A 57,671-nucleotide genomic window follows, 5' to 3' on the forward strand; every position below is an offset into this window, starting at 1 on the left:
CGGTGAGATGTTGCGGGAGGACGGCAAGGGTCGGCAGATCGTTGACGACCTGGCCTCCGCATCGGCCTCTCTCAAGCGGATGACCACCCAGATCGAGAACGGCAACGGTTTGATCTCGAAGTTGGTCTATGACGAGGCCTATTCGGAGCAATTGGCGGTCGACCTGGGCCGAATCCTCTCGAATACTGCCGAAATCACGGAAAAGGTGAACACCGGACAGGGGACGCTCGGGGCCCTGGTCAACGAGCGACAGCTACATACCGGACTCGAACAGGTTGTCGCCGGCGTAAACGACAGTAAATTCGCACGGTGGTTGATGCGCCGCTATCAGAAGAAAGGCATCAAGTCCGAGGACGAACAGGCGGAGGATTGATCTGACAACCGGCCTACGCTGGAACTCGCCGCCGATCCTCTCTATATTTCACCCGTCCCGATCCCCGAAGGTCCCCCGGAAACGGGTGGCCCATCGCGTCGTGCCAGCGGTCCGACAAAGAGCGACATGAGTCAGCAAAAAAAGAAGCTTCTGCAGAGAATCGAGAACCGTGAGGCACGAATCGGCGTCATCGGGATGGGCTATGTGGGCCTACCGCTGGCGGTCGAGTTTGCCGATGCCGGTTTCCACGTGACCGGTATCGACGTCGATACCAGCAAGGTCAAGGGGATCAATGCCGGCAAGAGTCACGTCCAGGACGTCCCCGGAGCCGAGGTGGCCCGGCTGGTCAAGAAGCGAAAGCTAACGGCCAAGGCATCCTTCCGCGGTTGTGGGAAGTTCGACGCGATCATCATCTGCGTCCCGACACCTCTCCGTAAGACCAAGGACCCCGACATCTCGTACATCGTTGCGGCGACGTCGGAGATCTCCAGGGAGATGCGAGCCGGGCAACTGATCATCCTCGAGTCGACGACCTACCCCGGAACCACCGAGGAAGTGGTCCGCGGAGCACTGGAGACGTCGAAGCTAAAGGGTGGTCGCGATTTCTATCTGGCCTTCTCTCCGGAACGAGTCGATCCCGGAAACGAGACATTCAAGACCCACAACACACCAAAGGTCGTCGGCGGCTCGAGCCCCGACTGCACCGAGGTGGCTGCGTTGCTCTATCGACAGGTCATCGACACCGTGCACACGGTCTCCTCGACCGAGGCAGCGGAGATGATCAAGCTCCTGGAGAACACCTTCCGTGCGGTCAACATCGCCCTGGTCAACGAAGTCTCGTTGATGTGCGAGAAGCTCGGCGTGGACGTCTGGGAGGTCATCGAGGGTGCGGCGACGAAGCCCTTCGGTTATATGCCGTTCTTCCCGGGGCCCGGAATCGGCGGGCACTGCATCCCGCTGGACCCCCACTACCTGTCGTGGAAACTGAAGACGCTGAACTACTCGGCGCGATTCATCGAACTCGCGTCTGAGATCAACGGCGACATGCCCTCGGTCGTCGTTCGACGGATCAGTTCCATGCTCAACAACAAGAAGCTGTCGGTGAATGGCGCGCGAGTGATGATCGTCGGAACGACCTATAAGCGCGATACCGGCGATGCTCGCGAGTCGCCCGCGGTGGACGTCATGAAGCTCCTCGGTGAGCGCGGGGCGCGACTCTCGTACCACGACCCGTTCGTCCCGCAGATTGACCTGCCGGAGTACGGCACGATTCGACGTTCGGCGCTGAGCGAGAAGAACCTCAAGTCCGCGGACATCGTCGTGATCATTACGGATCACACCAGCTATGACTACGCATTCGTCGTACGCCACTCGAGACAGGTGCTCGATACACGCAACGCGACGCGGGACGTCCGTGGTGGTCGAAGCAAGATCCAGAAGCTTTAGCGGCGAGACGGAGTGGGCGACGTGGCGCGATCGAAGACAATCCTGGTGACAGGCGGTGCGGGGTTCATCGGTTCCCATCTTGCCGAGGCCTTGCTGGCCCGGAACGATCGTGTTGTTGTGTTGGACAACTTCGACCCGTTCTACGAGGAGTCCATCAAACGTCGCTACATCCAAAAGGCGCAGAAGTCGTCGGACTACCGGTTGGTCGAGGGTGACATCCGCGACTCCGACACCCTGGAGCGACTGTTCGCGGAGAAGTCCTTCGATGCGGTCATCCATCTGGCCGCGCGGGCGGGTGTCCGCCCATCCATCGAGGACCCGGTTGAGTACTGTTCGGTGAACGTGGATGGGACCAGCAAGCTCCTCGAGGCATGCCGCAACCACCGTGTCGAGACGTTCGTGTTCGGGTCTTCAAGTTCGGTCTACGGAAACAACCGTAAGGTGCCGTTCGCGGAGGACGATCCGGTCGATCGACCGATCTCACCGTATGCCGCGACGAAGAAGGCCGGTGAGGTGATCTGCCACACCTATCACCATCTCTACGGAATGAAGATCGCGTGCTTACGCTTTTTCACCGTCTATGGACCGCGTCAACGGCCGGAGATGGCGATCCACAAGTTTGTACGCAAGATCTTCAACGAAGAGACACTCGATCAGTACGGTGACGGCGGCTCCGCCCGGGACTATACGTTCGTCGCGGATATCGTTCGCGGCATCGTGGCGGCCATGGAGCGGGCGTCGAGTTACCACATCTGGAACCTGGGTGGCTCCGAGTGTCTGAAGCTGTCCGAGTTGATCGCGGCGATCGCATCCGAGGTCGGCAAACCGGCGAAGATCCGGCAATTGCCGCTCCAGGCGGGCGACGTCGATCAGACCTGGGCGGATATCACGCGAGCGCGTGAGGAACTCGATTGGAAGGCCGAGACCACTCACGGCGAGGGCTTGAAACAATTCATAAGCTGGTATCGAGAGCATGCCGGCGTCGGGAGATCGGAATGAATATCTGCGTGGTTGGCACGGGATATGTGGGTTTGGTGACGGGGGCCTGTTTCGCCGAGTTCGGCAACCCTGTCGTCTGTGTCGATAAGGACGCGTCGAAGATCGACGCACTCAATGACGGCAAGATTCCGATCTACGAGCCGGGACTCGACGATCTGGTGCATCGAAACGCCAGCGCCGGTCGGCTTAAATTCACGACCAACCTGAACGAGAGTATTCAAGATGCGCTGGTCGTGTTCATCGCCGTCGGGACACCCCAGGACGAGAACGGGCGGGCCAACCTGAGCTTCGTGCGAGACGTGGCTCGCTCGGTCGGTGAGAACCTCAACTCCTACAAGGTTGTGGTGACGAAGAGCACGGTTCCGGCCGGGACCGGCGAGATGATTCGCAAGATCATCAGCGAGACGCGATCCGAAGAGGTCGAGTTCAGCGTTGCGTCCAATCCGGAATTCCTCCGTGAAGGGTCGGCGATCGAGGATTTTATGCGGCCCAACCGGGTCGTCCTGGGAACCGATGACGAGCAGGCCGCGGCGATCCTCCAGGATCTCTATCGGCCGCTGTTCCTGATCGAGACTCCGATCGTCGTGACGAACGTCGTAACCGCGGAGCTGATCAAGTACGCTTCCAACGCGTTCCTGGCGACGAAGATCTGTTACATCAACGAGATGGCCGATCTGTCCGAGAGTCTTGGTGCCGATGTCAACGTCGTCGCGAAGGCGATGGGCCTGGATCGTCGCATCGGGCAGAAATTTCTCCACGCGGGGCCGGGTTACGGCGGTTCGTGTTTTCCGAAGGACACCCGGGCGATCGCAGGGTTGGCATCGGACTTCGGCCATGAACTACGGATTGTTCGCGCCGTCATCGAGGTCAACGAGCGTCGCGCGGACGTCATGCTGGAGAAGATCGAGAAGACGCTGGGTGGCGACGCCAAGGGCAAGACGATCGGCATGCTGGGGCTGACGTTCAAACCCAATACCGATGATCTCCGGGAATCCCCGGCAGTTGCGATCGTCGATAAGTTGCTGGCCCGCGGTGCGAAGGTTCAGGCGTATGATCCGGTGGGAATGGAGTTGCTCAAGGCCGAAGGGGGTAGAGACGGATTGACCTTCTGTGGCGATGAGTACGAGACTGCAACCGGTGCCGACGCTGTTGTGTTGGCAACCGAGTGGAATCAATTCCGCTCGCTGGACATGCGACGCCTGAAGGAACTGCTGGCCAAGCCGGTCATGATCGACCTACGAAACATCTACGATCGCAAGCCGATGGAAGACGCCGGCTTCACCTATGTTGGAGTCGGTCGTTGAGTCGCGATCGCTATCTCGTGACCGGGGGTGCAGGTTTCATCGGCTCGAACCTGGCCGAGAGTCTACTGCGCGACGGTCACGATGTTCGTGTCATCGACGACCTCTCGACCGGACGTCGTGAGAATCTCGCCGAGGTGGACGCCTGGGCCGCCGAGGGTGGTGGCTCGTTCGAACTTCACGAGGCGGATATCCGTGACGCCGCTGCCTGTGCGGCGGCGATGGAGGGTGTCACGTACGTACTCCATGAGGCGGCGATCCCGTCGGTCCAGCGTTCCGTTCGGGACCCGTGGACGACCAACGGTGTCAACGTCAACGGCAGCCTCCAGCTCCTGACGGCGGCAAGAGATGCCGGCGTCCAGCGCTTCGTGTTCGCCTCGTCCTCCTCGATCTACGGCGAGTCACCAAAGCTACCGAAGGTCGAGACGATGGAGTCCGACCCGATCTCGCCGTACGGCCTTCAGAAGCTTGCCGCAGAATCGTATTGCCGGATGTTTTACCGGCTCTATCAGTTGCCGACGGTCTGTTTGCGTTACTTCAACGTCTTTGGTCCTCGCCAGGACCCGGGCAGCGAATACTCCGCCGTCATCCCGCGATTCATCACGAGTATTCGTGACGGCAGGACGCCGGTCGTCTACGGGGACGGCGGGCAGACCCGCGACTTCACCTTCGTTCAGAATGTCGTCGACGCCAACCGTTTGGCCTGTCAAGCGGACGAATGTGCGTTCGGCAAGAAGTTCAATATTGCGTGCGGCGAGCGGATCAGCCTTCTGGACCTGATCGAGAAGATCGGCAAGCACTACGGCGTCGACGTCAAACCCCAGCACGCCGCCGCCCGCGAGGGGGATATCCGTCATTCCGAGGCGGGCATCGATCGGGCCGCCGAGGTACTTGGCTATCGCCCCAAGATCGATCTCGATGAGGGGCTGCGTCGCACGGCGGCGGCAAGCTAGATGGCGGCGCGCCGGCCACCGTTTCACGTGGTCCTGCTGGCAGGCGGCAGTGGCACACGCTTCTGGCCTCTGAGCCGGAAGAAGATGCCGAAGCAATTTCACGCGCTCACGGGACGCGAATCCCTGCTTCTGGCCACCTGGCGTCGGGTGCGGAAGCTGACGCCGAAGGCTCGGATCTGGGTCGTCGCACCCCGGGCCCTCGCACGCAGCGTGCGTCGTGAGCTCCCGGACCTGCAGAAGGAGAACCTGGTTCTCGAGCCGTCTCCCAGAGACACGGCACCTGCCATTGCGTTGGCGTGTGCGGCGGTCGAGCGTAGGGAGCCGGGATCGATCGTCGGCATCTTTCCGACCGATCACGTCATCCGTGACAGCACCGAGTTTGTTCGAACCGTCCGGGTGGCGGCCACGGTCGCTGCCGAGGGGTCGCTCGTCTGTCTGGGGATCCGCCCCGATCGACCGGCGACCGGCTTCGGTTATCTGCACTGCGCGACGCGTGCGAAGCGTCGTACGCCCACGATCGTCAAGCAGTTCGTCGAGAAGCCGGATCTTGCCAGGGCACGACGGTTCCTGCGCACCGGCCGTTACCTGTGGAACGCCGGCATGTTCGTCTGGCGCGCGGATCGGTTCCTCGAAGAGATTGAGAAGACCGCCCCGAGGATACGCCGGGCGGTCGATGGTCATCTTCGTCGCAATCGAAAGGCCTGGGTCACCGCGACCCGGCTATCCGTCGATTACGCCGTCATGGAGCACGCGTCCGATGTTCGGGTCGTGCCGCTTGACGCCGGGTGGGACGATGTCGGTTCGTGGGATGCCGTGGCTCGTCTTCGTGAGGAGGGCGTGGGTAACGACCGCCGGCACGTTCTGGTCGATAGCGAGGGCAGCGTCGTCATCGGCAGTCGGCGGCTCGTCGCTCTTGTCGGCGTCGAGAACCTCGCGGTCGTGGACACGGAAGATGCGCTCCTGATCGTCTCCCGCGAGCGATCGGAAGAAGTGCGAACCGTCGTCGAGACGCTCAAGAAAAGGCGACAAGACGATCTGTTGTAGGCCGAGAGTGGCGGTTCGTGCGATTGGGACGTACATCCGCCGTGTATTGTACGTACCGAGTCCTTTTGTCATTCGAGACTGATCGCGTGTCCGAGATTCCATCAAACCTGGCGCTGCCCGAAAACCATCGACGTCGGGGTCGAGGGCGGAACGTCCAGACCCTGCGGATCGCCGGGATCATGGCGCTCCTCGTCATCCTGGCGGCCTCGACCCTCGTGTCGGACAACCCGCTGCTCCTGATCATCGTGGCCGCGATGGCGACAGTCTGCTTCATGCCTACACTTCGGGAGTGGCAGCGGAGCCGACTGGATGTCTTCGCGCCGGTCAACGTGGTGGCCTATCTCTGGTTCATCTTCTTCGGTCTTGGCTCGATCTGGGTCTATACCGACCCGGAAGGCGTCGCCTATGACAAGTACATCGTCCCGTACGTGACGACTGCCGCCTGGTATTGCCTGCTGGGCATCGTCGCCATGATGGTCGGCTATTACATGTTCTGGCGACCGGTGCACGGGAGCATCAAGCGGGCGATCTATCGGATCCACGGAGTTCCATACCTGGTCCTCGTCGTCGGTCTGGGTGCAATCGGTGGCTTCGCGGAGATTGCCAGCCATCGTCTGCATTTCATCGGCGCCGCTCTGGGAAGCGGTTGGTTGAATCAGGTCGCCCAGCTGGCACCCCTCAACCGCTTCGCCTGGGCGCTCTGCTGGCTGCTTCTGTTCAGCGGACTGGCGACGTCGGCCCAGCGTCGACTGCTCCTTTTGGTGTTTCTTCCGTTCCAGATCGCGATCGTCGCGACGTCGCTCTCCGACAAATCGGTCGCCGGTACGCTGGCCGGCATCCCGCTGGTGGCGCTCTGGTATACGCGCGGGAAGCTGCCGTGGCGATCGTTGTTGGCGCTATTCCTGGTGTTGGTGTTCGTGGTATTCCCGCTGTTCAACACGTTCCGCCAGGTCGATCCACGGCTATCGTTCGGGCAGCGACTTCAGGCGACCGGCGTCTTGATCTCGGAGTGGACCGGGGAGGAGTACCTCGATCGATCGGTGGACGTGGTCAAGGAGCGTCTCTCGCTGGTGAACTCCGTCGCGGTTGTGATCCGTGACGTGCCACGTTGGGTTCCGTACGCCAACGGGCGGACGCTGTTTGTTCCGACGCTGGCGTTTCTGGTCCCACGTGTGTTGTGGCCGGGTAAGCCGACGCTGACCATGGGAACCGATTTCGCGCGCACCTTCAGGGTTGTCCACATGCTGGACTACGAGACCAATATGGCGGTCACGGTCCCCGGCGAGCTGTGCTGGAACTTCTCGTGGCCTGGAATCGTCGTCGGCATGCTGCTCTGGGGTGCGGCGCTTCGCTGGGTCTATCGCCGTTATTACGAGGGCCTGCCTTTCGATGTCATCCGCGTGGCGATCCTGATCGTGACGCTGGTCGAGTTCGCCCATTTCGGCGCAAGTCTGGCGGGACAGATCGCCAACCTGATGCGAACCCTGTTGATCCTCGAGTTCTTGCAGTGGGTCTCATTGCGTCTGAGGCTCCTCAGCCTCGAGTTCCCGAGATCCACCCGGACGGCCGAATAGCACGACAACGGTGATAATTCCGTGTTTCTCGGCTGCGGGGCGCTTCAACCCATGGTTTTGACCGGCAAACAGCGGGGGTGACGAGTATATTCTGGCAGATAACCACGGTAGCGATGGGTGGGCATCCCTGAATGGTTCAGTTGGCACTGGTCGGAATTGTCACCGCGATCTCCGCAATGGTGATCACGTGGTTGGTGACGCCGGTCGTCATTCGATTCGCCGACTGGATCGGCGCGGTCGACGTTCCCGGCGCACGCAAGATCCACTCGACACCGATCCCGCGCATCGGCGGTGTGGCGGTCTTCGCCGGCTTCGTCGGTGCCGTGGTGGTAGCCGCGGCGGTCACCGACAGCTGGCCCACATCCCAGGTCGCAGCGATCGATTGGCGCGGTCTCGCCGTGGCCGCGTTCGGCCTCTTGCTGGTGGGACTTCTGGACGATCTCCGCGGTCTGTCGTTTCAGTGGAAGTTCGCTGCGCAGATCCTCGCCGCCAGCTACGTGTGGACCTGTGGCTTCTCCGTCGAGTCGCTGGCGCTGCCCGGAGTCGGTAACGTCGAACTGGGGGCGATGTCTTATTTCGTGACGGTCTTCTGGGTCGTTGCCGTGACGAATGCCGTCAACCTGATCGATGGTCTCGACGGCCTGGCGGCCGGTAGCGCGTTGATCACCTGCGTGGCGATGGCGATGATCGCATTCGGCCAGGGGAAGCTGGGTGTCACGGCGGCAAGCGTCGCGCTCGCCGGTGCGCTCCTTGGTTTTCTTCGGTACAACTTCAACCCTGCGCGGATCTTCCTTGGTGACTCGGGGAGTCTGTTCCTGGGATTTGTCCTGGCGGTGATCTCCGTGCGTGGCAGTCAGAAGGCGTCGGCCGCCGTCGCGGTGCTGGTTCCGTTGCTGGTGCTGGGACTTCCGCTGCTCGATACCGGATTGGCCGTCAGCCGGCGGTTGTATCGCCTGAGCCTGCGAGGCATTCATGAGCCCGGTTCGACCATGCGTTACGTCGTTCGAAACGTCCATCATGTCTTCTTGCCGGATCGCGGACATATCCACCACGTCCTGGTCGATTCCGGGTTGAGTCATCGTTGGGCGGTCCTGGCGCTTTATGGGCTGGGCGCGGGATTCGCCGGTATCGCTCTGGCGATGGTCTCCGTGCGCGCCATCTGGTTCGCGGTGGGGCTTTCCGGGCTTCTTTTCGTCTCTCTCTCCGCGATGATCTACGTGCTCTACCGACGGGGGAGATGGTGGGCCAAAGATGCGCTACCCTCCATGTCGGCGACGGGCGCCGGACCAAACGAGGAAACGACGACGGACGGCGAGGAATCCAACGCCGACGGGGTCGCACGCGAAGCTAGCTAGTGAAGAGAATCTCCACCCACCCTGTATCGTTACTACTGGCTCTCGTGACGCTCACGTTGGCGCCGGGGAGCGTCTCGCGGGTTCACGCCCAGTCAGCCCAGGACCCGCCACCTCGGGGGCTCGAAGCAGGCCCCTGGGTTCTCGCGCCGATTCTTGGAATCGGGTACACCAACGACGACAACATCTTCCGTCTCGACGAGGAGGAGGAGGACGAGCAGATCGGCGAGGCCGTGGCCGCGCTGACTGCCTATCTGCCGTTTCGGAAGAGCATGCTGAAGCTCGGCTACAGTGCCGAGTACTACGACTACGCCAACAACAACTTCACGCGAACCGTCGCGCAGGACTTCTCTCTCGACCTCGATGTGCGTTTGGCCGGAGGTGGCCGGATCCGCGTGCGCGACGATTACACCCGCGGATTCTCGGACGTTCAGCAGTTCGATGAGGGTGGTGAGCGCGTATTCGATGGCAAGCCGTACGATCTGAACGACTTCGAAGTCACGTTCTCCCGGGCGGTTCCGTATCACCCCGGTTATTTGCTTCGGATTCGCAGTCGCGACTTCAGCTTCGTCGAAGGTGCCGAGGTCGCGTTCTTCGACTACAAGGGCTGGGACGCATCGGGTGAATACCGTCAGCCGATACCGGGATCCCGTTGGCTTACCTTGTTCGGCAATTCGCGACGGCTCGATCACAGCGAGGCGGGGAGTTCCGGGGATCCCTTCCGCAAGGAGGCCGCCGACGATCTCCAGATCGGGATACGCGGGCTGGCGGGCGGCGATGACCCGTATTTCATTAAACTCGGTTGGGGCCGCTTCGAGTATCAGGACGTGGTGGGTGCGGTGACGGAGCCCGAGCCCTTCAGGGGTGTCGTCGGTGCCTTTCAGTACCGGTTGCGGATTTCGCATGCCATGGATATGGTCTTTTCCGGGAGCCGTCGCCCGCTGCCGTCGAATTTCGACACTTACTACCTGGTAAATGAAATGCAGGTGGATTTGCAGCGAACATGGCAGCAATTCTCAATCATGGGCGTCAAGGCGCTCTACAGCGCGAATCGTTACGGGGATATCCTGACGCTGCGGGACGGGACGCCGCTAACGACATGCAGCGATTTTATTCGAAAGGATGATCGTTATCGAGTCGAGGCGTATGGTCAATGGTGGGTCAACGATCTGTTGGGCGTCAGTATTGCGGCGGCCCATCAGGGACGCAACTCGAACTGCGCGATTTCCGAATACGAGGCTAACGTGCTTTCTGCAAACATCGAATTTGGTTGGTTCTAGTAATGACTAAACAGAAGAATTCTCGTCGCGTCTCGATCGTGCTGACGATCCTTGCTTTAACCGTGTGTGCCGTTGCGGTGGTTCACGGTGAAGAGCGTCCGCGCTCCGTCGCGGAGATCCGCATCGAGATGCCGTCGGGAAGTGATGGCTTCGTCGCCGTCGAACCGGGGCGCCGATCCGTGACCCTGGAACTTCCGCGGGGCTCCGTCTTCCCGCTGGATTTCTCCGGTTCCACCGGGGGGCTTCTGCGCGGCGGCGAGGTGACCATCGTCTCGGACGACCGCGTGCGACTCCAACTGGATCTGGCCCACGGGCTGCTCGATCGCGTGAACTATGAGCCGAACGCCGTGACCCTGCGATTCACGAGCCGGCTGATCGGGAGTGAATCGGATGTGGACGAGGATGCGTATCACCTGGGTGTTGCCGACAAGATTCAGATCACGGTGCACAACCAACCGGAGATGAGTTCTTTGACGGTGGTCGGCGAAGACGGCACGGTCGTCATGCCGATCCTCGGCGAGGTCGAGGTCGCCGGTCAGACCCCCCGCCAGTTGGCGGAGCGGCTCACCGAGCTGCTCGGTCGGGACTACCTGGTCGATCCCCAGGTCGACGTGCTGGTGGAGGACTTCCGCAGCCAGTGGGTGATGGTCACCGGCCAGATCCACAACCCCGGTCGCTACCCGCTACAAGGAGGGACTCGTTTGAAGGAGGTCCTCTCGATGGCCGGTGGATTCGCCGAGCGCGCCGGCGAGAAGATCGTCGTTTCCCGTACCGATCAAGAAACCGGCGCGGTGGAATCGTTCACGATCCAACGCATGGAGTTCGAGGCCGGTTCCGACAACCTCGTTCTGCAGTCCGGCGACATCATCGAGATCCACGATCCGGCCTACGCCTACATCAGCGGTGAGGTCCGTTCCCCGTCCCGAGTGCCGGTGGAGCGGGGCTTGACGTTACTCCAGGCGTTGACCCAGGTTGGCGGCCTCAGCGAATGGGCCGACAAGAAGAACATTACAATCCTGTATCCGGCCGGTATCGTTCCGCGAGAACGGGTCGTAAATCTGCGGAAAATCGAGAACGGTCAGGCGGAAGATCCCATTCTTGTCGGTGAGGAGAAGATCATCGTCAAACGGCGATTCTTCTGATATGGGAAGATTGTTGTTGGCACGTCGGTCTCACCGTACCTTCGGATTGTAGAAAACTTGAGGAACACGCGTATGGTCTCCCCCAATCAATACGACGCTCAGGAAGGTACGCCTCGCGAGGTTCACCTTCGTGACTACTGGAAGATCCTGTGGCAGGGTCGACTGAAAATCGCGGCGGTCTTTATCGTCGTCGTTGGTTTCGCGGGTTTCCACGCGTTCATGCAGACGCCGATCTACGAGACCACGGCAACCATCGAGGTGCAGCCGAAGGGGACCCGGATGGCGGCGGGGCAGGATCTGTCCGGCATGGGTGCCGGTGTTGGTTGGTTTGCCGAGGAGAAGTACCACAACACCCAGGTCGAGATCATCAAGAGTCGCGATGTGGCTCAGCGTGTGATCGAACGTCTCGATGTAACGAATATCAGTCGGTTTGAAGAGGTCGAAGATCCGGCCGACGCGCTTCGAATGTCTCTGCAGGTGATTCCGCGACGCGAGACCGGATTGATCGAGATCAGTCTGCTCGGGGCGGATCCCCACGAGATCGTCGAGATCGTCAACGCCGTCGCCGACGCGTACGTCGAGCGCAACATCGAAAAGGCAGAGGACCGGATGGAAGAGGCGTTCGGCACGATCAAGCAGCAGCTGCTTGTGTTCGAGGCACAGTACGAAGCGGCCGAAGAAGAACGCATCGAATCGCTCTCCACCGAGGCAGGCGGAATGTCGATCATCAGCGTCGAGGTTCAGAAGAGCGTCATCGAAGAGAAGCTCCGTGCCCTCAACGAGGAATTGAACCGGGTCGATCTCGAGAGTCTCGGTCTTCAGAAGACGCTCGATCAGGTCCGCAGCATGCCGTCTCGTGGCGCCGACCTGACGAACATTCCCGAGTTGGCGGAGGACCTCACGCTGGCCGGGCTGATGGAGCAGCGTGGCAAGATCGAGCGTGATCTGGAGGGCGCCAAGGTCGACCTCAAGCCGAACCACCCCGACGTGGATCGACTCGAAACACAGCTCGACTCGATTGATCAGCGCATCGGCGATCGACGCATGGTGATCCTCGGTTCGATTCAGACCCGCTTCGAGATGTTTCAGGATCGGGAGCGATCGCTTCGAAAGCGCATTCGGGACGAGGAGGCGTTCTCCCTCGAGGTCGTCAAGAACTCGTCGGAATATGCAAAGAAAAAGTCCAAGGCCGATATCAAGGAACGGGTTCTTCAGACCATCGACAAGGCCCTGAACGAGGTCCAGCTGGGCTCGCAGTTCTTGACCAACAACGTCGCGGTTCTGGACCACGCAAAGATTCCGCAGTGGCCCGTGAAGCCGCGCAAGAAGGTCATCGTCGCCATCGGCGCTCTCCTCGGGCTGTTGATGGGTGTCGGCGTGGCGTTCTTCGTCGACTACCTCGATAACACCTTCCGCGATCCCGAAGACCTGGAGAAATACCTCGGTCTTGCGGTGCTCGCCGTCGTTCCGAAGATGCGTGACGGCAGCGATGACGATCGCGGGCTGAGGGAGGCCTACCAGTCCCTCAGGACCAGTGTGATCTTCTCCAGCCTGAACCGTCAGCGAAAAGTCATTCTCATTACCAGTACGGCGCCGCAGGAGGGCAAGTCCTCCACCATCGCCAACCTCGCACGGGTTCTGGCCTCGTCGGGTGAGCGTGTGGCAGTCCTGGACTGTGATCTTCGTCGACCGACCCAGCACAAACATCTCAAGATCGAGCGTGGACGCGGGCTGACCAACTTCCTCACCGCGCCGATCGAGGAGCGGGACTGGAAGATCTATGGCCAGCGTGTGGATAGCACGACGGTGGATGCCTACGCGGCCGGTCCGATCCCGCCGAGCCCGCCGGAGCTTCTCAGTGGCGACCGATTCAAGACGATGGTCTCCGAGATGCGACGCGAGTATGACTGGGTCTTGATCGATTCGCCGCCGGCCGCTTCGCTGGCCGACGCGACGACGCTTGCCGGTGTTGCCGACATGCTTGTCCTGGTGGTCAAGCACAACGCCACCGATCGTGACCTGGTTTACAAGAGCTTGCAGCGACTGCGGTCGTTCAACGAGCACGTGGTCGGTGCGGTCCTGAACAACGTCGATCTCGAGCGAACGTACAACCGTGACTACTACTACGCGGGTTACTACTACGAGGATCGCGAGGACGACAAGACCGGCAAGACCAAGAAGAAGCTGCGGGTCGACAAGTCACGCGTCGGTTGATCGGCCTCTGATACAATCCGGCGGATGAAGCACCCCATAGGTCTTGTCCGTGTCGTCCGTCTGGTGGCCCTGGCCGCGCTCTCGATTCCATGCCTGACGGGGTGTGGTCCGTCGGACCCCGTTGCCGACGTGCTGGCCCAACGCGCCCGGTGGGAGGTCATCCCGCAGAACTGGGTTCAGGATGACGCCGGTACGGTGAGCGTCTCGGTCCGTCTCGCGGGGCCACCGAAATCGACCCTCGGAAGTCTGACCGTCCGTGTCGCGGTAGCCGATGCCGCCGGATCACCGGCGGGAGAGTACTGGCACACCTTCGATCTCGCGGGGATCGAGCGTGGAGGACCCGTTGATCGGCTCATCCGGTTGCGTGACGTCCCGGTCATCGAGGAACTGGATATCGACCCGATTTACGCCCCCACGGAGGACCAGTACACCCACATCCAGGAGTTGAGCGGGCTGACCGCCGAGTAGGCGCGTTCGCTAGCGAACGATCCTGCGCTGGAAGTCTTCCAGGGTGTGGCGGAGTCCTTCGCGGACATCGGTCTTCGGCTCCCAGCCGAGTTTCGCCCGTGCGCGGCTGATATCGGGCTGCCGAACCTTCGGGTCATCGACCGGTAGATCACGGAAGACCAGCTTCGTGCCGCTACCCACCAGGTCGCGGATCTCCTCGGCCATCCGCCGTACCGTCCATTCCTCGGGGTTACCGATGTTGCATGGATCGTGCAGATCCGAGTGTAGGAGGCGTGAGATGCCGTCCACCAGATCTGCCACGTAGCAGAAGCTGCGGGTCTGGTTACCGTCGCCGAAGATCGTGATCTCCTCACCGTTCAGCGCCTGCGTCAGGAAATTGGGGATCGCTCGGCCATCGTTCAGACGCATCCGTGGGCCAAACGTGTTGAAGATCCGAACGATCTTCGTGTTAACCCCATGGGTGCGGTGGTAGGCCATCGTCATCGCCTCCGCGAATCGCTTGGCCTCGTCGTACACCCCACGCGGTCCAATCGGATTGACGTGACCCCAGTAGTCTTCTTTCTGTGGATGGACCTGTGGGTCGCCATAGACCTCGGACGTCGAGGCCAGTAGAAACCGAGCTCCCAGCCGGCGGGCAAGCCCGAGCGCCGCATGGGTGCCCAGGGATCCCACCTTCAGCGTATGGATCGGGTAGTCCAGGTAGTCCTGAGGGCTCGCCGGGCTGGCGAAGTGCAACACCGCATACAGCGGCTGGTCGAGGTAGATGTAGTTGGTGACATCGTGCTGGATGAAGCGAAAATCTTCGTGATCGATCAGATGGGCAAGGTTGGCCGTGTCGCCGGTGATGAGGTTGTCCATCGCGATGACGGCGTAACCCTCGCCGAGCAGTCGGTCGCAGAGATGGGAGCCAAGGAAGCCCGCGCCACCGGTGACCAGAATCGTCTCTTTCATCGTTCTCCTTCGTGCATCAGCGGGCTGCGCCGTCATGTTTGCCGCGGATCTTCAGTGGGATGTCAATCGTGCCACGTCCGTCGTCCAGGGGGTTACTACTTTCTCGTCTGTCCCGGGTCATCCGCAGGAATAACCAACGGGGTAGGAGCGACGGTCGTTCGAGGTAGACCGCCGCCAGATAGAGCTGGAGCCACCGACGATCGGGGCGTCGGATCCAGTCCAGGGGATGGCGACTGCGAAACGGTGCGGTGAGCCATTGTCGCCAGGCGGGCAGGGGAAAGAGCTCGATCGTCTCCGGACCCACCGTCTGTGGGTCGAGCTGGTGGAGGTGTCGTACCGCCGCCGCCGCCGCCATGCTTCCACCCCAGCGATGAAGACGCTCTGCCACGATCTTCCAGGAGAACCCCGGGTTGCGAACGATCGGGCGGAGGTCGATCAGCCACTTCAATTGCCGGTTGAAGTAGTGGGAGAGATGATGGAGCAGGATGTGGGCGACGAAGTCATGGTCTTCAAGATGGAGGATCCGGTAGGGCCCGATCGTGAGGGGCTTCGCGCGTTCGAAGAGCTCGTCGACGTCCAGGTCGTAGCGAACGTCCTGGACAAGGTTCCAGTGGATCTCGACATCGACCTGATGCGGAACGGGGCTCAGCAACGGGAGATGATGACTACTTCGAATGTAGTGCGTCGCGCCTGCCGGATCCGGCACCGTGAAGCCGTGTTCCCCCAGTGCCCTCAGCGCGATGATCAGCTGATCCCGCGGAACGAGGAGGTCCACATCGGTCACCGTGCGAAGATCGATCCGTTCGTAGTGACGATGGAGGAGGTCGATCCCCTTGAGACCCAACACCGTGACGCCGGCGGACGTCAGGATCTTGAGGACCTGTTCCGCGACACCGACGAGCAATGCGTTGTCCACACGGGTCTTGCGTCGTCGCTCGGCAAGATGCCCCATGATCCTTGTGTCGATCCTGGATTCCAGTCCCGCCGTTCGGATCTGGTGATCGAGCCAGGGCTCGATATCGGTCTGCTCACAAAGGGATAGGAATCGTTCGGAGTCCGGGGTGGAGTCCGCGAGGATGGCGTCAATGGCCTCGGGTCTCTCGCGTGCGAGAGCCAGAAGCAATTCGGTGCTGGAGTCGGGGGACATACGGGGGGCAAAAGATAGTCCCTCCCGCTTGCAGGCGTCAACGTGTCGGGCTATTCTTTGCGCCGATTCATGAGCAATATCGGCTCGAAAATCGTTGACAGCCTCGCCCCGCGTGTCGGCTACGCCTATCTACGGTTGATGCGTGCGACGATGCGTCTTCAGTTTGTTCGGCGCGAGACCCTCGCGTCGGTGCGGCGTGATGGGCCCTACATCCTGGCCTTTTGGCACGCCCGCTTCGTCATGATGCCGTTCTGCTATCCCGGCGAGAGAATGATGGTCCTTCACAGCGAACATCGTGACGCGCAGCTTCTCGTCGGCATCATGAAGCGATTCGGGTTCCATCAGGCCTGGGGCTCCAGCACCCGAGGTGGAGCGCGCGGCCTACGTTCCCTGGTTCGCGGTCTCAAGGATGGCTTCGATGTCGGGATCACGCCCGACGGTCCCAAGGGACCCCCGCGACAGGTTCATCCGGGGGTGCTGGCTCTCGCCCGCCTCAGCGGCAGGCCGATCATTCCGGTCGCCTTCAGCGCGCGGCCCCATCGTCGTCTGTCTTCCTGGGATCGAACGATGCTGCCGTACCCGTTCGCCCGCGGCGTGTTCGTCTACGGGGAGCCGCAGTTCGTCGGACGCGGGTCCATTGAAGAGGAAGAGGTCGCTCGTCTCGAGGCGTCGCTGGACGCATTGAACCGGGAGGCCGACGGCATCGTCGGCGTCGCGACCGTCGATCCCCCTGTGGACCGCCCGTGAAACGTCCCGTGAGAATCGTCCTGGCGGCGGGGGAACCCTCCGGGGATCGACTAGGTGCGGGACTCGCGCGCGAGCTGAAGCGAAGACTCCCGGACGCGGAGCTGGTCGGGATGGGTGGCGATCGGATGGCCGCCGAGGGCGTCGAGATCGTCCAGCATCTGCGGGAGGTTGCCGTTGTCGGAATATCGGAAGTGTTGGCCCACTTCCCGCAACTCCTCCGCGCCCGGCGACGCATGGTCCGTCGATTCACGGACGAACCGACCGACCTGTTCATCCCGATCGACTTTCCCGACTTCAATTTCGGTCTCGGCAAGGCCGCCCACCGGGCCGGAGTGCCGGTAGTTTATTTCGTCAGCCCCCAGATCTGGGCCTGGCGCCGCGGCCGGATAAATTCGCTCCGTCGCTGGGTCCGTCGAATGTTGGTGCTCTTTCCTTTCGAGGAGGCGCTCTATCGGGACGCCGGAATCGACGTACGTTTCGTCGGGCACCCGTTGGCCGCGTCGGTGGTCCATCCGGGTCGATTGGCCCTGGCCGAGACGGTGGGAGTCGATCCCGATCAGCGGTACGTCGCCCTGATGCCCGGCAGTCGCGAGGGCGAGGTCCGTCGACTCTTCCCCATCCTCGACGCCACGGCCCGGGACCTCCTGACCACCCACCCCGAACTCCGTTTCATCGTCCCCGTCGCCCCCCACCTCGACCTAAAAGGGGACAGATTTATTTTCCATCGCGGCGACTTCCCCGAACTCCTGGATCTCTGCGACGCCGGCGTGGTCGCCGCCGGGACCGCAAGTCTCGAGGCGGCGGTGCAGGGGCTTCCGATCGTCATCGTCCACCGTCTCAGTCGGTCGAGCTATGCGATCGGCCGCCGGCTGGTGAAGCTGGAGAGTTTCGGCCTTCCGAATCTGGTTGCGGAGCGACCGCTGGTCCCGGAGTTTATTCAGGATGACTGTCGTCCCGATCGTATTGCGGCGGCGATCCGTCGGTATCTGGACGATCCACACCACACCGCGACGATCCGCGAGGGGTTGGCCGGTATCCGTCAGCGGCTCGGCGGCGAGGGCGTCTTCGAGCGCGCCGCAGACTCCGTCATCGAACTCCTGCAGCAGTCGCCCCGGGTTCCTTGATCTCCCGACGGGACTATGGTCGAATGCCCCGTTCCAACCGAGGCGGCCCATGATTCGCTCCATGACAGGTTATGGCCGTGGTTCGGCCGAGATGACGGGTTACCGAATGACGGTCGAGATCCGTAGTGTCAATCACCGTTTCGCCGATCTTCGTTTCCGCCTGCCGGCGGAGATGGGGCGGCTTGAGACGGTCTTTCGTCGTCAGGTGGCCAAGCGGGTCCATCGTGGCAGGGTCGAGGTCCAACTTCGGTTCGAGGCCGCCGACGGCCAGTCGGAGCAGCGCTTCAATCGTCCTCTGTTCGACGAGGTCCTGGGGACCTGGAAGAGTCTGGCAGCCGAGACCGGCGCCAACGCGACCCCCGACCTGGCCGCGATCCTGCGGATCTCGAGCATGTTCCGCGCAGACGGCATGGATCGGACCCTCGACGAAGAGCAGGCATCCACCGCGGGCGTCGCCCTGGACCAGGCCCTCGGCGCACTCGATGAAGATCGTCGGCGCGAAGGGGAGTCGCTCCGCGACGATCTCCTACTCCGAGTGGCGACCCTTGCAGAGGCTGCCGGACGAGCCGGGGTACGCGTCTCCGGCCTACCCGACCGGCTCAAGGTACGGCTCGAAGAACGGTTGGCGCAGCTTGCGACCCAGGTAGAATTGGACCCGGGACGCGTGGCCCAGGAGGCCGCGATTCTGGCAGAGCGATCCGATGTCAGCGAGGAACTGGTCCGACTCGAGGGTCACCTGCAGCAAGCGGAGCGACTGCTTCGTAGCGAGGACGGGAAGCCGGTCGGCAAGCGGCTGGACTTTCTGGTGCAGGAGATCCATCGCGAGGTCAACACGGTGGGCAGCAAGTCGCAGGATCTTGATTTGACTCGGATTACTCTGGAGATGAAATCGGAGACCGAGAAGATTCGCGAGCAGGTACAGAATCTCGAATGACGAATTCCGACGCACCGATCGAGGGCAGACTATTCGTTATCTCGGCTCCGTCGGGCACCGGCAAGTCCACGGTTGCCCGACGCGTGCTCGAACTCGAGCCGGAGATGGAGTGGTCGGTCTCGTACACGACCCGACCCGCCCGCGAGGGTGAGGTCGATGGCCGTGACTACCATTTCATCGGTGGCGATACGTTCGATCAGATGGTCGAGCAGGGGGCGTTTCTGGAGTGGGCTCGAGTCTTCGATCGTCGTTACGGCACCGGTGTGGCGCGGACCCGTGAAGCGCTGGCAGCTGGTCGGGACCTGCTTCTCGAGATCGACGTCCAGGGGGCCGAGCAGGTTCGGGGCAGCCAGATCGAGACGGTGTCGATCATGATCCTCCCGCCGGACTTTCCGACCCTGGAGGCCCGACTGCGGGGCCGCGGCAGCGAGACGGACGACCAGCTGCGTGAGCGACTGACCACCGCCCGCCGGGAGGCGGCACGCTACGAATACTTCGATTATACGGTGATCAACGACGATCTTGATCGGGCGATAGAGGATGTCCGCGCGATCGTGTACGCTGAACGGCTCCGTAGTCGACGTCGGACGTCAACGATCACGGAGCTACTGAAGACGTTTCCGGCCTGACGGGAACCCTAGGAGTTGGAATGTACAAGTTACCCGAAGACCTCGAGAGCAAATACAAGTTCGTGACCCTGGCTTCAAAGCGTGCCGAACAGTTGCAGATGGGTGCCTTGCCTCGCGTGATCGAGGACGACCGCAAGTCGACCGTGATCGCCCAGGCTGAGGTCGCGACCGGCGCCGTCAAGGAGTGGATTCCGGAGACCGACGAAGATCTGGCAAGCGCCCTCGACGACGAAGAAGAATAGCCTCTCGGGATGCGGGTCGCGCTCGGTGTCAGTGGCGGCATCGCCGCCTACAAGGCTTGCGAGATCATTCGGGGTCTCGACGGAGCGGGTGTCGAAGTCCACGTGTTGATGACACGCAATGCGTGTCAATTCGTCACACCCCTGACGCTCCAGACCCTCGCAGGCCGCAAGGTGCAGGTCGAGACCTTCGACACCGACAGCGACCAGACGGTCCATCACATCGAGTTGGCGCGTACGATCGACCTGTTCGCGGTGGCGCCTGCGACCGCGAACGTCCTCGCCAAGTTTAGCGGTGGAATCGCCGACGACCTGCTTTCCACGTTCTTCATTTCTCTGACCGTTCCGACCCTTGTCGCTCCGGCGATGAACAGTCGGATGTGGTTACACGATGCGACACGTCGCAATCTGGCGACGCTGGCGAATCGGGGAGTCGAGGTGATCGAGCCGGAGAGCGGCTGGCTTGCCGAGCGTGAGGTTGGCGTCGGGCGCCTGGCGGATCCCGCCGTGATCGTCGAGCGGATCCTGGCGGGTCTCCGCCGCTCCTCGGAACTCACCGGGAAACGGGTCGTGGTCAGTGCGGGCCCGACTCGCGAACCCATCGACCCCGTACGTTTCATCTCCAATGGCTCCTCCGGGAGGATGGGGTTCGCACTTGCCACCGTCGCGGCCCAGCGTGGGGCCGACGTGACACTTGTCAGCGGCCCCGTTTCGCTCCCGACCCCGTTCGGGGTTCGTCGCGTCGATGTGAAGACTTCCGCCGAGATGCGGGATGCCGTGCTCTCCGCACGGGACGACGCGGCTATCGTCTTCATGTCGGCCGCAGTCTCCGATTTCATCCCCACGGCGGAGCCGCGGAAGATCAAGAAGTCCGGTGACGGGCTGACGCTCAAGATGGAGCGCGGGCCGGACATCCTCGCCGAGATGGGGCGGGATCGGCGTGAGGATCTGCTGGTCGGCTTTGCGGCCGAGACCGACGACCTGTTGCAGAATGCCCAGGACAAACTCGAGCGGAAGAATCTCGACATGATCGTTGCCAACGACGTGTCGACCGAGGGGATCGGAATCAACTCGCCCGACAACGCAGTCACGATGATCGATCGCGACGGTACACACCATGACGTCGGGAAACGATCGAAGCGACTCGTTGCAGAGGCGATTCTGGACCATGCAACGGCGACGCTGAAACGGCGGGCGGGTGCCACGCGATGAGTGAACCCACGGCCGATCTGCGTGAGTGGGTGGCCTATCTGGCGGAGAGCGGTGTGCAGGAACTTCGAATCGAGGGTAAGCCGGGGCCGCTGGATGTCGTTCGTGAGGAGCTTGGCGAGTGTACTCGCTGCAAGCTGCACGACGGCCGCACGAAGATCGTGTTTGGCGTGGGGAACCCGCAAGCGGACCTGATGTTCATCGGTGAGGGGCCCGGAGCGGAAGAGGATCGTCGCGGGGAGCCCTTCGTCGGCCGCGCCGGAAAGAAGCTGGACGAGATGATCCAGGCGATCGGACTCTCTCGAGAGCAGGTCTACATCGCCAACATCGTCAAGTGTCGCCCGCCGAACAACCGCGATCCCGAGCGCGACGAGATCGAGGCCTGTTCGCCGTTCCTGAAGAAGCAGATTGCGGCCATCGCGCCACGGGTGATCGTCACCCTCGGCGGACCGGCGACGAAGACGATCCTCGAGACGAAGGTCGGCATTACACGACTTAGAGGGGAGTGGGCCGAGTTCGAGGGGATCCCGGTCATGCCGACATTTCACCCGGCCTACCTGCTCCGCGCGTACACCAAGGAAAATCGAATGAGCGTCTGGTCGGACCTGAAAACCGCCCGGGCGCGTATCGACGACCCGGAGGCGTGACGACCCCGACTTCCGAGACGGTTTGCGTCGCCGTGGCGTTGCCGATTCCACCTCGCCGCTCGTTCACCTACCGTGTTCCGGACCGCTGGCAGCATGCGATCGCCCCGGGGGTCGTGGTTCGCGTTCCCTTCGGACCCCGCAAACTCCGCGGGGTCGTGGTCGACGTCGTGCCCGCACCGGACGATCCATCGATCCGTCTCCGCGACATCGCCGCGGTGCTCGACGACCCACCGGCGTTCACCGACGAACTGCTGCAGCTCAGTCGCTTCGTCGCGGATTACTACCTCTGTTCCTGGGGCGAGGCTCTCGAGGCGGCCATGCCCCCGCCGGCCGCGAGCGCCAGGATCGATCACGAGCTGCGTCGCGGTGTGGGGGCCGAGCCGTCGTTTCGGGGTGGCGCGGTCCGGCAACGACAACTGTGGTCGTGGTTGCCCGAGGACGGTGGCTGGCGTTCCGAGCGTCAGCTTCCCGGCGAACTTCGTCCATCGATCACGGCCCTGCAGCGACGCGGCTGGATCGAGAGGCGGGCGACGGAAGCGGAGGCAGTCGGTTCGCCCCAGGAGCCGACCTTCGAACTCTCGGTCGAGCAGGAGCGGGTCCTGGCGATCCTGGGAACGGCGATCGAGGCCGGCGAGTACGCTCCGTTCCTGCTCTACGGTGCGACGGGGTCCGGAAAGACCGAGGTCTATCTGCGTTCGGCCGAGAGGACGCTCGCCGCGGGCCGAAGCGTGTTGTACCTCGTTCCCGAGATCGGCCTCACCCCACTTCTACAGGAGAAGATCGAGCGTCGCTTTCCCGGCCAGGTCGTGGTGCTCCACAGCGGCCTCCGCCGTTCGGAACGAAGGCAAGCCTGGGATCGTGTCAGGGACGGACGCTGTCGCTTCGTCGTCGGGACTCGATCGGCGGTGTTCGCACCGCTCCACGACACCGGATTGATCCTGGTCGACGAGGAGCACGACGGTAGTTACAAGCAGAGTGAGACGCCCCGCTATCACGGCCGCGACGTGGCAGTTGTCCGGGCCCGCAACAACAACGCGATCGTCGTGCTCGGCTCTGCGACACCGGCCCTTGAGAGTTTCTCCCACGCGCAGGCCGGTCACTACCGGCTCCTGGAACTTGGCGGGCGCGTGACCGCGCGACCGCTGCCGACCGTGACCACGGTTGACATGCGAGAGCAATACGGCGAGGCCGGCTCCGTGCTCACGCTCGCACCGGAGACCGTCACGGCATTGCAGGAGTGCATGGAACGTGGCGAGCAGGCGATGATCCTCCGTAACCGCCGGGGCTGGGCCACGACGCTTCTGTGTCATGCCTGTGGCGAGCGGGTCGTCTGCGGCGAGTGCAGCCTGACGCTGACCTGGCATCGGCGCGATCGACGTCTGCGTTGTCATACCTGTGCGGCGGAGCATCCGTACCCCGACGCGTGCCCGACCTGCGAGGGCAAGGATCTTCAGCTTCTGGGTGAGGGGACCGAACGTGTCGAGGATCGTCTGGCCGAGTTGTTTCCGGACGCGGTCATCGGTCGCATGGATCGGGATACGATCCGCGGTCGGGGCGCCCACGCGAAGATGCTGGAGCGGGTCGATCGTCGGGAGATCGACATCCTCGTCGGCACGCAGATGATCGCCAAGGGGCACGACTTCGCCGGCGTAACGCTCGTCTGCGTCCTCTCCGCGGATCAGAGTCTCGGCGTTCCGGATTTTCGAGCGGCGGAGCGAACGTTTCAGCTGCTGACCCAGGTCTCCGGTCGAGCCGGTCGTGGCGAGGCTGCGGGGCGTGTCGTCGTGCAGGCGTTCGATCCACAACATCCGATCCTCCAGTTTGCCGCCCAGCACGACTACGACGGCTTCTATCGGCGGGAGATCCGCTTCCGACAGGCCCTTCGCTATCCCCCGGCGGCGGCCATGGTTCGATTGCTGGTGCAGCACGAGGACGAACTTCAGGCGCGAGAGTGGGCTCAGATGCTCGGCGAGGCAATTCGGGATCGAGTCGGCGATCGTGCGTTTCTCAGTGGTCCCGGCCCGGCGCCGATCGAGCGGATCCAGGGTCGCTTTCGGCAGATGCTGCTGGCACGCTCCCCGGGACGGCGACAACTCGTGACGGCGATCGACGAGGCGCTCGAGGTGGGCAAGTTGCCCGTGCCGCGGCGGGCAATTCAGGTCGACGTCGACCCGCTGTCGCTCCTCTGAGCATGCTAGCGTTACGGGCGTGAACGTGCGGACACACACTCGACTCGGCATCGTCGGTTCTCTCATGCCCGGGGGCACCGACGGCGCACAGCCGCGATGGCCCGACAACGCAAGGCATGCAGACATCGCAGAGCTGAGGGCGGACCACCTATCGCCGGACGAGATGTCGGGGTGGCTTGCCGCGGCACCGGGACCCACCATCGTGACGATTCGAAGATCGTCCGATGGAGGCGGTTTCGACGGCAGTGAAGATGAGCGTCGGCAGTTGCTGACGCGTTCGCTCGACGAAGGCGCAACGTTTATCGATGTCGAATTGGATAGCGAGTTGGCATCGACGTTTCTGTTGAGCTCGCCTAAGCGTGTTCTCCTCTCGCATCATGCCGACGACCTTGACCCGTCTTCGTGCGCCGAACACGCACGCCGGTTGCTCGCAACCTCCGCCGCGTACGTGAAGCTGGTGCCGACCGCGTCATCGGTCTCCGATCTCGCGACGGTCAAGGAACTGCTGGCCGCCTCGGACGGCCGCCTGATCCATTTCGCCATGGGCCGCGCAGGTCGACTCTCCCGACTTCTGGCATTCCGCTGGGGCGGAGCCGCGACCTACGGAAGTCTGACGCAAGGTTCAGAAACGGCGGCCGGGCAGTGGTGTGTCGATGCTCTACGCAAGACGTTCGCCGTCAACACGATCGGGCCACAGACTCCGCTGCAGTTTCTGCTTGGACGGGAGGTCTACTCTAGCCCATCGCCTGCGATGCATCGTGCCGCGGCGCGAGAGCATGACCTGGAGACGCGCTACCTGCCCCTCGAGCTCGATGATCTTGACCACCTCCAAGCGATCGAGTCGCCCGAGGGTCTGGCCGTCACTGTTCCGTTCAAGGAGGCAATCGTCGAGCACTGCAAGACGCTGGATCCCGTCGCGAGCGTGTCCCGATCGGTCAATACGATGCGTCGGGTGGCGGGGCAGTGGCACGGCGCCAATACCGACGGCCCGGCAACCGTTCAACTCGTCTCTAAGCATCTGGACCTCGACGGTGCACGGGTTCAGATTCTTGGAGCCGGTGGCACGGCGGCCGCAATCGCGGTGGCCCTGACGGCGGTGGGCGCCAAAGTCGTGATCGCCAATCGACACGAGGACCGCGCGCGCGATCTCGCATCCCGCGTCGGGGCGGACTGGGGGCCTGCCGACCCGTCCAGCTGGTCGAAGTGGGATCTCCTTGTGCAGACCACACCGTGTCGCACCCTCGCAGAGTTGTCCCTGGCGGAGACTCCGTTGACCGGTGGGTTGGTCATGGATGCGGTCTACGGGCCCGACGGAACGGAGTTGACCCGTCAAGCGAGAGCCGAAGGCTTGGCGGTCGTCGACGGCCTCGATCTCCTGATCGCCCAGGGTTCGATGCAGTTTCAACTTCTGAACGAATGTCCCGCCGACGAGGCTCTCATGCGTGCTGCGGCATCACAGTGGCTTTCCCCGTGAATGCTTGACGGGTCCCATGGCTCCCCATACCCTCCTCCTGATGGGGTTCTACGTCGAACCGATCGACAGGGGGAGCATGATGTACGTCAATAGCCGGTCCGTGGTCGTGCTGGTCCTGCTGGTCCTGCTGCTCGCGGTCCTGAGTGGATGCGCGGGGCTGGCTCCGATGCGTGCCGACGATCCGCGAGGTCTCGATCGCAAGCTGTCGACGTTCGCCTGGATCGAAGACGGGGATGTGATGACCCTGATTGTCGACACCAAGGCCACCCGCTATCGAGAAGAGACCGCCTATATCCCTCTCGAGGTGGCCATCTCCAATAACGGCCTCAAGCAGATCTCCCTGACCCGCGAGTCGTTCACCCTTATGGACGAGGAGGGCAACCGCTATCCCCTCGCAACGCCGACCGAGTTGATGAAGGGCTACGAATACCTCGACTTCGACCGGACGCACCTCTCGGAGCTACCGGGAATCGTCTTCAATCGTTACGCGGCCTATGCGTTTTACCCCAGCAAATTCAGCCCCACGCGTGCGCTCGGTGGGATCGTTCACGACTCGCTACCGTTACCCAAGTTCGGCTACACGATCGACGTGCTCTACTTCCCCAGTCCGACGACCGGTGTCGTGGGGCATGAGTTCGAATTGTTTGTGGACGCGCCGGAACTCGAGGACCCGATCTTCGTGAAGTTCATGGTTAAGTGACGTGCGCCTTCTGCTGATCGACAACTACGATTCGTTCACCTACAACCTCGCTCAACAATTCCTCCAGTTCGGGGTGCAGTTGGAGGTGCGTTTGAACGACAAGGTGACGGTCGGCTCGATCGCCGGTCTTGCGCCGGACGCCATCGTGATCTCGCCAGGTCCGGGACGACCGGAAAACGCCGGCGTTTCGATGGCCGTCGTCGAGCGCTACATGGGCAAGATTCCGATCCTCGGCGTCTGTCTCGGTCACCAGGCCATCGGTCAGGTTTGCGGCGCCACCATCGTGCAGGCGCCAACGTTGATGCACGGCAAGACGTCGTCGATCGTGCATGACGGCACCGATCTATTCGAGGGGCTCCCCGCGAAATTCGACGCGACGCGGTACCACTCGCTGGTGATCGACGAGTCGACACTTCCGGACTGCCTGGAAGCGACGGCCCACACACCCGAGGGTGTGCTGATGGCGCTGCGTCATCGTCAGCACCCGGTGTGGGGTGTTCAGTTTCATCCCGAGTCGATCCTGACCGATGTGGGTGCCGACCTGTTGCAGAACTTTCTTCGCGGAACGGGTGTCCGGGCGTAGCGGAACTTGCCCCACAACCCGCTCCGGTGTTAATAAGGGTCTCTGCACGGACGCTGGTCAGGAGGTAAGTGCCCATGTCTTCTTTCGCTCCCTACAATCTCAAGGCCTGGGTCGAAGAGAACCGCGAGTCTCTGAAGCCACCGGTCGGCAACAAGATGGTCTGGAAGGACCGCGAATTCCTGGTGATGGTCGTCGGCGGGCCGAACCGGCGGAAGGACTATCACGTCGAGGATGGCGAGGAGTTCTTCTATCAGATAGAGGGCGACATCGTCGTTCGAGTGATGGAGGAGTCCGGTCCCCGCGATATCGAGATCAAGGAAGGGGAGATCTTTCTTCTTCCAGCCCACGTCCCTCACTCTCCGCAACGACCCGCCGGTACCGTCGGTCTTGTCGTCGAGCGGATTCGTCAGCCCGGCGAGTTGGATCATCTCCGCTGGTTCTGCGAGGGCTGCGGGGAGGTCCTGCACAACGCCAGTTTCGAACTCGAGGATCTCAGTACCCAGCTCAAGCCGATCATCGAGGGGTTTTATGCGGACGAGTCCGTGAGGACCTGCAAGAGCTGTGGTGTGGTCATGGAGGTGCCGGGCACGAAGTGACCGTTCGCCCGGAAGGCCTCCGATGAAAATCGACCTGCACACCCACATCGTTCCCGAGAAGTGGCCCGACCTGGCGCGTCGTTACGGCTACCCGGGGTTCGTGAATCTCGAGCACCAGGGGGATGGCTGCGCCCGGATGATGCGGGACGGCAAGTGCTTTCGCGTCGTCCAGGAGAACTGTTGGTCGATCGATGCCCGTATCGCCGACTGCGACCGTCATGGCGTCGATATGCAGGTTCTCTCGACGGTCCCCGTGATGTTCTCGTACTGGGCGCGACCGGAGCATGGTGCAGAGATCGCCCGTTGGCTAAACGACGACCTCGCAGCGGTGGTCGCTCGACGTCCCGACCGATTCGTCGGTCTCGGGACCCTGCCGTTGCAGGACCCCCAGCGATCGATCGGTGAGTTGGAGTACTGCGTCGAGACCCTGGGTTTTCCGGGGGTTCAGATCGGCTCGCATGTCAACCAGCACGAACTTGGCCACAAGTCCCTTGCGCCGATCTTCAAGCGAGCGGAGCAGTTGGGTGCGGCGATCTTCGTCCATCCCTGGGACATGCTCGGCGCCGACCGCTCGAAGGACTACTGGCTGCCCTGGCTTGTCGGAATGCCGGCCGAGACCAGCATGGCCATCTGCTCCCTGATCTTCTCCGGTCGCCTGGAGCAGCACCCCGATCTGCGGGTCGGTTTCGCCCATGGGGGCGGCTCGTTTCCCGCGACCGTCGGGCGGATCGTCCACGGGTTCGATGTGCGTCCCGACCTGTGTGCGGTCGATAACCCGGTCTCGCCTGGGGAGTACGTTCGGCGGATCTACTACGACTCTTTGGTTCACGATCCGCAGAGCCTGCGGTTTCTGATCGAGCGTGCCGGTCTCGATCGTATCGCGCTGGGAACCGACTATCCGTTCCCGCTGGGAGAACTGGAACCGGGTCGCCTCATCGAGTCCATGGACGATCTGGACGACTCGGCCCGTCAGCGACTCCTGTCCGGAACGGCCCTGGAGTTTCTCGGCTTGAAAACCGGGAGCGCGTCGTGACCGTCCTGGACCGTGCGCGAGAGTTGGACGCGGTCGACCCGCTGGCGCGTTTCCGAGAGCAGTTCCATTTCCCTGACGACGCCGAAGGAAAACCCTGTCTCTACTTCTGCGGAAACTCCCTGGGGCTACAGCCGAAGAATGTCCAGGACATCGTCGATGAGGAGTTGACCGCCTGGAGGCAGCGTGCCGTCGATGCTCATTTCGAGGGGGAGCGACCGTGGTATTCGTACCACGAGCGATTTGCCGCGCCGCTGGCCCGTCTTGTGGGTGCGCATCCCGACGAAGTTGTCGCCATGAACAGCCTGACCGTCAATCTGCACCTGATGATGGTGTCGTTCTATCGCCCGGACGCCACCCGCAACCGCATCCTCGTGGAACCGTTCGCCTTCCCGTCGGACAACTTCGCCGTTCGCTCGCAGCTTCGGTTTCATGGGGTCAGAGACGACGGTTTGCTGGTTCCGGCGACAGCGGATGACGGCGTGACGGTGGACCTGCAGGCGTTCAAGGATCTGTTCGAGGCGCAGGGCGACCGGATCGCGCTGGTTCTTCTGGGCGGTGTGAACTACTTCACCGGGCAGCTGTACGACCTGAAGGCGATCACCGAGATTGCCCACGCCCACGGGGCCCGGGTCGGTGTCGATCTGGCCCACGCGGCGGGGAACGTCCCGCTGGATCTCCACGAGAGCGGTGTCGATTTCGCCGTCTGGTGTTCCTACAAGTATCTCAACGCCGGGCCCGGCGCGATCGCCGGTTGTTTCGTTCATCGTCGTCACCTTAAGGATCGCTCGCTGTCCCGTTTCGCGGGCTGGTGGGGGCATGACCCGGCCCGTCGTTTTCGCATGCATCTTGAGAGCCGGTTCCAGCCGACGGAGAGCGCCGACGGCTGGCAACTAAGCAACCCGCCGATCCTGGCGATGGCACCGCTCTGGGCCTCACTGCGATGGTTCGAGGAAGCGGGAATCGAGGCGTTGCGGGCCAAGTCGATCCAGCTGACCACGTTCCTGATCGACTGTCTCGACGATCTCGATTTGCCCGGGATGACGATCCTCACCCCGCGGGACCCTCGGTCCCGGGGGAGTCAGCTGTCGCTCAGGTTCAGGGAGGATGTCGGACCCGTTCAGGAGGCCCTCCAGAAGGCCGGTGTCATCGTCGATGTCCGCAAACCCGACGTGATCCGTGTCGCGCCCGTCCCGCTCTACAACAGCTTTCATGACGTGTGGCGGTTGACGGAGCGGCTGCGCGACATCGTCGGCGCTTCATGAGCGGGCGCGGTCGGACGGCGATCGTTGCCGGGGCCGGCCTTGGCGGGTCGCTGATGGCGATCTACCTCGCCCGGGCCGGCTATCGCGTCAAGCTGGTCGAGCGACGGGGCGACCCTCGCCGACCGGGAATCGGTGGCGGCCGGTCGATCAATCTCGCAATCTCGGCGCGCGGATTCAACGCGCTGGGTGGGGTCGACCTGGAACAACGCGTCCTGGGCATGGCGATCCCGATGCGTGGCCGGATGCTTCACGACCACGCGGGGGAGTTGAAGTTTCAACCCTACGGGACGAAGCCCGAGCATGTGATCCGTTCGGTCTCACGACTCGGACTGAATCAGATGCTGATTGATGCGGCCTCCGGACACGAGGGCATCGAGTTGTTGTTCGAACATACCGTCCGTGATGTCGATCTCGAGCAGGGCAACCTGATCGCCAGCCGACCCGGCGGCGGCGAGGTCACGGTCGAAGGGGACTTCGTCGTAGGGGCGGATGGTGCGTTCTCCGCCGTGCGTGCTCGCATGCAGCGTCTCGACCGGTTTCAGTACTCGCAGGACTACCTTCCACTGGGTTACAAGGAACTCTCCATCCCCGCGGGAGAGGGTGGGGCGTTTCGTATCGAGCGGGAGGCGCTTCACATATGGCCGCGGGGCAACTCGATGATGATCGCGCTTCCCAACGCCGATGGATCGTTCACCTGTACGTTGTTCTGGCCGTTCGAGGGGAAAGCGGGGTTTACGCTCCCGGAGCAGCCCGACGCGATTCGCGAACATTTCGGCACACACTTCGCCGACGCGGTCCCGCTGATGCCCGAGCTGGTCGAGGATTATCTGCGCAACCCGACCAGCTCGCTCGTGACGGTTCGCTGTTCTCCGTGGCATGTGGGAGGGCGCGTGGTCCTGCTGGGAGATGCTGCCCACGCCGTGGTGCCGTTCTACGGTCAGGGGGCGAACGCCTCCTTCGAGGACTGCGTCGTGCTGGATGCCTGCCTGCGCGAGGCGTCGGGAGATCTCGGGCAGGCGTTCGGCGAGTATAGCCGACGCCGCAAGCGTCACGCGGACGCCATCGCCGACCTGGCGATCGAGAATTTTCATGTGATGAGCGATCGTGTGTCGTCACCGCTGTTCCAGCTGGGAAAGCGGGGCGAGGCGTTGGCCGAGCGGATGTTGCCATTCTGGTTCATCCCGCTCTACACGATGATCAGCTTCAGTCTTATCCCGTATGACGATGCGCGTCGGCGCGCGAGCGCCCAGCGGCGTCAGCTGAGGCTGGGAGTTCTGTTTGTCGTCGTCGTCGTTCTGGGTATCCTGGGACTTCTGCTCTTGCCGGGCGGATAGGAGGCCTCGTGACCATCAACTATTCCAGCTACCTGCAGCTGGATCGCCTGCTGGCGCTGCAGGATCCGCAGTCGGATCCCGAGGAGCACGACGAGCTGCTCTTCATCGTGATCCATCAGGTCTACGAACTGTGGTTCAAGCAGTTGCTTCACGAACTGGATCGCGCCGAGCGGGATCTTCGCGATAACGAGCTGTTCGGGCCGATCGCGACGTTCAAGCGGGTCCGGATGATCGTGAAGACGCTGGTCGGGCAGCTGGACATCCTCGAGACCATGACACCGATGTCGTTCAACTCCTTTCGCGATCGGCTGGATGACGCGTCGGGGTTCCAGTCGATACAGTTTCGGATGGCGGAGTACGCGTTGGGCTACAAGCGCGAAGGTGCGCTGAAGCATGTCAAGCCCGAGTGGTTCGGTTACGACGAACTCCGTCGCCGGCTCGACGGCCCGTCCGTGGTAGACGGCTTCTACCGGTTCCTCGCGAGTCGCGGCCTGGAAGTCCCGCAGGAGGTCCTCGATCGTGAGGGGCAGACGACCCAACCGGACGCCACCGTCCAGAAGGGACTGCTGCAGCTCTATCGCACGGAGCCATCGGTCGGGATCCTGCTCGAACTGATGATGGATGTCGACGAGGGGCTCCAGGAATGGCGCTATCGGCATGTGAAGCTGGTCGAACGCACGATCGGCAACAAGCACGGGACCGGCGGCAGTCTCGGGGTCGAGTTCCTCAAGCGGTCGCTGTTCCAGCCGATCTTTCCCGACCTGTGGGCCATCCGGCATGAGTTCTGATCCCGACCGCAAGCTCTACGATCTGACGCCTACGATCGATGGGGGGCTTCAGGTTTTCCCGGGGGATACGCCCCCCACCCGAGAGGTGTTGCTGGATCTCGCCCGCGGGGACCACCTGACGTTGTCGTCGCTGCACGCAACGGTCCACCTCGGTGCGCATGCCGACGCACCCTCGCACTACGACCGTGACGGCGGCGACATGGCCAGCCAGTCGCTGGACCGTTATCTGGGTCGCTGTCGTCTTGTCCGAGCGGAGACGCCGGCGGGTGAGCGGGTGGCAGCGGACCGACTTCCGGAGGGTGAACTCGGCGAGCGACTCCTGGTCGCGACGAATAGTTACCCCGATCCTCGCCGATCGATTGGCGAGGGCTTCGCAGGGCTGCAGCCGGAGTTCGTCACCGAGTGCGCTCGTCGCGGCGTACGGCTGATCGGCGTCGACATGCCCAGCGTCGACCTCGTCGACGCCAAGCACCTAACGGCGCACGCCGCCTGTCGAGAGCACGGCATCCTGATTCTGGAAGGCCTGTTGCTGAACGAGATTCCCGAAGGCGAGTACGAGTTGATCGCGCTTCCGCTCAAGCTGGCGGGGTTTGACGGGTCGCCGGTGCGGGCGGTGCTTCGAACGTTGTAGCTCAGTCGTCGATGGTGGCGATCACCTTCAATTCGATGGCGATCGGCGTCGGCAGGCAGTTCACTTCCATCGTCGTGCGTGTCGGCTGGTTCTCTGCAAACGCTTCCGCATAAAGTCGATTGAACGTAGGGAAGTCGTCCTGCATGTGCGTCAGGAAGACCGTAACATCGACGATCCGATCCCAGCTACTGCCGGCGTCCTCCAGGACCGTGCGAACGTTCTCGAACACCGTCCGACACTGGAGTTCGATGTCGTGGGCGAGGATCTTGCCGTCCTGATCGAGCGTGACCCCGGGGATCGACGCGCTCCCGCGAACCCTGGGCCCGATTCCTGAGAGGAACAGGAGGTTGCCGACCCGGCGGGCGTGGGGGAACGCGCCCACCGGTTCCGGGGCGCGCCGGCTGACGGTGCGTTCGTCATCGGGTGTGGGTGTCATCAGAGTGGCTCCGGTGGGATGGAATCGTCCAGCTTCAGGCAGACGTTCTTGGGCTCCGTGAAGAACTCCAGGGCCTCGCGGCCACCCTCGCGACCCACGCCACTGGACTTCATCCCGCCGAACGGGACTCTGAGATCTCGGAGCATCCAGCAGTTGACCCAGACGGTGCCGCTGTGGAGCGCGTCGGCGACACGATGGGCGCGATCGAGGTCGCGGGTCCAGACCGACGCGGCGAGACCGTACGGGGTGCCGTTGGCCAGCGCCAGGGCACGGGACTCGTCACGGAAACTCTGCACCGTCAGAACCGGACCGAAGATCTCCTCGTGAAGCACGCGGCAGTCGTCCGGAAGACCGGTGATGACGGTGGGCTCCAGGAACGCACCGTCGCGAACCCGCGGAGGCAGATCCTCCGGTGGCTTGCCACCGCAACGGATCACGCCGCCGGCCTCTTGCGCAGTCTCGATGAAGCCCTGGACCTTCCGTAGATGATCGGCGGAGATCAACGCCCCCTGGGTCGTTCCGTCCTCGAGCGGGTCGCCGCACCGTAACCGCTTCGCGTGCTCGACGAGACGGTCGACGAACGGTTCGTAGATCGCCTCGTGGAGCAGGAGTCGGGATCCGCAGAGACAGATCTGACCCTGGTTACTGAAGGCGGCGCGAGTCGCCTCGGCGGCGACGCGATCGATGTCGACGTCGTCGAAGACGAGGGTCGGGTTCTTGCCACCCAACTCAAGAGCGACCTTCTTGAACTGACTCGCCGCGCTCGTCGCGATCGCGCGACCGGTGATCGTGCCACCGGTGAACGAGATGGCCGGGACGTCCTTGTGATCGACGATCGCCGCTCCACAGCCGGCGCCGTGTCCCTGAACGATGTTGAGGACTCCGGGTGCGAGCCCCGCCTCGCCTGTCAGCTCGCCAAGCATGAAGGCCGTCGTGGGTGTCAACTCCGACGGCTTGGCGACCACGGTATTTCCGGTGGCGAGGGCCGGTGCGATCTTCCAGGTCAGCAGGTAGAGCGGCAGGTTCCACGGCGAGATCAGGCCGGCGACGCCACGCGGTCTTCGCAGTGTGTAGTTAAGCGCGCTCCGATCGATGAGATGGGCCTGATCCTCTCCGTGCAGGATGGCATCCGCGAAGAAGCGAAAATTCGTGACGGCCCGCGGGATATCGACGGTGCCGGCCGCGGTCAACGGCTTTCCCGAGTCCTCGGACTCCGCCCGCGCGAAGTCGTCGATCCTGCTCTTTAGCGCATCGGCTATTCGATGGAGTTGTCGTGAGCGGTCGGCGGCCGGAGTTGCGGCCCAAGCCGGGAACGCCCTTCGTGCCGCGTCGACTGCTCTATCGACGTCCGCCGCGTCACTGTCGGCGACCCGGGCGATGGTCTCGCCGGTGGCGGGGTCGACGTTGTCGAGCCAGCGATCCGCCTTCGGTGGGGTGGCGCTTCCATCGATCCAGTTGACGATTCGTTTCACGTTTGCGTCTCTCCCGCCTGCGGTCGGATCTCGCGGCCCGATTCTAGCCGATCGAGCGGCGCCTCTCGGAGAGTGAGGCACAGCAGATGACGGTCAGCGCGATGAGCAGCCCGGGAAACAGGGCGATCCACCACGCGTGGGGCAGGCTGGCCTGACCGGATCGGATCAGGTTGCCCCACGAGGGCGTGGGCTCCTGCACGCCCAGCTCGAGGAACGACAGAGTCGCCTCGAGGAGGATCGTCTCACCGACCCGCAACGTCGCCTCCACCCCCAGTGCGGTCAGGGCCGCGGGGAACAGATGGAGGATCCCGATGCGCCAGCGCGGGAGGCCCGCCGCACGGGCGGCCTGGACAAACGGGGCGGCCGACTGACGAAGCATCTCTCCCCGAACCAGACGCGCGGCTGTCATCCAGCTCGTCCCGCCCAGCACGAGGACCGTGGTCCAGCCACCGGGGCCGTAGAGGGCGACCAGAAGCATCGCCAGGAACAGACGTGGCACCGTGAGGGTCAGGTCCGTGAATCGCATCAGCAGGCCGTCCAGAAAGCCCCCGCCCAGCCCCGCGATGCCACCGATCAACGCGCCGAGTCCCAGGGCCAGAGCCGCCGCCAGGAGCCCGATCATCAGGCTGGCTCTTGCGCCGTAGAGCAGACGGCTCAGCAGGTCTCGACTGAATCGATCGGTGCCAAGCCAGAAGACCTCGTTCGACACGTCCGCCGGGGCGACCGCCACCAGCAGCGTCTGTTCCTCGCCACGCCGGATCATCAGTCCCTGTTCCGTCGGTTCGTAGGTTTCGAAGAAGAGCTTGTCGCCGTCGGGGCGCTCGACGCTGAGCAGCCTTGTCAGCGGGGGGCGTTCGCGAAGTAGACGCGGGTCCTGATGCTCGGTGGGGTTCCGCAGTCCGAGGTATGGCGCGAGCGTCGCCACCCCCGCCAGGAGTGCCAGGCAGCCCCACGCGAGGTTGCTTCCGATTCGACGTCGGCTCATGTCGATTGCTTCGATCGGATCCGGGGATCCAGGAGCAGCATGCCGACGTCGGCAAACAGGTTTCCGATGACCACGAGGACCGCCGAGATCAGGGCCGCGGCCATCACCAGCGACGGGTCTCGGGCCTGGATCGCGCGATAGGTGAGAGAGCCCATCCCCGGCCAGCCGAAGATCACTTCCACCACGAGGGAGCCGGACACCAGGATCGGCAGCGAGAGCCCGAGCAGATTGACCACGGGGAGCAGCGCGTGGCGAAGGGCGTGCCCGGTCAGGAGACGTGACAGTCCGGCGCCACGGGCGCGGGCCGCACGGATGAACGGTTGGCTCATCGCATCGAGAAGACCGGTTCGTACGAAGCGGGTCAGCGCGGCCGCCGAGGACAATCCCAGAACCAACGTCGGCAGGGTCAGGTGCCAGACGAGATCGAGTCCACGGCCGACGGACGACATCTTCTCGACACCGACGGCGTGCATCGACGACGCGGGGAACCAACCGAGACGGCTCGAAAAGACGACGATCGCCATCAACCCCAGCCAGAACGTCGGCAGCGAGTAGATCGTCCAGCTCATGCCGCCGAGAAGACGATCCGGCCAACGGTCCCGATAGGCGGCAGAGAGCCAGCCGAGGAAGACCCCGAGTGCCAGCTGGAGGATCAGGGCCGAGCCGGCCAGCAGCAGGGTCGGCGGCAACGCCTCGGCCAGCGCACGCGAGACGGGCCGGCGGAGGGTCGGAGACCAGCCGAGGTCGCCGACGGCCAACCCCTTGACCCATGCTGCGTAACGTTCGATGGGCGACCGGTCGAGGCCGTAGGCCCGCTCCACACGATCACGAACCTCGGGTGGGACCGGCGCGTCGCCCAGTAGGGCGTCGGCCGGGCTACCGGGTGCGGTCTCCAGCAGGACGAACAGGAGAGTCGCGACGGCCAGCGCGATCGGGATCGCCAGCAAGAGACGACGCAGGATCAGACTCGCCAAGCGATCAACCTCCGTCGCCAGTGACCCAGAATGATTCGAGGTGGGCGTAGGTGTCGAACGTGTCGTTGAGCGTCACGCCCCGGACCCGCCCGCTCCACGCTGCGACCCGTTCCTTCTCGAACAGGAACGTGTACGGTTGGACCTCGCGAATCGCATGCTGCAACTCGCCGGCGGCGACTCGGTAGCCCTCGTGATCGGTGGCCGCGTCGAGGCGATCGAGGATCGCATCCACCTCCGGGGACTCAAGGGCGACGAGGTTGAATCCATCGGGGAAGCGACGCTTCGAGTGGAACAGACCGGTGAGTTCGATCTTGCCGGAGAAGTTCCATCCACCGAGGTACGCGTCGTAATCCCCACCGGCTACCTGTCTTCGCAACGCACTCAGTTCGACGGTACGGATCTCGATCTCGACACCGACCGCCTGAAGTTGGCTCTGAATCCGGATCGCCGCATCGGAGCGAATCCGATTGCCGACGTTGGTCAGGAGCGTGATCTTCAACCCCTCGACCCCGGCTTCGTTCAGAAGCGTACGCGCGGTCTCCGCGTCGGTCGGCCAGGGTCCGGCCGACCCGTCATGGGCCGAGTGGGACGAGGGGACGGGACCGGAGGCGACGCGGCCATAGCCGAACAGCAGCGTATCCACCAGCTCTTCACGATCGATGGCCATCGTCAGGGCCCGTCGGACGGCCGGGTTATCGAGGGGTGGGCGGGCACCGTTCCAGCCGATGTAGTCGTAGTTGGGAAGTCGGTAGCCGCCCACATCGATGCCGTCATCCGTCGCGAGACGATCGGCGGAATCCTGTGGGATGCCATCCACGAAATCGATATCGCCGGATGTGAGCTGCTGCATCAGGTTGGTGTCATCCGGAACGACACGAACGACCACCTCGTCGAGGTACACGTCATCGGCGTTGTAGTAGGAGGGGTTGCGGACGAGGCGGACCTGTTGGCCGATCGTATGGTCCGCCCGTCGGTAGGGACCGGAGGCGATGTCGACCGTGGACCAGTCGTGGGTCTTCCAGTCGACCAGCGGGATCGTGCCGTAGACATGGGCGGGGAGGATTCCGCCGTCGATCGCATCGGCAAGCATGTCGGGATAACGCTGGCTGAAACGAAAGACGACGACCTCGGGGGAGACGACCTCGACGTCGTCGATGAACCGCTTGCTGGCGGCCGAGCCCCAGCCGACGTCCGCGGAGGTCTGCGCCTGCCAGGTGAAGCGGACATCCTGGGCGACGATCGGTTGTCCGTCGCTCCATGTCGCGTCTCGCAGCGTGAAGGTGATGGCCGGTTCGTCCTCGTCGATGGACCACGACGCCGCCAGTAACGGTTCGACCGTAGAATCGTCGAGGATCGACGGGTCGGTGACCCGCGCCAGCGGAAGGTGGATCCGTCGCAAGACCTTCAACGTCGGGGCGTCGGCATTGAGGTACTCGTTCCAGGTCTGAACATCGCTCTTCGAGCCGATCACGAGGGTGCCACCCTTGCTGGGCGTCTCCGTGACGGAGGCGGGTGCTTCCGTCGTCGGGCTGCAGCCGAGCAGCGAAAGGGTGAGCAGGCATCCCAGGGCCCACGTCGAGGTTCGTGTTGCGGAGGTCATGGAGTTACTCCTCGTCATGACGGGTTTCGTGTTCTTGGGCGGTGGTAAGGATGGTCTCGACGGGTATCAACGTCCCACGATCGATCCCCGGGCAGAAACCGGCGAGGTCGTTCCAGCGCTTTCGGCTGGTCAGATTCTCCGGCCAGAACGGGAAGGTTCGGCACTGGGTGGGTCGGGACTCGTAGATCGAGCAGCGCGCGCCATCGAGGAACGGGCAGTCCGGTTGATCCATGCGGAGAATCAGATCGCCATCCTCGACGGCGGTATAGCGCTCGCAAAATGCCTCGAGCGAGATCCCGAGGTGTCCCGATATCGCGACCGCCTCGGCACTGTCCAGATAGACGTAGCTGTAGTTGTCGTGATTGCGACAACAGTCGCCACAGTCCGATTGGCACTCGAATCGTAGGCCGTCGTCAAACCAGGCCCGCCGATTGTCCGGGGAGGCTCCATCGCTCATCGTCGGCAGTATACCCGCGTCAGCCGCCGACGATCGGGAGCTTGATCCGGAATACCGTGCCGCGATCGGCCTGACTCTCGACATCAATCGTTCCCTGGTGGGCCTCGACCGACCGTTTGACGATGGCAAGACCCAGGCCCGTTCCGGAGGACTTGGTGGAGAAGTACGGTTCGAAGAGTCGTCGCCGGACTTCATCACTGAGACCGACGCCGCTGTCCTCAACCTCGATCACGACCTGATCGGCCTCCTGCAGCGATCGGATCGCCAGGCGCCCACCGTCGGGCATCGCTGCCAGGGCGTTCTCGATCAGGTTGACCAGCGCACGGGACAGCACGCGGGCGTCGACCCGTATCTCGGCTGCGGTGTCGTAACTCTCGGCAATCTCAATACCCTCCGGACTGGCGGAGCGGTAGGGTGAGAGGGCTTCCCGGAGGAACTCATCGGAGGCCATGCGATGCAGGGTCAGGTCCGGAATCTTGGCGTAGGCGGAGAATTCGCCCGCGATCTCGTAGAGGTTGGTGACCTGCTTGCCGATGGTGACGAGACAGGCCTCGACCGACGGCGAGGGGAGAACATCGGAGTCCTTGAGCAGGCGCGCGAGATGATCCGCCGATAGCTGGATCGGCGTCAGTGGATTCTTGATCTCATGGGCGATCGCCCGAGCCATCTCCGCCCATGCCTCCAACTGATTGCTTCGCATCAGGTCGGTGACGTCATCGAGCAGGAGCAGCGCGCCGACCGCCCCTCGATCGTCACCCGGCAACGAGACCCGTACGCAGCGCACGCGTCGCACACCATCGGGGAAGTCCAGATCGACCTCGAACGGGACGCCGTCGTCTCGCGCAGGTTGGTCCAGTCGCTCGCGAAGTGTCCGTAGCGCCGGGGCGGCGAGAAGCCGATGCAGCGGCAGCGGATCGCCGTCCGGCGGCGGCTCGCCGACATCGAGCAGCCGCTGGGCCGCAGGGTTGAGCGTCACGATCCGCCCGCGGTTGTCGGTGGAGATGACACCGGTGGTGGCGTGGCGCAGCAGCGTCTCGACGTAATCCCGTCGTCGCTCGAGATCGGCTCGTTGTCGTGATAGCGAGACCGCCATCACATTGAAACTACGGACCAGTTCCGCCAGTTCGTCCTCGGTCTGGGCCTTGACTCGTGTCTCGTACTCTCCCGCCGCCAGCCGATGGGTCGTGTGGACCAGCTCACGGACCGGTCGCGAGACCGAACGGGCAAGACGCGACGCGACGACCGCGAGCAACGCGAGGAGTGTCACCGTCGCGAGCAGGATCAGGTCACGGACTCGTTTGACCGACCGTCGGATCTCCTTCTCCTCGTAGATCATCGGGACCGCAACGATCAATTCGCTGTGGGGGTCGGCGGTGCGGACCGGGGCGAAGGCTACGGGGACGGTGATGGATCCCAGGGACTGTTGCCTCAGCGTGCTGGACTGTCCACCATCGACCAACGCGTCGTGGATCTCGCGTCGAAGCAGTGACGGCAACAATCCGCCGTCGAACAACTCTCGCTTCGAGCTGGCCACCAGATTCGCGTTCTCGTAGACGTGGATCTCCTGCCCCACCACCGGACGCAACCATTGCAGGATCTCGTCGTTGATGGTGGCAACGTCGTAGCCGTCGTCGAGGTCCGGTGGCGTGAGGTAGTCCTCGAGGATCCGCTGGGCCGCCGCGACATGCCGGGTGGCGCTCTTGCGGAGGTCCCGTTGGCCGTTACGTTCGAGCACGGCCTGCATGACGATGGCGAGCCCCAGCAGCGGCAGGATGGACGCCACCAGCATCGTCGTCAGAAGTTTTCGATAGACCGAGCCGGTAAACCAGCGACGGAGCTCACGTACGCGCCAGGTCGGACCCTTCCGTGGCCAGAAGTCCGTGATGATGAACAGAAAAACCACGGCAAGGGCCAGTCGAACCACGCCGGCCAGCCGTTCGATCGTCGTCCGCTCCGGTAGCAGGAGGAGATGAAGTCGACCGCTCTCTTCCAGCGCAAACCCGCGATAGTCTCGCTCGCCCGCCGAGACCGCAACCTCCTCGCGGGAGAGACCCGCTTCGCGAAGCTCTTGACTCCAGGCGGGCGCCTCGTCGACGCTACTCATCACCATCGAACCGAATGTGTCGTAAAGCACGTGCTGCGGCCCATCGCGAAACGCGTCGCCGATGGCATCCATGAATCCCGTACCGAGGGCTTGGAGATAGGGGCGGGCGGCCGGTTGGAAGGGGAGGTTCTCCGGTTCGTCCAGGATGTGACCCACGACGCGACCCAGACGCTCCCCGTCGCGCCAGACCGAGGTCTCGCCGTGCAGCAAGGCCCGCGAGCGCGAGACGGCGTCGACGTAGTCTTCCTCGTAGACCAGGATCGGGGCGTCCTCTGCGGACTCCAGCGCTTCGCCTCGTGGTTCGATGAACAGCGGCAGATCGAAGCCGAACTGACTGAAGCGTTCGTCGTTGACGTTGTAGAACTCCAGCGAGGACTTGTAGCCGCTACTCGCCAGTTCGCTGCGCATCCAGAAGTGATAGGCAAGAAACGTCGTGCGTGAGCTTCGCGGGTCGCTGGAGGCGTCGGTGTTGCGGAAGTGATCGCGAACGCCCTCCAGGGCTGACGTCAGTGCCGCCGACCGCCGAACATCCTGTTCGACGATCTGCGGAGCGACCTCGGTTCGCAGGCGCTCCAGCGCCAGTCCGTCACGCCGTGCTTGCAGCGAGATCATGACGCCGGCGGAGAGCACGACCGCCAGCACGACCGTCGCGCTACGTCGACCGCTGCCAATCCGTTCGATGAGGCCGCTGCCGGTGGCGGCGAGGAGGAGTCGGCAGATCGCCAGGATCCACAATGCCAGGGACGCCACCAGCAGGCCCTGAGCGTTGATCGGAACCGGAGGGCCGCTCTCGAGGAGCCAGATGCGGGCGTCCTCCGCCAGCGTTCGGGTCAGCCACCACAGCGTGCCGCCCAGCCCGAGTGCGAGGACCGCGTAGAGTCCCCGCACGACGGCTCCGTGAAGGGACCGTGTCTGTCGGAGGAGGATCCGCACCAGCAGGTAGATCGCCAGGGTCGTCAGGAGTAGATCGGCCGGAGACGCCATCAGCGTGCCGAGGGGAAAGACACCCCAGAGCCGTGCGGAGCCGAGATCCCTGGGCAGCAGTTCGAACGGGGAGCGCGCAACGGCCAGCCCGAGGCGACCGAAGACGATCACCGCCAGCGGCCAGCCGACGCCGACCCAACCCAGTCGCCAGCCACGCATGATCACGATGGCGAGCCCGCCGACGAGGAGCGCGACCGCAAGGGCCAGGGACTCGCGAACGCGAAGCTCTTTCTGGAAGGCCGCCGGGGTGGGCACGACCCACACGTAACCCAGGTCGTTGCCGGCCGGTGTCGTCAGAAGTGCGCCGGCACCGTGGGCCTCGGGGTTGTCGGCGTCCGCCTCACGACTCCACGGCGTTGGGTCGACCATCGGGTCGGCATCGGTGTCGTACCACCGAATCTGTAGGTTGGTGTCGCGTCGTAGGGGGCGCGGGAGGTTCGGAGCGAAACGACGGGCCGTCAGGTTGGAGTCCAGGATCCAGGTGGCCACGAGGGTTTGTCCGTCGACATCCCCTCCGACCGACAGGATCAACCGGGTGAGGATGCCGTCCTTTCGCACGCGCCCATCCCTGTCGGCCGATGGGATCGACGGGTCGTCGAGGGTCGCCGGGTTGCCCCACCAGGCGACTCGAAGACCCCGACGATCGAAGAGCGCCATCCCTTCCAGTTGCCCGGCGAGGGGGCCCTCGATGACGGGGTCCGCGATCTCCGTGTCGTCGAGAGGCGGTGCGGCAAGCACGTCTCGCATGGCCGCAAGTCGTTGATCGATTTCACTACGGACGTACAGGGCCGTGTCGTCGGCCCGTCGTTGTGCATCGACCTGACCGGGCCAGGTGGTCACCAGGATCAGCAACACGACTAGCGGGATGATGACGACGAGCGCCAGCTGGATCGCCAGTGGGCGACCCGCGCGTTCGGTCATGGGGCCTCTTCCCGCAACTCGCGGACCACCCAGCGGTCCCGTTCGCGCTCGAGATGGAGTCGCAGCGTCGCCGGTCGGGTGACGCCCTTGTGATTGGTGATCCGTGCGGTCGCGTCGACACGCGCGAACTGTTCGGTGGGGGCCTCAACGGCGATCACGGTGAAGCCGTCTACCGAGCCCTCCTGAAGGAACGTCCGCAGGAGGGTCACGACCTGTTGGGAGCTATAGAACCCGTGTTCGCGACCGACAAGACGATCCAGTTGCAAACGCACACGACCGCTGGTGGGGAAGTGTCGGGCGAGGGAGCGCGTATCTGCGGACTCCAGGGCCTGCCCGAAGGATGTCGCGGCGGACCGCGCGGGTGCACCTGCTTCCTCCGCGGAGACCGTCAGCGCCAGAGACGTCAGCAGCAGAACGACCCACACTCGGCCACGCCAACGGCGGTGGGAGGCGGCGCGATCTCCAGGCTGTAGGCGGCAAGTCACCCAAAGAGGATAATGTCCAGGTTTTTAAAGTGTCAAACCGGAGCCCGGGACTTGAGCAATCCTATTCTGTTGTTGAGCGCCGGTGGACTCGACAGCTGTGTCACCGCTCATCGACTGGTGACACACGGCTTCGAGGTTCACGCGCTCCACTTCGAGACCGGGTTTATCCCGGAGAGCCGACGAAAGACCCTGCAATGCGGGGCGTGGGAGCGGCTGGGCGTGACCACGACGACCGTTCTGGATGGACGGGCGATCTACGCGCGGGGGTTGCGACAACCCGGTGGCGGCCCGTCCGAGCCATGCCTGGACGGTCGAGTCCAGATGTTGAGGCAGGCGGCCGCCGAGGCGGAGCGGCGGGGCATCCGCTGGCTGGCCACCGCCGACGTGGTCGGGCAACGCCGGACGGATCAGACGCGACGACGATTGCTGCAGATCGATCGTGACGCAGGCGTGAGCGGGCGGGTGGGTCGTCCGCTGGCCAATCATTCGCTACCACTCGAGGATCCGATCTTCGATCGTCTTCCACGGTCGGAACTCCACGGGACCTCCCGGCGGTTCCAGCTTCGTTGGGCCGAGACGACGGAAGGTGGCCCGTGGCCGGCTCCACACGCCGGTTGCTGTCGCCTGGCGGATCGCGGCGTGGCCGTTCGCGCACGGGATCTGTTCGCCCACACTCGGGCGCAGCCGACGGACGACGAGCTCCTCAGCCTGTCCCTGGGTCGCCACTACCGGCTCGGGCATGCCGCCAAGGCGATCGTTCCACGGAACCATGTCGAAGGGCGGCAGCTGGAGGCACTGTTTCCCGCCGCCCTGCGCGGCTGCCTTCGAGAGGCCGCCGGGCCGTCGGTCTATCTGTTGGGGGACGCCGGCCCACGGGTCCTTCGCGATCTGGCGTCGCTGGTGCTGGGGGTCCATCGACGCCCTGCTGGGTCGACGGCAACCGTCACGATTCTCAAGGATGGATCGACGGACACCCTCGTCGGAACCGCCCCGGAGTCGGCCGGCGTGGAGCTCTGGAGGGTGTAAGGGGGCTGTGCTATAAGTTCGGGGCTTTGCCACGACCCGTTGGGGCGTTAACTCAGCGGTAGAGTGCCATCTTCACACGGTGGAAGTCACTGGTTCAAATCCAGTACGCCCCACCAACGGTGGTAGAGCAGGACCAGGGGTCCATGGGCGGCTAGCTCAGCTGGGAGAGCGCGGCGTTCGCAACGCCGAGGTCGAGGGTTCGAGCCCCTTGCCGTCCACCAACCCGACCTCTTACTTCAGGGTCTTCACCAGCTCACCGCTCAACAGCGCGTCTCGCGCGGTTTCGATGTCGCCGCTGAGGGCGCGGTCTTCCTTCACCAGCTTCACGCCGATGCGACGTAGACAGTCCCTCGCAGCCTCGACACCGACGCCGGCGCGATGCGGGCGTCGATGGTGCAGGGCCTGCGCCGCACACTGCCACTCGATGGCCAGGACCGTCGCCACATGCTCGACGATCGTCGCCGCCTTCCGTGCGGCATGCGCCCCCATCGAGACATGGTCTTCCTTGCCCGCCGAGGTCGGTACCGTGTCGACGCTTGCGGGATGGGCCAGCACCTTGTTCTCCGAGACCAGCGCCGCCGCGGTCACGTGGGCCATCATGAACCCCGAATGGAGTCCGGGATCCTTGGCCAGGAACGCCGGTAGATCGGAGAGGGCGGGGTTGAGGAGTCGCTCGATCCGTCGCTCGCTGATGGTCGCCAGCGAACAGACCGACGTTCCCAGATGATCCAGTGCCAGGCTGACCGGCTGCCCGTGAAAGTTGCCACCGGAGACCATCTCATCCTGATCGATGAAGACCATCGGGTTGTCGGTGCTGGAGTTGACCTCGATCGCCAGCACCTGCTGCACGTAGTCCAGGCCGTCCCGCACGGCCCCGTGGACCTGTGGGATGCATCGCAGGGAGTAACAGTCCTGCACCTTGCCGCAGTCGATGTGGGTCTTGACCAGTTCGCTCTTGCGAAGCAGACGGCGGAGGTTGGCCGCAGATTCCCGTTGGCCCTTCTGGGGGCGGGCGTCATGGAGTCGTTTGTCGAATGCACGATGGGAGCCCAGCAGCGCCTCGAGGGTCATGGCACCGATGGCGTCGGCGGCAATCGTCAGTCGGCGAGCCTGCAGCAACGCCAGGATGCCGATCCCCGACATCACCTGGGTGCCGTTGATGAGCGCCAGCCCCTCCTTGGCCTTCAGCGCGAGTGGCTGCAGGCCGACCCGTTTCAACGCACGGGCCGTGGGCATCCGCTTGCCCTCCAGGAACACCTCGCCCTCGCCGATCAGCGTGACTGCGATGTGCGCCAGCGGCGCCAGGTCTCCCGACGCGCCGACACTGCCTTTCTCCGGGACCACCGGATGGATGCCCTTGTTCAGGTAGTCCAGCAGTCGACGCACCGTCTCGACTCGAAGACCCGAATGGCCACGGACGAGACAGTTGGCGCGTAGCGCAAGGATGGCACGCACCGTCCGCTGGGGGAGGGGGTCGCCCACGCCGGCACAATGGCTTCGGATCAGGTTTCGTTGGAGCGCGTCGAGGTCCTTGTCGGCGATCCCGACGTTGCTCAGATGGCCGAAGCCGGTGTTGACACCGTAGACCTGCCCGCCACCGGCGATCGCGTGTTCGACGACCCGCCGGGACTCCCGCACGAGCTTGACGGCCGACGCCGACAGGACACACGGTGCGCCATCGGCGATCCGCTCGACATCCGTGAGGGAGAGTCGGCTCCCATCGATTCTGATGCGTGTGGCCATGGGGTTTCGTCCCTCAAAAACGGCGAGAAAACGCCCGCCGGGATGCTAGCACAGGGCCTCTTGGGCCGTGCTAACATCCACGCGGCTCTGCGGGTGATCCGTAGGACCGTTCCGTCCCCGTGGACGCAAGAACCGGGTTCAGATGCCACACATCGCGGTCGTGGGCGCCCAGTGGGGCGACGAGGGCAAAGGCAAGTTGGTCGATCTTCTCTGCGAGAAGTTCGATGTCGTCGCTCGCTTCCAGGGCGGCCCCAACGCAGGCCACACCGTCATCATCGGCGACGATCGTTACGCGTTGCATCATGTTCCCTCCGGTGTCTTCCGTCCCGACGTCAAGATCGTCATCGGCAACGGCACGGTCATGGATCTGCCACAGCTTCTTGCCGAACTGGACGGTCTGACCGAGGCGGGGATCTCCTACGCCGATCGGCTGTTCATCAGCGACCGGGCCCACGTCATCCTGCCGGTTCTTAAACAGTTGGACGCACAGCGGGAGACCGTCGCCGACGCCCCCAACAAGATCGGCACGACCCTGCGTGGCATCGGTCCGACCTACGAGGCCAAGGCCGCACGTTGGGGTGTTCGTGTCGCCGACCTCGCGGACCTGAACCATCTGACCTGTCTCATCGAACGAATCCTCGGAACTCCGTCCGTCGAGCGGTTGCGTGAATCCGGCATCGAGATCGAGTCCGCCGAGTCCGCCGCCCGTTCGGCCCATGAACACTGGAAGCGTCTTGCACCCCACGTGGCCGACACGGCGTTGGTGTTGAACGACTGGATCGACGAGGGACGGTCGGTGCTGTTCGAGGGTGCCCAGGGGACGCTGCTGGATCTGGATCACGGGTCGTACCCATTTGTCACCAGTTCCAACACGCTGACCGGTAGCCTGTGCGCCGGTCTGGGGGTCGCGCCGAGTCTCGTGACCGGTTGTGTGGGCGTCTTCAAGGCCTACGCCACCCGCGTCGGCGCCGGGCCGATGCCGACGGAACTGGAAGACGGCGACGACGGCTTCGGGCAGAAGATGCGTGTTCGTGGCAAGGAGTTCGGCACGACGACCGGTCGTCCCCGTCGCTGCGGTTGGTTCGACGGCGTCTCGGCGTGTTACGCCAACCGCGTCAATCGATTCGACGCGGTGGCCATCACGTTGGTGGATGTCCTGGATACGTTTGAAGAGATTCAGATCTGTACCGGCTACCGTCTGGATGGCAAGCCGATCCGTGCGCTACCGGCGTCCACGGCGGCGACCGCCACGATCGAGCCGATCTACGAGAGTCACCCCGGTTGGATGTGCGACACGACCGCCATTCGAAGTTGGGAAGAGCTACCGTCTAACGCAAAGAAGTACGCGGAGCGGCTGGCCGAGGTCATCGGTAGCGAGGTCGCGATGGTCGGTGTCGGACCCGATCGCGAGCAGAGCATCCTCAAGCCCGGCTCGTGGTTGGAGCGCCAGCTCAAGGCGTAGCTCGTATGTCCCGCGCCGATCACGAACAGAACCGTCGCTCGTGGAACGAGGCGACACGGGCCCACAACAGTCATAAGCGAGATGAGGCGGCGTTTCTGCGTGACGGCGGCAGCACGCTGTTTCCCGAGGAGCTGGATCTGTTGGGACCGCTTGCCGGTCGTCGTCTGTTGCATCTGCAGTGCAACTCCGGACAGGACTCGCTCTCGTTGGCCGCATTAGGGGCCGATGTCCTGGGCGTCGACATCAGCGACGTCGCCATCGAGCATGCGCGGACGCTCTCCGAAGAGAGCGGGATCGCCGCTCGTTTCGAACGACAGGACGTCTACGACTGGCTTGAGAATGCGTCCGAGCGATTCGATCTCGTGTTCGCGTCCTACGGCGCTCTTTGCTGGCTCAGCGATCTGAAGCGATGGGCCGGCGGTATTCGCGATGTTCTGGCACCGGGCGGGCAGTTGGTCGTGATGGAGTTCCATCCGGTGGCGATGATGCTGGATCGGGACTGGACCGTTCGCCACCCCTACGGGACCGGCGGCGTGCGTCAAGTACTCGAGGAGGGGATCGGCGACTACGTCGCGGACTCCGGCGGAGGTTTGACGCCATCGGGGCATGTCGAAGGTGTGCGGGCGTTCAGTAATCCGGAACGTTGCGTCGAGTACGCCTGGTCGATGGGGCAGATCCTGACGGCGATCTCGTCAGCGGGACTCCATGTCGATCGATTCGAGGAATACCCCTATGTCAACGGGTGCACGATCTGGGACGATCTTCGCCCTCGAGAGGGTCGTCGTTACGATCTCCCCGAAGGGATGCCGTCGATTCCGTTGATGTTCGGTCTGCAGGCGGGGATCGGCTCTTGAACCGTCGGCAACAGATCGCTACCCTGTGCCGGTCGCGAGACGACGCGGGCCGTTAGCTCAGTTGGTAGAGCACCGCCCTTTTAAGGCGAGGGTCGCTGGTTCGAGTCCAGCACGGCTCACCACCGCGTCGGTCGTCGGTCAACGGGCGTTCCAGCCCATCCGCTCCCGGATCCCCCCGTCGGTCAGACCGTAGTCCTCCGCCGTGTACCGGTGGGTCGCCGAGGGCTTGCCCCGATAGCGTGGCTTGCCGACTCGAGCCCGGACGGCCTGACGATCCTCGTCGCTCAACGCCCAGCCCATCCAGTCGGCCAGATCCTGGACCGTGGAGATCGGGTTGGCGACGAACGCCTCGTAGTCCAGGCGTCGGATGCGGTCGGGGGAGGCCGTCGCCAGCACCCGCTCCTGCCGCTCCCGCCCCCGGGCCAGGTAGTCCAGCCAGAACGCACCCAGCCGGTGGGGATCGTCCACCGGAGAGAAGGAGGTTCGCGTACAGACGTTGAGGCTGCAGGTCGAGGGGACGACCCTGGCCGGGTCCCGCTCCAGAACGACCACTCGGGCTCTGGGCAGTGTCTCCAGCAGCGTGTCGAGCCACCACAGATGCATCGGCCACTTCAGCGCCCAGCGCTCGGTTTCGACACGCCTCGCCAGCAGCCCCAGCTGAGAGCGATAGAACCGATAGGCCGGACCGGCGTCATTCTCGCCGATCCACTTCGCGAACGACGTGCTGTCGCTGATGAAGGTCGACGTCGTCGTCCAGAAACTGTTCTCGAGCAGATGCAGGCACTCGTCGGGCTCGTCGGCGGCGATGGGGTGGATCGTGTCGGCACCGGGGGACAGGTAGCGATGGATCTTGACCACCCGACGGGCGATACGGATCGCCTCCTCACGACCGCCCACCTGCGACGCCCGCACCGGCGACCGCAGCTCGCCGAAGGTCGGCCCGTGGACCGAGGGCATCGCCCCCAGCAAGTGATGCAGGAAGGTCGTCCCCGAGCGGTAGAGACCCGCCACCACCAGCGGCTGGAACGAAGGGCTCGCCAGGTCCGGAGCGCGCTTGACCTCATCCACGATCTTCAGTCGCTCGACCAGGGCCCCCAGGATCAGGCCGTGGGCCGCCAGCCGGCCCATGGGGGTCAGCCGGCCTTCCTCTCGCATTCCGTCCACCAGGCGCGTCAACGGCTCTCGGAACGCCGGGTCGCCGAAGTCGTCGAGGCCCGTGTTCCCCACCGCACGATCCAACAAGGGCTCCACGCGCAGCGGCATCCTCCGGATCGGCAGGTTTCCCAGCAGCCCCGTGGCCAGATCGATGAGGCGGACACCGAGAGGTTTCATGGGCCGGGAGTTTATCCCGCCGGGCCGTTGTGAGGTCGGCCGCTTTTCGCTACTATTCGCCTTCGGTTTAGGTGCGACCCCATCGTCTAGTCTGGCCTAGGACACCACCCTTTCAAGGTGGCGACACGGGTTCAAATCCCGTTGGGGTCGCCATTTTCCCCCCTCCAGTGACGTGGGATGCGACACCGGTGTCGCAATCTGGCACCCGTTTCGTTACGACACCGTAATCCGATGCCGGTTCTCGGCACGTCGGACCTGAACAGCCAAGGGTATTGCAATTAGTCGGCATCGCCGGCCGCTGGAACCGATCTTGCTCCTCTCTCACGCGGGGAAGACGACCAGGGGAGGTCCCAGCCATGGAAACCGAAGGCGCACGGATCCTACTCGCCGACGACGAGTGGACGGTGCTCGAGACCTATGCCGAGATCCTGCGGAGTGCGGGGCACCAGGTCGACACCACGACCAACGGCGAGGAAGTGTTGGCCAAGGTCCGCGAGCGGGAGTACGACCTACTCCTCACCGACCTGGTCATCCCACCCACCGACGGCATCACGGTCTTGAAAGAGGCCAAGAAGGTCCGACCCTCCATGCTGGGTGTCGTGTTCAGCGGCCACTGCGATGTGACCAATGTCCTGGCGGCGTTTCGCTCCGGTGCTCTGGATGTCCTGGAGAAGCCGCTTCCCACCGAGAGTCTTCTGAGTCTGGCCCAGCGAGCGGTGTCGATCCGCGAGATGGGGGACCGACGTCGAAAGCTCAGCGAGGAGCTGGAGAGCGAGCGCACGCGGGTACTCCAACTCCAGCAGCAGATCGGCAAGGAAGATCCGTTCTCCGGCATCGTCGGCCGCTCATCGATGATGCAGGGGTTCATCGAGACGCTGCGAGAGGTCGCGCGGACCGACTCCACGGTGCTCCTCACCGGCGAGAGTGGCACCGGCAAGAGCCTGATCGCCCGGGCGATCCACGAGGCGTCCATCCGTCGGAAGCATCCGTTCGTCGAGGCCAACTGCGTGGTCTACTCCGAGGGCGTGTTGCACTCGGAGCTGTTCGGTCATGAGCGCGGCGCGTTCACCGGTGCGGCACGAACCAAGAAGGGTCGCTTCGAGTTGGCCCACGGCGGCACCCTGTTCCTCGACGAGATCGGCGAGATCCCGCCGTCCACCCAGCTGTTATTGCTACGCGTCCTCCAGGAACGGACCTTCGAGCGGGTCGGTGGCGAGGAGACGTTGGATGCCGATGTGCGCCTGATCGCCGCGACCAACCGCGACCTCCACGAGGCGATCGAGCAGGGGACCTTCCGATCGGACCTGTTCTATCGGTTGAACGTCATCCCGGTTCATTTGCCGTCGCTACGGGAGCACCCGGAGGATATTCCGGTCCTGGCTCAACACTTCGTTCGCGAGTACACCGAGCAGCTGGGTCGGGGGCCCGAGGGCTTCGACGACGAGACGCTGGATCTGCTGGTCCACTATTCGTGGCCCGGCAACGTCCGCGAACTACAGAACATGATCGAGCGTCTGGTGGTTCTGAACTCCGGCAGCAAGATCGAGAGTTCGACCGTCCCCGAATCGGTCCGTCAGGCCGCCACCGAGGCGGGCCGCAAGACCGCACCCGGGACCCTGAAACAGCTGGAGCGGGAGCGGATCGAGATCGCGCTACGCGAGGCCGGTGGCAACAAGAAGCTGGCGGCCCGCAAGCTGGGAATCCATCGCAGCACGTTGTACGCGAAGATGCGTCGCTATGGGTTGGACCCGGTCGCCGTCCCACAGGTCTGATCGGCGTGTCGCGATCCGCGAACCGTGGCGAACGCTGTCGCTATCTCCGACACCGACTCTAAGACTCTCTTCCACAGCAAGTTAGCGTAGCGGTCAGACTCGATCGCCTGGTCGGTGTGGTGTATCGCGACACGTTCCGTAGCTCTCTCCACCGTCAAAATCGGAAATTCACCTGCGATTCCCCACGCCTCGCGACGTGGCATCCCCCTTGCAATTGAAGCGGCTGTCCGACGTGGACTGACCCGCGTTCGGTTTGCAAAAGAGGTGGCACGTGAGAACGTCCACGAACAACAAAAAGCATTTCATGGGCAACGCGGTCGCCGTCGGTGCGTTGACAATCCTCATGTCCGTGTCGGTCGCTCCGGCACGCCAGGTCATGAAGATCGCGAACGTCAGCGCTGAAGGCGGTGGTAGCTCAATGGTTGTCGTCCAACCTGAGCCCGTCGTCGTCAAGGCCCATGACGAGATCCGCCAGGCCGCCCGACTGGACCCCGTCCAGTCGATGCGTGTCATCGTCTCCTACAGCAGTGAGAGCGGTGATGCCGAGTTGGCCCGACTCGAGACCCTCGGCGGCTCAGACATCCAACGGATGCCCAGAGTCAACGGCTATGCCGTCACGCTGACCGCCGCCGCCGCGGGATCTCTTGCGACGGATTCCGGTGTCCTGTGGGTGACCCCGGATGGGCAGCTGCGGGCATCTCTCGATGTCGGCGTCCCGTCCATGGGTTCCGAATCCGACTCTCCGCTTCGCAACGACACTCCGTATCGCGGAGCCGGTGTGGGTGTGGCGATCCTGGATAGCGGCGTCAACCCGCATCCCGATCTCGCCGGCCGCATCGTCGCTACCGTCGATCTCAGCGATTATGAGGGGTTCGACCCGCGCGACGCGCCGCTGGACGAGTCGTTCGAAGGCTTCGTCAGTGCCGGGAACACCTACGACATGAACACGATCGGCGAACCAGACAACCAGGCCGTGATGATGGAGCAAACCACGCAGAGTGGCAGTGCTCCTGCGCCGTCACCCGACCCGGTGGTCGGCCCGGACCTCTTCGGTCACGGCACCCACGTGGCCGGCATCGTCGCCGGTGACGGCAGCCAGTCCGGCGGCCAGTTCGTCGGTGTCGCTCCGGAAGCCAACATCATTGACGTCAAGGTCCTCGACGACGAGGGTCTCGGCACGGTCTCCAACGTGATCGCAGGTCTCGAGTGGGTCATCGATCACAAAGAGACCTACAACATCCGCGTGGTCGTCATGTCCCTCGGCAAACCGATCTTCGAGAAGGCCGAGCTGGATCCGCTGGTGTTGGCCACGGTTCGTGCATGGGACGCCGGCATCGCCGTGTTGACCTCCGCCGGAAATTTTGGCAACAACGGTCACCTTACGATCACGAGCCCCGGCAACGCCCGGGAGATCATCACCGTCGGTTCTCTGACCGACTGGAACACCCTGGTCCTCGGTGACGACGCCGTCTCGACGTACTCGTCTCGCGGTCCGACCTTCCTCGACCACGTCCTCAAGCCGGATGTGATCGCGCCTGGTAACCGCATCGTCTCTCTGAGAACACCGGGCTCCGGGCTCGAGCAAGTGCTTCCCGACAACGTGGTCGCCGCCGCCGGTGAGAGCGCGGGAACCGCCAGCTACTTCGAGCTGTCCGGCACCAGCATGGCGACGCCGATGGCCGCCGGCCTGGCCGCCATCATGATCGACAAGGACCCATCGCTGAACCCCGCCACGATCAAGGCGCGACTCATGGCAACCGCCCGCAAGAAGATCGACCGAAGCCCGTTCGCTCAGGGTTCGGGTTCGGTGGTCCTACAGGACGCCCTGATGTCGAAGCTCGAGATCGATCGTGCTCCGTCGCCGACCGTCTACCGCGACAAGGATGTTCCCGGTCTGTTCTACATCGACGACATCGGTCGACTGTGGGGGGACACCCTGCTGTGGTCCGACACGCTGCTGTGGTCCGACACCCTACTGTGGTCCGACACGCTGCTGTGGTCCGACACGCTGCTGTGGTCCGACACGCTGCTGTGGTCCGACACGCTGCTGTGGTCCGACACGCTGCTGTGGTCCGACACCCTGCTTTGGTCTGACTGACCCTTTTTCCCCAGCCCCCTTCTGTGTCAGAGGAGCGTCTCTTCCCCCGGGAGGCGCTCCTCATTTTTTTGCCCCGACACCGGGCCAATACCGCCCCCAACCGCCGGAAACGTGCATTCGCGATGGCGGGAACCTAGGTTTCCCGGGTGAATCCTCCCGAAGCCAGACTACCCGAATCCCAGGGGGCGGGGTCCCGCGGTCGCATGCTGGTCGTCGATGACGATCCGCGTAGCCGACGGCTCCTCGAGAGCTATCTCCTCGCCGAGGGCTACGACGTCATGACGGCGGAGGGTGGGCAGCAGGGACTCGATCGGATTCGTGAGCAACTGCCCGATGTAGTCCTCCTGGACGTCATGATGCCGGGGATGACCGGCTATCAGGTCTGCGAGCAGATCAAGTCGGAGCCCCGCACCCGGATGTGCCAGGTGATGCTGGTCACTGCCCTGGACAGCACACCGGAGAAGGTCGAGGGGTTGGACGTCGGTGCCGACGACTACCTCGCCAAGCCCGTTCGGCGCGATGAGTTTCTCGCCAAGGTTCGCGCGTTGATGCGCGTGCGCGAACTGCTGGGCGATCTTCAGTCGGCCAAGGAAGAGCTGGCGAATCGCAACGAAGAGTTACAACTGAAGAAGACGCTGGCCCAGTCTCTGGTCCACGATCTCAAGAGCCCGCTGGCCGCGATCCTCGGTAACCTGGATCTGCTGGAGAGCCGTCAGGCGGAGGGGCTCGAGAAGATGATCGCGCGAAGTAAGACCGGTGCCCAACGCATGTTGAAGATGATCCTCAATCTGCTCGATGTAGAGGGGCTGGAGCAGGGTCAACTGACGCCGACCGTGGAGCGCTGCGATCTGAATGCGATCCTGACGGCCGTCATGGAAGAGGCCCAGGTTGGCGCGATCCAGCAGGAGGTTCGTCTGGAGAAGTCGGCCGACATCCCGTTGATGGTGGTCCTGGATCCCGTCCTGATCCGACGCGTCTTCGACAATCTGATGGCCAACGCGGTGACCCACTCTCCGCGAGGGGGCACGGTCACGATCGATATTCAGCCGGGGCGTGACGAGCTGCAGGTCAGTGTGACCGACGATGGCTCGGGAGTCCCCGAGGACTTTCGCGAGATGGTCTTCGAAAAATACGCTCAACTGGACGCCCGTCGATCCGGGGTCTCCAACAACCGCGGGCTGGGTCTGACGTTCTGTCGGCTTGCGGTGTTGGCACACGGTGGACAGGTTCGAGTCGATCCGACCGATGGGCGGGGTGCCCGGTTTGTCGTCACGCTTCCGACCTGTCTGCCGGTTCCGGCGGCCTTGACCCACGAGACGCTCTTCAGTCGCAACTAACTGTCGGCGTCTTCGACACCCCTGTCGCAATCCGCGACACTCCCAAAAAACGCAGTTCCGACACGTCGTTGACGCGTTACGCGCCGATCTCCGGCAAGCGACTGTCGCGAATCCCGTCACGTAGCCGCCAGAGACTCGTCGTTTCAGGGACAACGGTTCGGCACGGACCTTGCGATGAAGCTCCCCGTGAGGAGTCTCATCATGAATCGATCGGGCAAACGCAGAGACCGGCCATGGCTTATCGCGATGTCGATGTTGCCGGCCGTGGACGGAGACTGAGATGGCGACGACTACCGCCCATCTGCTCGTCGTTGACGATGACCCCCGTAACCGCCGACTGCTGGTGGGCATGTTGGAGCCCGAAGGCTATCGGGTGACCTGTGCCGAGTCCGGAGAACAGGCGATCGCGTTGACCCGCGAACTGGGCCCCGATGTGCTGCTGCTCGATGTGACCATGCCGGGCATGGATGGGATCGAGGCCTGTCGTCGGATCAAGGCGGATCCCGCCAATGCCGGCCGCCAGGTGATGATCGTCACCGCCCTCGACCATTCGGATGCCAAGGTGACCGGACTGGACGCCGGTGCCGATGACTACCTTCCCAAGCCGCTCCGTCGTGAGGAGCTACTGGCCCGGGTGCGGGCTCTGCTACGCGCCCGCCGGCTGTACTGCGAGCTTGAAGCGGCCCGTGCTCAACTGACCCTCCGCAACGAGGAGCTGGAACTCAAACGGACCCTGGCACAGTCTCTGGTCCACGATCTAAAGAATCCGCTGACGGCGATCATGGGCAACCTGGATCTGATGGCCCGGGTCGGTCCCGAGAGCTGCGAGCACACCGTCGCGCGAGCGCGGGAGAGCGCAAACAGAATGCGTCTGCTGATCCTGGATCTCCTCGATATCGAGCGGATGGAGTGCGGGAATCTGCGCCCCACGCGAAGCTCGATGGACGTGCTCGAGCTTCTGGAGCAGACCGTCGAGGGTATTCGTGTCTCCGCTGCGCGGGACGAAATCGAACTCGTGGTCGAGGGCGAAGACTCGGTTCCAATGGACGCCGATGCTTCCTTGCTCCGACGGGTGGCCGAGAACCTGATCGCGAACGCCGTCCGGCACTCGCCCCGAGGTGGGGTCGTGACCGTGAAGGTCTCCCGTCGTGCCGATCGTGTCGATATCAGCGTGGCCGACCAGGGCCACGGCATACCCGAGGAGATACGGGAGCGGGTCTTCGAGAAGTACTTCGTCGCCGACCAGTCGAACTCGGCAGCCCGGGAAGAGAACCGTGGCCTCGGGCTGACCTTCTGCCAGCTGGCCGTCGAGGCCCACGGCGGATCGATCTGTGTCGAATCTTCCTCCGAGGGGGGCGCGCTGTTTCGCGCCACCCTGCCGTGGGGTGGCTGTCAACCCGCAACCCTTGTCACCGCCTGACTGTCGGCGGATGCGACACACCGTGTAGCGATGCGCGACATCCCACCAAATTCCCTCCCCGGACAGGTGTTCGGGTGCCGATGGCGTTTAAGGGAGCCACGGCGTGTCGGACATACCGACACGCCCCCGAACCGTTGGCGGGGTTCGTTTTCGGGGAAAGGGCGGTTTTTTGAAGGATCTGCGCTGAAGTGCGTATTCCGGCCCGCGGATTGCAATAGACAGGCTCCGAAGGCCGATGCACAAGACGCGTCGGTCGGTCTCGGGAGGCAAGAACCATGAACAAGCGACCGATCGTCGGTTTCGTGGTCCTGACCGTATTCGCTGCCGTCCTCTCCGTGCTGTCGATCTGGACTCCGTTGACCGGCGACACCTGGATGGGCACGTTCCTGCTGGCGACGCTGGTCGCACTGGCCGGTGCCACGCCGGTCCGACTCCCGGGGATCAAGACATCGGTCTCCGCGACCGACCCGTTTGTCTTCACGGCCCTGGCGGCCTACGGCCCGCTGTCGGCCTGCGTGGTCGCCGCCGCCGGCGTCCTCGGAAGTGTGCTTCGCCGAACAGGCCGCAACTCGATGCGGTTGACGTTCAATCTCGCCAACGTCGTTCTCTCCAGCGCCATCGCCGGACACGTCTTCGTGGCCATGGGTGGTGCGGACATCGACGGCGTCCTGGTACGAGTCTGGCCGCTGATCCTCGCGACGACCGTCTACTTCATGTTGAACACCCTTCTGGTCTCGGGCGTGATTGTCCTGCAGACGGGCAAGAAGTTCTTCCCGACCTGGTCCCAGTCCGGCCTCTGGACGGCCGTCTCCGCCTATGCCGGCCTGACGCTCGCAGCGGGCCTCCTGTGGTTGCTGGATCTGATCGGGCCGTCCGGGCTCGCGCTTGGGATTCCGCCGTGTTGGCTGTTGGCTGCCTTCTATCGTTCGCACAAGGAGCGACAGGAAGAACAGTCGCGACGCATCGAGCAGGTCGAGGACCTCAACGTCGCGCTAGAGGACAAGGTCGACGAGCGGACCCGCGAACTGCAAGAAGCCGTGGCTCAGATCGAGTCGCGGAACGATCAGCTCAAGAACGCCAACGTCGGTCTGATCAATGCCAACCGCGCCAAGAGCGAGTTCCTGGCCAACGTGTCCCACGAGCTGCGTACTCCGCTGAATGCGATCATCGGGTTCTCGGAGCTCCTTCGCGAGAAGAGCTTCGGCGATCTGAACGGTCAGCAATCCGAATTCGTATCGGATATCCACGACAGCGGAGAGCATCTACTCAGCCTGATCAATGACATCCTCGACCTCTCCAAGATCGAGGCCGGTCGGATGGAACTTCACAAGGAACCGGTCGAGGTCGGGCGCGCGATCCGCGAGGCTGCGGCCATGCTTCACCCGCAGGCGGCCAAGTGTGGTCTCGAGCTGGGTGTTACCTGCGAGAACGAGTCTGACATCGCGCTCCTGGATGCGGGCCTGTTCCGTCAGGTCTTCGTCAATCTGCTAAGCAACGCCGTAAAATTCACACCGGCGGGTGGTCGAGTCGAGATCGGTGCCCGTCGCGACGGCGATGATCTGCTGGTTCACGTCTCCGATACCGGGATCGGCATCCCGAAGGAGCATGTCGAACGGATCTTCAACGAGTTCTACCAGGTGGATGGCTCCTACTCGAGGCAATTCGAGGGGACGGGTCTTGGCCTGGCCCTCGTGCGCCGGATGGTGCAACTCCAGGGTGGTGACATCCGCGCCGAGTCGACCCCGGGCGAGGGTTCGCGATTCGAGATTCGCTTCCAGGCCTGTATGCAACAGTCCGTATCCAAGCCTGCGGTCCAGGACGAGATGACCCTGGTGGCGACCCTGCC

The 57,671-nt window shown here is 63.6% G+C and carries 49 protein-coding genes and 4 tRNA genes (2 of these 53 cut by a window edge); 41 read left to right on the forward strand and 12 right to left on the reverse strand.

Annotated features, from left to right (window positions below):
- From OES25_08335 to OES25_08390, 12 genes are all read left to right on the forward strand, one after another.
- A protein-coding gene (locus tag OES25_08335) for an MlaD family protein (protein MDH3627651.1) crosses the window boundary here: on the forward strand, positions 1 to 373 show its end. The gene continues 746 nt to the left of window position 1, outside the view; only the last 373 of its 1,119 coding nucleotides appear in the window; its start codon lies off the left edge, out of view; the stop codon is at positions 371 to 373.
- Between the two features lie 126 nt (positions 374 to 499).
- Complete coding sequence (locus OES25_08340) at positions 500 to 1,819, forward strand: nucleotide sugar dehydrogenase (GenBank protein MDH3627652.1); 1,320 nt, start codon at positions 500 to 502, stop codon at positions 1,817 to 1,819.
- A gap of 21 nt (positions 1,820 to 1,840) precedes the next feature.
- Complete coding sequence (locus tag OES25_08345) at positions 1,841 to 2,818, forward strand: GDP-mannose 4,6-dehydratase (GenBank protein MDH3627653.1); 978 nt, start codon at positions 1,841 to 1,843, stop codon at positions 2,816 to 2,818.
- Positions 2,815 to 4,122, forward strand: coding sequence for a UDP-glucose/GDP-mannose dehydrogenase family protein (locus OES25_08350; protein ID MDH3627654.1), 1,308 nt, complete (start codon positions 2,815 to 2,817; stop codon positions 4,120 to 4,122). Before OES25_08345 ends, OES25_08350 begins: the two co-directional genes overlap by 4 nt.
- Complete coding sequence (locus OES25_08355) at positions 4,119 to 5,072, forward strand: SDR family oxidoreductase (GenBank protein ID MDH3627655.1); 954 nt, start codon at positions 4,119 to 4,121, stop codon at positions 5,070 to 5,072. The genes OES25_08350 and OES25_08355 overlap by 4 nt, the downstream gene beginning before the upstream one ends.
- Positions 5,073 to 6,116, forward strand: coding sequence for a sugar phosphate nucleotidyltransferase (locus OES25_08360; GenBank protein MDH3627656.1), 1,044 nt, complete (start codon positions 5,073 to 5,075; stop codon positions 6,114 to 6,116).
- Between the two features lie 86 nt (positions 6,117 to 6,202).
- The gene (locus OES25_08365; protein MDH3627657.1) at positions 6,203 to 7,690 is read left to right on the forward strand and encodes a hypothetical protein; all 1,488 of its coding nucleotides are present in this window, start codon (positions 6,203 to 6,205) and stop codon (positions 7,688 to 7,690) included.
- 131 nt (positions 7,691 to 7,821) lie between these two features.
- Entirely contained in the window at positions 7,822 to 9,045 is a 1,224-nt protein-coding gene (locus OES25_08370) for an undecaprenyl/decaprenyl-phosphate alpha-N-acetylglucosaminyl 1-phosphate transferase (GenBank protein MDH3627658.1), read from the forward strand.
- Positions 9,045 to 10,322 (forward strand): hypothetical protein, encoded by a 1,278-nt coding sequence (locus OES25_08375; protein ID MDH3627659.1) that lies wholly within the window; start codon positions 9,045 to 9,047, stop codon positions 10,320 to 10,322. The genes OES25_08370 and OES25_08375 overlap by 1 nt, the downstream gene beginning before the upstream one ends.
- A gap of 2 nt (positions 10,323 to 10,324) precedes the next feature.
- Positions 10,325 to 11,464 (forward strand): SLBB domain-containing protein, encoded by a 1,140-nt coding sequence (locus tag OES25_08380; GenBank protein MDH3627660.1) that lies wholly within the window; start codon positions 10,325 to 10,327, stop codon positions 11,462 to 11,464.
- Positions 11,465 to 11,521: 57 nt separating this feature from the next.
- Positions 11,522 to 13,678, forward strand: a complete 2,157-nt coding sequence (locus OES25_08385; GenBank protein MDH3627661.1) for a polysaccharide biosynthesis tyrosine autokinase — start codon at positions 11,522 to 11,524, stop codon at positions 13,676 to 13,678.
- A gap of 24 nt (positions 13,679 to 13,702) precedes the next feature.
- Positions 13,703 to 14,146 carry a hypothetical protein gene (locus OES25_08390; protein MDH3627662.1) on the forward strand — a complete coding sequence of 148 codons (444 nt, stop codon included), beginning with the start codon at positions 13,703 to 13,705 and terminating at the stop codon, positions 14,144 to 14,146.
- Positions 14,147 to 14,155: 9 nt separating this feature from the next.
- Here OES25_08390 and OES25_08395 read toward each other — a convergent pair whose 3' ends face one another.
- Together OES25_08395 and OES25_08400 are read right to left on the reverse strand one after the other, a co-directional pair.
- The gene (locus OES25_08395; GenBank protein ID MDH3627663.1) at positions 14,156 to 15,097 is read right to left on the reverse strand and encodes an SDR family oxidoreductase; all 942 of its coding nucleotides are present in this window, start codon (positions 15,095 to 15,097) and stop codon (positions 14,156 to 14,158) included.
- A 16-nt stretch (positions 15,098 to 15,113) separates the two neighbouring features.
- Complete coding sequence (locus OES25_08400; GenBank protein MDH3627664.1) at positions 15,114 to 16,244, reverse strand: nucleotidyltransferase family protein; 1,131 nt, start codon at positions 16,242 to 16,244, stop codon at positions 15,114 to 15,116.
- 69 nt (positions 16,245 to 16,313) lie between these two features.
- Between OES25_08400 and OES25_08405 the strand changes: the two genes are divergently transcribed.
- From OES25_08405 to OES25_08485, 17 genes are all read left to right on the forward strand, one after another.
- Positions 16,314 to 16,991, forward strand: coding sequence for a lysophospholipid acyltransferase family protein (locus OES25_08405; protein ID MDH3627665.1), 678 nt, complete (start codon positions 16,314 to 16,316; stop codon positions 16,989 to 16,991).
- Positions 16,988 to 18,115: a lipid-A-disaccharide synthase gene (lpxB, locus tag OES25_08410; protein ID MDH3627666.1), complete on the forward strand. Its 1,128-nt coding sequence runs from the start codon at positions 16,988 to 16,990 to the stop codon at positions 18,113 to 18,115. The genes OES25_08405 and lpxB overlap by 4 nt, the downstream gene beginning before the upstream one ends.
- 49 nt (positions 18,116 to 18,164) lie before the next feature.
- Complete coding sequence (locus tag OES25_08415) at positions 18,165 to 19,049, forward strand: YicC family protein (protein MDH3627667.1); 885 nt, start codon at positions 18,165 to 18,167, stop codon at positions 19,047 to 19,049.
- Positions 19,046 to 19,678 carry a guanylate kinase gene (gene gmk / locus OES25_08420; GenBank protein MDH3627668.1) on the forward strand — a complete coding sequence of 211 codons (633 nt, stop codon included), beginning with the start codon at positions 19,046 to 19,048 and terminating at the stop codon, positions 19,676 to 19,678. Before OES25_08415 ends, gmk begins: the two co-directional genes overlap by 4 nt.
- A gap of 20 nt (positions 19,679 to 19,698) precedes the next feature.
- Positions 19,699 to 19,920: a DNA-directed RNA polymerase subunit omega gene (gene rpoZ, locus OES25_08425; protein ID MDH3627669.1), complete on the forward strand. Its 222-nt coding sequence runs from the start codon at positions 19,699 to 19,701 to the stop codon at positions 19,918 to 19,920.
- Between the two features lie 9 nt (positions 19,921 to 19,929).
- A complete protein-coding gene (gene coaBC, locus OES25_08430; GenBank protein MDH3627670.1) occupies positions 19,930 to 21,129 on the forward strand; it encodes a bifunctional phosphopantothenoylcysteine decarboxylase/phosphopantothenate--cysteine ligase CoaBC in 1,200 nt (399 codons plus the stop codon).
- Positions 21,126 to 21,773, forward strand: coding sequence for a uracil-DNA glycosylase (locus OES25_08435; protein ID MDH3627671.1), 648 nt, complete (start codon positions 21,126 to 21,128; stop codon positions 21,771 to 21,773). Before coaBC ends, OES25_08435 begins: the two co-directional genes overlap by 4 nt.
- Positions 21,770 to 23,962, forward strand: a complete 2,193-nt coding sequence (priA, locus tag OES25_08440) for a primosomal protein N' (protein MDH3627672.1) — start codon at positions 21,770 to 21,772, stop codon at positions 23,960 to 23,962. The genes OES25_08435 and priA overlap by 4 nt, the downstream gene beginning before the upstream one ends.
- A gap of 19 nt (positions 23,963 to 23,981) precedes the next feature.
- On the forward strand, positions 23,982 to 25,436 hold the full coding sequence (locus OES25_08445; protein ID MDH3627673.1) for a type I 3-dehydroquinate dehydratase: 1,455 nt from the start codon (positions 23,982 to 23,984) through the stop codon (positions 25,434 to 25,436).
- 16 nt (positions 25,437 to 25,452) lie between these two features.
- A complete protein-coding gene (locus OES25_08450; protein ID MDH3627674.1) occupies positions 25,453 to 26,136 on the forward strand; it encodes a hypothetical protein in 684 nt (227 codons plus the stop codon).
- 1 nt (position 26,137) lies between these two features.
- Complete coding sequence (locus OES25_08455) at positions 26,138 to 26,719, forward strand: aminodeoxychorismate/anthranilate synthase component II (GenBank protein ID MDH3627675.1); 582 nt, start codon at positions 26,138 to 26,140, stop codon at positions 26,717 to 26,719.
- A gap of 74 nt (positions 26,720 to 26,793) precedes the next feature.
- On the forward strand, positions 26,794 to 27,315 hold the full coding sequence (locus OES25_08460) for a 3-hydroxyanthranilate 3,4-dioxygenase (protein ID MDH3627676.1): 522 nt from the start codon (positions 26,794 to 26,796) through the stop codon (positions 27,313 to 27,315).
- A gap of 22 nt (positions 27,316 to 27,337) precedes the next feature.
- Positions 27,338 to 28,348, forward strand: a complete 1,011-nt coding sequence (locus OES25_08465) for an amidohydrolase (protein MDH3627677.1) — start codon at positions 27,338 to 27,340, stop codon at positions 28,346 to 28,348.
- Positions 28,345 to 29,610, forward strand: a complete 1,266-nt coding sequence (gene kynU / locus OES25_08470) for a kynureninase (GenBank protein ID MDH3627678.1) — start codon at positions 28,345 to 28,347, stop codon at positions 29,608 to 29,610. Before OES25_08465 ends, kynU begins: the two co-directional genes overlap by 4 nt.
- Positions 29,607 to 30,944 (forward strand): FAD-dependent monooxygenase, encoded by a 1,338-nt coding sequence (locus OES25_08475; protein ID MDH3627679.1) that lies wholly within the window; start codon positions 29,607 to 29,609, stop codon positions 30,942 to 30,944. Before kynU ends, OES25_08475 begins: the two co-directional genes overlap by 4 nt.
- Before the next feature lie 8 nt (positions 30,945 to 30,952).
- Positions 30,953 to 31,732: a tryptophan 2,3-dioxygenase family protein gene (locus OES25_08480; protein MDH3627680.1), complete on the forward strand. Its 780-nt coding sequence runs from the start codon at positions 30,953 to 30,955 to the stop codon at positions 31,730 to 31,732.
- A complete protein-coding gene (locus tag OES25_08485; protein ID MDH3627681.1) occupies positions 31,722 to 32,363 on the forward strand; it encodes a cyclase family protein in 642 nt (213 codons plus the stop codon). Before OES25_08480 ends, OES25_08485 begins: the two co-directional genes overlap by 11 nt.
- Position 32,364: 1 nt before the next feature.
- Here the strand turns inward: OES25_08485 and OES25_08490 are convergent, their stop codons facing one another.
- Genes OES25_08490 through OES25_08525 form a run of 8 tightly spaced genes read right to left on the reverse strand, consistent with a single transcriptional unit; the run spans position 32,365 to position 42,781 of the window.
- Complete coding sequence (locus tag OES25_08490; GenBank protein ID MDH3627682.1) at positions 32,365 to 32,799, reverse strand: RidA family protein; 435 nt, start codon at positions 32,797 to 32,799, stop codon at positions 32,365 to 32,367.
- Positions 32,799 to 34,271, reverse strand: a complete 1,473-nt coding sequence (locus OES25_08495; protein MDH3627683.1) for an aldehyde dehydrogenase — start codon at positions 34,269 to 34,271, stop codon at positions 32,799 to 32,801. Before OES25_08495 ends, OES25_08490 begins: the two co-directional genes overlap by 1 nt.
- A gap of 43 nt (positions 34,272 to 34,314) precedes the next feature.
- The gene (locus tag OES25_08500; GenBank protein ID MDH3627684.1) at positions 34,315 to 35,256 is read right to left on the reverse strand and encodes an ABC transporter permease; all 942 of its coding nucleotides are present in this window, start codon (positions 35,254 to 35,256) and stop codon (positions 34,315 to 34,317) included.
- Positions 35,253 to 36,230, reverse strand: coding sequence for an ABC transporter permease (locus OES25_08505; GenBank protein MDH3627685.1), 978 nt, complete (start codon positions 36,228 to 36,230; stop codon positions 35,253 to 35,255). The genes OES25_08500 and OES25_08505 overlap by 4 nt, the downstream gene beginning before the upstream one ends.
- A gap of 4 nt (positions 36,231 to 36,234) precedes the next feature.
- Entirely contained in the window at positions 36,235 to 37,830 is a 1,596-nt protein-coding gene (locus tag OES25_08510) for an ABC transporter substrate-binding protein (GenBank protein ID MDH3627686.1), read from the reverse strand.
- 4 nt (positions 37,831 to 37,834) lie between these two features.
- Positions 37,835 to 38,287, reverse strand: a complete 453-nt coding sequence (locus tag OES25_08515) for a YkgJ family cysteine cluster protein (protein MDH3627687.1) — start codon at positions 38,285 to 38,287, stop codon at positions 37,835 to 37,837.
- A gap of 19 nt (positions 38,288 to 38,306) precedes the next feature.
- Positions 38,307 to 42,296 (reverse strand): ATP-binding protein, encoded by a 3,990-nt coding sequence (locus OES25_08520; GenBank protein MDH3627688.1) that lies wholly within the window; start codon positions 42,294 to 42,296, stop codon positions 38,307 to 38,309.
- Positions 42,293 to 42,781, reverse strand: coding sequence for a hypothetical protein (locus OES25_08525; protein MDH3627689.1), 489 nt, complete (start codon positions 42,779 to 42,781; stop codon positions 42,293 to 42,295). Before OES25_08525 ends, OES25_08520 begins: the two co-directional genes overlap by 4 nt.
- Positions 42,782 to 42,832: 51 nt before the next feature.
- On the opposite strand from OES25_08525, the gene OES25_08530 reads away from it, so the two are divergent.
- The 3 genes from OES25_08530 to OES25_08540 all read left to right on the forward strand — a co-directional run bounded on the left by OES25_08530 (position 42,833) and on the right by OES25_08540 (position 44,028).
- On the forward strand, positions 42,833 to 43,807 hold the full coding sequence (locus OES25_08530) for a hypothetical protein (GenBank protein ID MDH3627690.1): 975 nt from the start codon (positions 42,833 to 42,835) through the stop codon (positions 43,805 to 43,807).
- Positions 43,808 to 43,848: 41 nt separating this feature from the next.
- A tRNA-Val gene (locus OES25_08535) sits at positions 43,849 to 43,923 on the forward strand.
- A gap of 29 nt (positions 43,924 to 43,952) precedes the next feature.
- Positions 43,953 to 44,028 (forward strand) — tRNA-Ala (locus tag OES25_08540).
- 10 nt (positions 44,029 to 44,038) lie between these two features.
- On the opposite strand, the gene hutH is transcribed toward OES25_08540, so the two are convergent.
- Complete coding sequence (gene hutH / locus OES25_08545; protein ID MDH3627691.1) at positions 44,039 to 45,550, reverse strand: histidine ammonia-lyase; 1,512 nt, start codon at positions 45,548 to 45,550, stop codon at positions 44,039 to 44,041.
- A 142-nt stretch (positions 45,551 to 45,692) separates the two neighbouring features.
- Here hutH and OES25_08550 point away from each other — a divergent pair, with 142 nt between their 5' ends.
- The 3 genes from OES25_08550 to OES25_08560 all read left to right on the forward strand — a co-directional run bounded on the left by OES25_08550 (position 45,693) and on the right by OES25_08560 (position 47,988).
- Complete coding sequence (locus OES25_08550; protein MDH3627692.1) at positions 45,693 to 47,012, forward strand: adenylosuccinate synthase; 1,320 nt, start codon at positions 45,693 to 45,695, stop codon at positions 47,010 to 47,012.
- A 5-nt stretch (positions 47,013 to 47,017) separates the two neighbouring features.
- Complete coding sequence (locus OES25_08555; protein ID MDH3627693.1) at positions 47,018 to 47,866, forward strand: class I SAM-dependent methyltransferase; 849 nt, start codon at positions 47,018 to 47,020, stop codon at positions 47,864 to 47,866.
- Between the two features lie 46 nt (positions 47,867 to 47,912).
- A tRNA-Lys gene (locus OES25_08560) sits at positions 47,913 to 47,988 on the forward strand.
- Between the two features lie 16 nt (positions 47,989 to 48,004).
- Here the strand turns inward: OES25_08560 and OES25_08565 are convergent.
- On the reverse strand, positions 48,005 to 49,198 hold the full coding sequence (locus OES25_08565; protein MDH3627694.1) for a sulfotransferase: 1,194 nt from the start codon (positions 49,196 to 49,198) through the stop codon (positions 48,005 to 48,007).
- 75 nt (positions 49,199 to 49,273) lie between these two features.
- Here OES25_08565 and OES25_08570 point away from each other — a divergent pair.
- From OES25_08570 to OES25_08595, 6 genes are all read left to right on the forward strand, one after another.
- Positions 49,274 to 49,351, forward strand: a tRNA-Glu gene (locus OES25_08570).
- A gap of 203 nt (positions 49,352 to 49,554) precedes the next feature.
- Complete coding sequence (locus tag OES25_08575) at positions 49,555 to 50,970, forward strand: sigma-54 dependent transcriptional regulator (GenBank protein ID MDH3627695.1); 1,416 nt, start codon at positions 49,555 to 49,557, stop codon at positions 50,968 to 50,970.
- 271 nt (positions 50,971 to 51,241) lie between these two features.
- Complete coding sequence (locus OES25_08580; GenBank protein ID MDH3627696.1) at positions 51,242 to 53,068, forward strand: S8 family peptidase; 1,827 nt, start codon at positions 51,242 to 51,244, stop codon at positions 53,066 to 53,068.
- 146 nt (positions 53,069 to 53,214) lie between these two features.
- Positions 53,215 to 54,405 carry a hybrid sensor histidine kinase/response regulator gene (locus tag OES25_08585; GenBank protein MDH3627697.1) on the forward strand — a complete coding sequence of 397 codons (1,191 nt, stop codon included), beginning with the start codon at positions 53,215 to 53,217 and terminating at the stop codon, positions 54,403 to 54,405.
- A gap of 280 nt (positions 54,406 to 54,685) precedes the next feature.
- A complete protein-coding gene (locus OES25_08590; GenBank protein ID MDH3627698.1) occupies positions 54,686 to 55,825 on the forward strand; it encodes a hybrid sensor histidine kinase/response regulator in 1,140 nt (379 codons plus the stop codon).
- A gap of 275 nt (positions 55,826 to 56,100) precedes the next feature.
- Positions 56,101 to 57,671, forward strand: partial view of a response regulator gene (locus tag OES25_08595; protein ID MDH3627699.1) — the 5' portion only. It continues 397 nt past the right edge of the window; 1,571 of the gene's 1,968 nt are visible here — the first part of the coding sequence; its start codon is at positions 56,101 to 56,103; its stop codon lies off the right edge, out of view.

Source organism: Acidobacteriota bacterium, from assembly GCA_029861955.1.
In the GTDB taxonomy this organism is placed as follows: Bacteria; Acidobacteriota; Polarisedimenticolia; order Polarisedimenticolales; family Polarisedimenticolaceae; genus JAOTYK01.

Coding starts and splice junctions, on each gene's coding strand:
- OES25_08340 (MDH3627652.1), top strand. CDS start 500: ATGAGTCAGCAAAAAAAGAAGCTTCTGCAGAGAATCGAGAACCGTGAG.
- OES25_08350 (MDH3627654.1), top strand. CDS start 2,815: ATGAATATCTGCGTGGTTGGCACGGGATATGTGGGTTTGGTGACGGGG.
- OES25_08360 (MDH3627656.1), top strand. CDS start 5,073: ATGGCGGCGCGCCGGCCACCGTTTCACGTGGTCCTGCTGGCAGGCGGC.
- OES25_08370 (MDH3627658.1), top strand. CDS start 7,822: ATGGTTCAGTTGGCACTGGTCGGAATTGTCACCGCGATCTCCGCAATG.
- OES25_08380 (MDH3627660.1), top strand. CDS start 10,325: ATGACTAAACAGAAGAATTCTCGTCGCGTCTCGATCGTGCTGACGATC.
- OES25_08390 (MDH3627662.1), top strand. CDS start 13,703: ATGAAGCACCCCATAGGTCTTGTCCGTGTCGTCCGTCTGGTGGCCCTG.
- OES25_08395 (MDH3627663.1), bottom strand. CDS start 15,097: ATGAAAGAGACGATTCTGGTCACCGGTGGCGCGGGCTTCCTTGGCTCC.
- OES25_08400 (MDH3627664.1), bottom strand. CDS start 16,244: ATGTCCCCCGACTCCAGCACCGAATTGCTTCTGGCTCTCGCACGCGAG.
- OES25_08405 (MDH3627665.1), top strand. CDS start 16,314: ATGAGCAATATCGGCTCGAAAATCGTTGACAGCCTCGCCCCGCGTGTC.
- OES25_08415 (MDH3627667.1), top strand. CDS start 18,165: ATGATTCGCTCCATGACAGGTTATGGCCGTGGTTCGGCCGAGATGACG.
- gmk (MDH3627668.1), top strand. CDS start 19,046: ATGACGAATTCCGACGCACCGATCGAGGGCAGACTATTCGTTATCTCG.
- rpoZ (MDH3627669.1), top strand. CDS start 19,699: ATGTACAAGTTACCCGAAGACCTCGAGAGCAAATACAAGTTCGTGACC.
- coaBC (MDH3627670.1), top strand. CDS start 19,930: ATGCGGGTCGCGCTCGGTGTCAGTGGCGGCATCGCCGCCTACAAGGCT.
- OES25_08435 (MDH3627671.1), top strand. CDS start 21,126: ATGAGTGAACCCACGGCCGATCTGCGTGAGTGGGTGGCCTATCTGGCG.
- OES25_08450 (MDH3627674.1), top strand. CDS start 25,453: ATGGCTCCCCATACCCTCCTCCTGATGGGGTTCTACGTCGAACCGATC.
- OES25_08460 (MDH3627676.1), top strand. CDS start 26,794: ATGTCTTCTTTCGCTCCCTACAATCTCAAGGCCTGGGTCGAAGAGAAC.
- OES25_08465 (MDH3627677.1), top strand. CDS start 27,338: ATGAAAATCGACCTGCACACCCACATCGTTCCCGAGAAGTGGCCCGAC.
- OES25_08475 (MDH3627679.1), top strand. CDS start 29,607: ATGAGCGGGCGCGGTCGGACGGCGATCGTTGCCGGGGCCGGCCTTGGC.
- OES25_08485 (MDH3627681.1), top strand. CDS start 31,722: ATGAGTTCTGATCCCGACCGCAAGCTCTACGATCTGACGCCTACGATC.
- OES25_08490 (MDH3627682.1), bottom strand. CDS start 32,799: ATGACACCCACACCCGATGACGAACGCACCGTCAGCCGGCGCGCCCCG.
- OES25_08500 (MDH3627684.1), bottom strand. CDS start 35,256: ATGAGCCGACGTCGAATCGGAAGCAACCTCGCGTGGGGCTGCCTGGCA.
- OES25_08510 (MDH3627686.1), bottom strand. CDS start 37,830: ATGACCTCCGCAACACGAACCTCGACGTGGGCCCTGGGATGCCTGCTC.
- OES25_08515 (MDH3627687.1), bottom strand. CDS start 38,287: ATGAGCGATGGAGCCTCCCCGGACAATCGGCGGGCCTGGTTTGACGAC.
- OES25_08520 (MDH3627688.1), bottom strand. CDS start 42,296: ATGACCGAACGCGCGGGTCGCCCACTGGCGATCCAGCTGGCGCTCGTC.
- hutH (MDH3627691.1), bottom strand. CDS start 45,550: ATGGCCACACGCATCAGAATCGATGGGAGCCGACTCTCCCTCACGGAT.
- OES25_08550 (MDH3627692.1), top strand. CDS start 45,693: ATGCCACACATCGCGGTCGTGGGCGCCCAGTGGGGCGACGAGGGCAAA.
- OES25_08555 (MDH3627693.1), top strand. CDS start 47,018: ATGTCCCGCGCCGATCACGAACAGAACCGTCGCTCGTGGAACGAGGCG.
- OES25_08565 (MDH3627694.1), bottom strand. CDS start 49,198: ATGAAACCTCTCGGTGTCCGCCTCATCGATCTGGCCACGGGGCTGCTG.
- OES25_08575 (MDH3627695.1), top strand. CDS start 49,555: ATGGAAACCGAAGGCGCACGGATCCTACTCGCCGACGACGAGTGGACG.
- OES25_08590 (MDH3627698.1), top strand. CDS start 54,686: ATGGCGACGACTACCGCCCATCTGCTCGTCGTTGACGATGACCCCCGT.